The organism is Bacteroidales bacterium, from assembly GCA_014860575.1.
GTDB lineage: Bacteria > Bacteroidota > Bacteroidia > Bacteroidales > JAAYJT01 > JAAYJT01.
In genome coordinates this window covers 1-57,671 of record JACZJK010000033.1, presented here as the reverse complement: position 1 = coordinate 57,671, position 57,671 = coordinate 1, and the positions used below count along the sequence as shown (strand labels likewise).

The 57,671-nt window shown below is 43.7% G+C and carries 35 protein-coding genes (1 of these 35 running past the window's edge); 19 read left to right on the top strand and 16 right to left on the bottom strand.

Annotated elements, in window-relative coordinates; translation table 11 throughout:
• Positions 1-55 carry the start of a glycerol acyltransferase gene (locus IH597_09110; protein ID MBE0662613.1) on the bottom strand. 800 nt of this gene lie to the left of the window's left edge, so only the first 55 of its 855 coding nucleotides appear in the window; the start codon lies at positions 53-55; its stop codon lies beyond the left edge, outside the window.
• 262 nt (positions 56-317) lie between these two features.
• Between IH597_09110 and IH597_09105 the strand changes: the two genes are divergently transcribed.
• Entirely contained in the window at positions 318-623 is a 306-nt protein-coding gene (locus IH597_09105) for an isoamylase early set domain-containing protein (protein MBE0662612.1), read from the top strand.
• A gap of 76 nt (positions 624-699) precedes the next feature.
• Here IH597_09105 and acnA read toward each other — a convergent pair whose 3' ends face one another.
• From acnA to IH597_09080, 5 genes are all read right to left on the bottom strand, one after another.
• A complete protein-coding gene (gene acnA / locus IH597_09100; GenBank protein ID MBE0662611.1) occupies positions 700-3,474 on the bottom strand; it encodes an aconitate hydratase AcnA in 2,775 nt (924 codons plus the stop codon).
• Between the two features lie 153 nt (positions 3,475-3,627).
• Positions 3,628-4,812: a T9SS type A sorting domain-containing protein gene (locus IH597_09095; protein MBE0662610.1), complete on the bottom strand. Its 1,185-nt coding sequence runs from the start codon at positions 4,810-4,812 to the stop codon at positions 3,628-3,630.
• Positions 4,809-6,251 (bottom strand): aminotransferase class I/II-fold pyridoxal phosphate-dependent enzyme, encoded by a 1,443-nt coding sequence (locus IH597_09090; GenBank protein MBE0662609.1) that lies wholly within the window; start codon positions 6,249-6,251, stop codon positions 4,809-4,811. Before IH597_09090 ends, IH597_09095 begins: the two co-directional genes overlap by 4 nt.
• Before the next feature lie 293 nt (positions 6,252-6,544).
• The gene (locus IH597_09085; protein ID MBE0662608.1) at positions 6,545-8,671 is read right to left on the bottom strand and encodes a peptidoglycan DD-metalloendopeptidase family protein; all 2,127 of its coding nucleotides are present in this window, start codon (positions 8,669-8,671) and stop codon (positions 6,545-6,547) included.
• A gap of 298 nt (positions 8,672-8,969) precedes the next feature.
• Positions 8,970-9,425, bottom strand: coding sequence for a cold shock domain-containing protein (locus IH597_09080; GenBank protein MBE0662607.1), 456 nt, complete (start codon positions 9,423-9,425; stop codon positions 8,970-8,972).
• Positions 9,426-9,831: 406 nt separating this feature from the next.
• Between IH597_09080 and IH597_09075 the strand changes: the two genes are divergently transcribed.
• A complete protein-coding gene (locus tag IH597_09075) occupies positions 9,832-12,279 on the top strand; it encodes a T9SS type A sorting domain-containing protein (protein ID MBE0662606.1) in 2,448 nt (815 codons plus the stop codon).
• Between the two features lie 94 nt (positions 12,280-12,373).
• Here the strand turns inward: IH597_09075 and IH597_09070 are convergent, their stop codons facing one another.
• Entirely contained in the window at positions 12,374-13,615 is a 1,242-nt protein-coding gene (locus IH597_09070) for an HD domain-containing protein (protein ID MBE0662605.1), read from the bottom strand.
• Between the two features lie 397 nt (positions 13,616-14,012).
• On the opposite strand from IH597_09070, the gene IH597_09065 reads away from it, so the two are divergent.
• The 3 genes from IH597_09065 (at position 14,013) to IH597_09055 (ending at position 17,288) form a co-directional block, all read left to right on the top strand.
• Positions 14,013-15,566: a PglZ domain-containing protein gene (locus tag IH597_09065; GenBank protein ID MBE0662604.1), complete on the top strand. Its 1,554-nt coding sequence runs from the start codon at positions 14,013-14,015 to the stop codon at positions 15,564-15,566.
• Between the two features lie 65 nt (positions 15,567-15,631).
• Positions 15,632-16,054, top strand: coding sequence for a tRNA (adenosine(37)-N6)-threonylcarbamoyltransferase complex ATPase subunit type 1 TsaE (gene tsaE / locus IH597_09060; GenBank protein MBE0662603.1), 423 nt, complete (start codon positions 15,632-15,634; stop codon positions 16,052-16,054).
• Between the two features lie 13 nt (positions 16,055-16,067).
• Positions 16,068-17,288: an alanine dehydrogenase gene (locus tag IH597_09055; GenBank protein MBE0662602.1), complete on the top strand. Its 1,221-nt coding sequence runs from the start codon at positions 16,068-16,070 to the stop codon at positions 17,286-17,288.
• Between the two features lie 161 nt (positions 17,289-17,449).
• Here the strand turns inward: IH597_09055 and IH597_09050 are convergent, their stop codons facing one another.
• Positions 17,450-18,628: a proline dehydrogenase family protein gene (locus tag IH597_09050; GenBank protein ID MBE0662601.1), complete on the bottom strand. Its 1,179-nt coding sequence runs from the start codon at positions 18,626-18,628 to the stop codon at positions 17,450-17,452.
• An 82-nt stretch (positions 18,629-18,710) separates the two neighbouring features.
• Between IH597_09050 and aroB the strand changes: the two genes are divergently transcribed.
• From aroB to IH597_09010, 8 genes are all read left to right on the top strand, one after another.
• Complete coding sequence (gene aroB / locus IH597_09045) at positions 18,711-19,817, top strand: 3-dehydroquinate synthase (GenBank protein MBE0662600.1); 1,107 nt, start codon at positions 18,711-18,713, stop codon at positions 19,815-19,817.
• Position 19,818: 1 nt separating this feature from the next.
• Positions 19,819-21,081, top strand: a complete 1,263-nt coding sequence (aroA, locus tag IH597_09040; GenBank protein MBE0662599.1) for a 3-phosphoshikimate 1-carboxyvinyltransferase — start codon at positions 19,819-19,821, stop codon at positions 21,079-21,081.
• A gap of 183 nt (positions 21,082-21,264) precedes the next feature.
• The gene (locus tag IH597_09035) at positions 21,265-21,984 is read left to right on the top strand and encodes a (Fe-S)-binding protein (GenBank protein ID MBE0662598.1); all 720 of its coding nucleotides are present in this window, start codon (positions 21,265-21,267) and stop codon (positions 21,982-21,984) included.
• Between the two features lie 46 nt (positions 21,985-22,030).
• Positions 22,031-24,931 carry a T9SS type A sorting domain-containing protein gene (locus IH597_09030; GenBank protein ID MBE0662597.1) on the top strand — a complete coding sequence of 967 codons (2,901 nt, stop codon included), beginning with the start codon at positions 22,031-22,033 and terminating at the stop codon, positions 24,929-24,931.
• Between the two features lie 68 nt (positions 24,932-24,999).
• A complete protein-coding gene (locus IH597_09025; GenBank protein ID MBE0662596.1) occupies positions 25,000-28,458 on the top strand; it encodes a T9SS type A sorting domain-containing protein in 3,459 nt (1,152 codons plus the stop codon).
• A gap of 47 nt (positions 28,459-28,505) precedes the next feature.
• On the top strand, positions 28,506-30,512 hold the full coding sequence (locus IH597_09020) for a gliding motility-associated C-terminal domain-containing protein (GenBank protein MBE0662595.1): 2,007 nt from the start codon (positions 28,506-28,508) through the stop codon (positions 30,510-30,512).
• Between the two features lie 30 nt (positions 30,513-30,542).
• Positions 30,543-32,687: an RNA-binding transcriptional accessory protein gene (locus tag IH597_09015; GenBank protein ID MBE0662594.1), complete on the top strand. Its 2,145-nt coding sequence runs from the start codon at positions 30,543-30,545 to the stop codon at positions 32,685-32,687.
• A gap of 105 nt (positions 32,688-32,792) precedes the next feature.
• The gene (locus IH597_09010; protein ID MBE0662593.1) at positions 32,793-33,566 is read left to right on the top strand and encodes a hypothetical protein; all 774 of its coding nucleotides are present in this window, start codon (positions 32,793-32,795) and stop codon (positions 33,564-33,566) included.
• Positions 33,567-33,576: 10 nt separating this feature from the next.
• On the opposite strand, the gene IH597_09005 is transcribed toward IH597_09010, so the two are convergent.
• From IH597_09005 to IH597_08995, 3 genes are all read right to left on the bottom strand, one after another.
• On the bottom strand, positions 33,577-34,293 hold the full coding sequence (locus tag IH597_09005; GenBank protein MBE0662592.1) for a methyltransferase: 717 nt from the start codon (positions 34,291-34,293) through the stop codon (positions 33,577-33,579).
• A gap of 4 nt (positions 34,294-34,297) precedes the next feature.
• Positions 34,298-34,825, bottom strand: coding sequence for a 16S rRNA processing protein RimM (gene rimM / locus IH597_09000; GenBank protein ID MBE0662591.1), 528 nt, complete (start codon positions 34,823-34,825; stop codon positions 34,298-34,300).
• Between the two features lie 160 nt (positions 34,826-34,985).
• Positions 34,986-35,819: a 30S ribosomal protein S16 gene (locus IH597_08995; protein ID MBE0662590.1), complete on the bottom strand. Its 834-nt coding sequence runs from the start codon at positions 35,817-35,819 to the stop codon at positions 34,986-34,988.
• Between the two features lie 489 nt (positions 35,820-36,308).
• Between IH597_08995 and IH597_08990 the strand changes: the two genes are divergently transcribed.
• On the top strand, positions 36,309-37,754 hold the full coding sequence (locus IH597_08990) for a TlpA family protein disulfide reductase (GenBank protein ID MBE0662589.1): 1,446 nt from the start codon (positions 36,309-36,311) through the stop codon (positions 37,752-37,754).
• A gap of 18 nt (positions 37,755-37,772) precedes the next feature.
• Here IH597_08990 and IH597_08985 read toward each other — a convergent pair whose 3' ends face one another.
• Positions 37,773-38,501: an FKBP-type peptidyl-prolyl cis-trans isomerase gene (locus IH597_08985; GenBank protein ID MBE0662588.1), complete on the bottom strand. Its 729-nt coding sequence runs from the start codon at positions 38,499-38,501 to the stop codon at positions 37,773-37,775.
• A gap of 240 nt (positions 38,502-38,741) precedes the next feature.
• On the opposite strand from IH597_08985, the gene IH597_08980 reads away from it, so the two are divergent.
• Both IH597_08980 and IH597_08975 read left to right on the top strand, forming a co-directional pair.
• The gene (locus IH597_08980) at positions 38,742-40,607 is read left to right on the top strand and encodes a 4Fe-4S binding protein (GenBank protein MBE0662587.1); all 1,866 of its coding nucleotides are present in this window, start codon (positions 38,742-38,744) and stop codon (positions 40,605-40,607) included.
• Positions 40,604-41,785 (top strand): SpoIIE family protein phosphatase, encoded by a 1,182-nt coding sequence (locus IH597_08975; protein ID MBE0662586.1) that lies wholly within the window; start codon positions 40,604-40,606, stop codon positions 41,783-41,785. Before IH597_08980 ends, IH597_08975 begins: the two co-directional genes overlap by 4 nt.
• Positions 41,786-42,041: 256 nt before the next feature.
• On the opposite strand, the gene IH597_08970 is transcribed toward IH597_08975, so the two are convergent.
• Both IH597_08970 and IH597_08965 read right to left on the bottom strand, forming a co-directional pair.
• The gene (locus tag IH597_08970) at positions 42,042-45,644 is read right to left on the bottom strand and encodes a S8 family serine peptidase (protein ID MBE0662585.1); all 3,603 of its coding nucleotides are present in this window, start codon (positions 45,642-45,644) and stop codon (positions 42,042-42,044) included.
• A 160-nt stretch (positions 45,645-45,804) separates the two neighbouring features.
• Positions 45,805-52,236, bottom strand: coding sequence for a S8 family serine peptidase (locus tag IH597_08965; GenBank protein ID MBE0662584.1), 6,432 nt, complete (start codon positions 52,234-52,236; stop codon positions 45,805-45,807).
• Positions 52,237-53,041: 805 nt separating this feature from the next.
• On the opposite strand from IH597_08965, the gene IH597_08960 reads away from it, so the two are divergent.
• On the top strand, positions 53,042-53,518 hold the full coding sequence (locus tag IH597_08960) for a low molecular weight phosphotyrosine protein phosphatase (protein ID MBE0662583.1): 477 nt from the start codon (positions 53,042-53,044) through the stop codon (positions 53,516-53,518).
• Between the two features lie 195 nt (positions 53,519-53,713).
• Here the strand turns inward: IH597_08960 and IH597_08955 are convergent, their stop codons facing one another.
• The gene (locus tag IH597_08955; protein ID MBE0662582.1) at positions 53,714-54,235 is read right to left on the bottom strand and encodes a DUF1858 domain-containing protein; all 522 of its coding nucleotides are present in this window, start codon (positions 54,233-54,235) and stop codon (positions 53,714-53,716) included.
• Positions 54,236-54,430: 195 nt separating this feature from the next.
• Complete coding sequence (locus IH597_08950) at positions 54,431-55,654, bottom strand: DUF438 domain-containing protein (protein MBE0662581.1); 1,224 nt, start codon at positions 55,652-55,654, stop codon at positions 54,431-54,433.
• A gap of 1,049 nt (positions 55,655-56,703) precedes the next feature.
• Between IH597_08950 and IH597_08945 the strand changes: the two genes are divergently transcribed.
• A complete protein-coding gene (locus IH597_08945; protein ID MBE0662580.1) occupies positions 56,704-57,333 on the top strand; it encodes a hypothetical protein in 630 nt (209 codons plus the stop codon).
• Positions 57,334-57,434: 101 nt separating this feature from the next.
• Positions 57,435-57,671 (top strand): hypothetical protein (locus IH597_08940; GenBank protein ID MBE0662579.1); only part of this gene is annotated, 237 nt, incomplete at its 3' end.

Genomic DNA, 57,671 nt, shown 5'->3' with positions numbered 1-57,671 from the left:
ATGCTTTCGCCAAATTGATATGTTTGGTGCCGGAAGGTTTTTTTGTATCTGACATTTGCTAATTAAAATTCAGGCAAATTTACGGGTTCTCATGCTGGTTTACAAGTTATGCCTGATTTTGAATGGTTTTACAACAATCCACAAAATTTAATTTTCTTCCTGAAAGCATGATTTACGTAGCGTAAACGATAGTATTAACAAAATTTAAACATATGCATTACTTTGAATATAAAATAAATTGCTTTCCTTTGCGCCCGCAAAAAAATACATGCAAGGATTGAATTCTTGCATGAATGTTAAATCTAAAATTTGAAACAATGAGTATTAAGAAACAATACCTGAAATCGAAGCCAGTTTGTAAAGTGACTTTTAAAGTTGAAAAAGAACTCTCCAATGGCGCAGAAAAAATTAGTCTTTTAGGCGATTTTAATGATTGGAGCGAAAGCACTGCCGAAATGAAAAAAATGAAAGATGGTTCATTTTCCACAACTGTTGAGTTGGAATCTGGCCGCGAATACCAGTTCCGCTATCTTGCAGGAAGCAACTGGATTACCGAAGCAGAAGCGGATAAGCAAGTGCCAAGTGGCTTTGGCGATGCACAGAATGCTGTGATCAGCCTCTAAAGTCTAAAAATACCACGAAGACGCAAAGACGCTTAGACTTAATATACAGCGCCTTTGCGTCTTTGAGGTTAAACAATTATCCCTGTTTCAGGAATTGCCTTAGCACATAGTGCAGAATTCCACCATTCTTGTAATACTCTATTTCGATGTTTGAATCCAGCCTGGAAATCGCATCGAAGTAAATGCTTGTGCCATCTTCGCGGGTTGCTGTTAGCTGAAGTTTCTTCAATGGATGAAGTTCGCCTGCAATACCTGTAATGGTGAAAGTTTCATTGCCCGAAAGCCCTAGGTTTGCTGAGTTTTGACCTTCAATGTACTGCATTGGCATAATGCCCATTCCAACGAGATTACTGCGATGAATGCGTTCGTAGCTTTCGGCGAGTACGGCTTTAATTCCAAGTAAGTTGGTGCCTTTCGCGGCCCAGTCGCGCGAAGAGCCACTTCCATATTCTTTGCCAGCCAACACGATCAATGGAGTATTTTCAGCCTGATAGCGTTGCGATGCATCATAAATACTCATTAGTTCACCGCCAGGAAAATGAGTAGTAAAGCCACCTTCAACGTTTGCAATTTGATTGTTGATACGCACATTAGCAAAAGTGCCGCGAACCATTACTTCATCATTTCCTCTTCGCGAACCGTAGGAATTGAATTGCGTTCTCTCAACACCATGTTCGAGAAGGTATTTTCCGGCGGGAGAATTCTCAGAAAAAGAACCTGCCGGCGAAATATGATCTGTGGTAATTGAATCACCAAGCTTCAATAGCACCCTGGCATTGTAAATATCTGATGTTTTAGAAATTTCTTCGCTGATTCCTCTGAAAAAAGGAACCTCTTTGATATAGGTCGAAGTATGATCCCATTGATAAACTTTATCCTGGGGAACCTTCAGGTTTTTCCATTGTTCATCGCCTTCAAATATTTCATCATAGTTTCTGGCATAGTCTGCGGGCGAAAGCACTCTGCGCATCACATCATTGATTTCTTCATTTGAAGGCCAGATGTCATTAAGGTAAACGGGTTCCTGGTTGGGGTCGTAACCGATTGGTTCGCTAAACAGATCGAGATCAACACGGCCGGCAATAGCATAAGCTACAACAAGCATAGGCGACATGAGGAAATTCATCTTCACCTGCGGGTGTACCCGCGCTTCGAAGTTTCTGTTCCCTGAAAGGACTGATGCAACCACAAGATCATTCTCATCAACGGCTTTTGCGATATGAACGGGCAGCGGGCCAGAATTGCCAATGCACGAGGTGCAACCATATCCAACCGTATGAAAACGCAACGCTTCCAGATCGCTGAGCAAGCCTGATTTTTCGAGGTAATCAGTTACCACTTTCGATCCCGGGGCCAGCGATGTTTTAACCCAGGGTTTCACATCTAATCCGCGCTCACGGGCTTTTCTCGCAACAAGTCCGGCGCCGAGCATTACACTGGGGTTGGAAGTGTTTGTGCAGGAAGTGATGGCGGCAATCACAATGGAGCCATCAGAAATTGCAAAGCGTTCATTATTCAGGCTGAGTGAAACGGTTTTTAATCCATGCTGGATTTTGGTTTCTATCTCGGCCTCAGAGTCGGTGTTTGTTTCCTGTTTTGCCGATTGCCCCCCTTCGGCGTACCAGCGGCTGATTTCCCTTTTATCAATGGGTATATATTCGCGCTGATGGAATTCTTTCAAGAGGCTGCTGAATTTTCCGGCAAGATCTTTTGCAAGTATTTTATCCTGCGGCCTTTTTGGACCCGAAACGGTTGGCTCAATTGTGTTCAGATCCAATTCAACCACATTGCTGTAGTTAATTTCCGATTCATTTTCGCGCCAGAGCATATTGGCCTTGGCATAGGTTTCAACAAGCTTTACCTGTTCTTCGCTGCGGTTGGTCTTGCGCATATAATCCAATGTGTGGTCGTCAATCGGGAAGTAGCTAACAGTACAACCAAATTCAGGCGACATGTTTGAAATGGTGGCCCTGTCGGGAACTGACAACGAATCCAGGCCGGACCCAAATACTTCCACGAATTTTCCGACCACTCTGTGTTTCCGAAGCATCTCTGTAATTGTGAGGACCATATCCGTTGCAGTGGTTCCCAACGGTAGGCTTCCTGTAAGTTTAAGGCCAACTACTTCTGGCATAATAAAATAAATGGGTTGGCCAAGCAGAGCAGCTTCAGCCTCTATGCCGCCCACACCCCAGCCAATAACCCCTATGCCGTTCACCATTGGTGTATGTGAATCGGTTCCCACCAGCGTATCGGGAAAAATATTGCCATCGCGTTCAATTACGCCTTTGGCCAGATATTCAAGATTTACCTGGTGACAAATTCCCATTCCCGGAGGCACAACTGAAAAGTTATTGAAAGCTTTCTGTGCCCATTTCAGGAACTTATAGCGTTCACTATTGCGTTCGTACTCGAGGTCTACATTTTTCTGATAGGCGTAACTAGTTCCAAAATAATCAACCTGTACAGAATGGTCAATGACCAGATCAACAGGGATTAATGGGTTTATCTTGTTGGGATCTTTCCCTTTGCGAGCCGCTTCGGCGCGCAATGAGGCGATATCAACGACCGCGGGAACGCCTGTAAAATCCTGCATCAGCACACGGGCCGGCTTGAATGGGATGTCCTTATCGGAGGCTTGGGGCTTCCAACCTAAAAGGGTTTCAATGCTTTCTTTTGTGATCGCAAAATCATCGAAATTCCGCAGGGCATTTTCAAGTAGAATTCGGATGGAAAACGGTAGTTTATTGATTGTATAACCTTGCTCCTGCAATGCTTTCAGGCTCCAGTAGGTTAACTCGCCCTGGGCAGTTTCAAGCTTTCTTTTAGCGCTGTAAGGATCGGATGTCATTGAATTTGATTTTTATTGATGAAGTTTTTATGAATGTTTCATTTTTTGAATCTTGTAAAGATGCGTTCGAAGGAGGTTTAAAGGGCTCTAATTTATGAAACTAAATTTTAGCCGTGATTGTTTGATCTGTTCACCATTACATCAAAAATATACTTACCTGATCACAATCTTCCTGCTTATTGTTATTCCTTCGTTGTTAGTGATATTCAAAAGATAAAGTCCTTCCGGCCAATCGCTCACATCTAATTTGATTTGATGCAGTCCACCCGGAAAATCTTGTGAAAGTACCTTCCACCCCTGAAGATCAATGATTGAAAGAACAGCATTTGCAAATTGTGAACCACCTGAATATTCAATCGTTATCTTGTTGGAAGTAGGATTCGGAAAAATGTTGATTTGAGCAGTAAGCGGATTAGTATATTCATATCCAGTGATGAACTGATCAAGGCTGTATTGCCTGAAAAAACGCCATATTTCAATGCTGGCGCTGAAATCCATATTTGTAATGTTGATATTGATCGGCGCGCCGGGCCAGGAATGGCCACCACCGATTACCTTAAAAAATTCAACCGAAGCAATTGAGTCCTCGCAGCTATAGATATGCTGTTCGGCGGTGCAGCCATCGGTGGGGTCAATGTCAGGTATTTGAATTATTTCAGGATCGGGCAGACAATTGTTATGCTGAACCCAGAAGTTTACAAGTGTATCAATATGGGCAAATAAAAAGTTGCCGTTGTAGGGAACGGTGGCATCGGCAGTTCCGTGGATTTGCATAACAGGCATCAGACGCATTAAATCACAAGTTAAAAAGCGCGATTTGATCATGCTTCCAGTAACGGAGGCAACTGCCGTGATCCGGTCGCTCAGAAAACAGGCCAGATCATAGCTCATAAATCCACCATTGCTCATGCCGGTGCTGTAAATCCTTGCTTCATCAATGTTATAATCTGCCAGCACTGTATCAATCAGCGCCGATAGAAAACCAACATCATCAATGCTGGCGCCTCCAAAGCTGTTCCAGAATAGGTTCCCACCATTGTCGGGTGTGCCATTGGGATGCACAATGATGAAATTGGCTGTGTCGGCAATTGGCCTGAAATCGGCGTATTGCTCCTGTTCAATATTGTTTGATCCGTAGCCATGAAGATTAAAGAGGAGCGGAACAGGAGTGGAGGGATCGTAAATTTCAGGAATATACAAGCGGTAGGTACGGTTTAATCCATTGTGAAGGAAATTGCCGCTGATAATGGTTTGTGCAGTGAGGTTGCCTGCCAGCATTGTTGCAGCAAGAATTAAAAAAGTGGTTCGAAAAAGCTGTGAGAGGTTCAGACGAGTCATGATATGAAAGTTTTTAATTCCTTGTTTGCCAGTAGTTCAATTCTGTTTAAAAGCTCTTCAAAAGTTTCAGCAGTTGTGAAAGGGCTCATTATAGTAACCCGAAACCAGGTTTTATGGTTCAACTGGGTCTGAACAATATAAAAATCCCCCTGTTCGAGTAAGCTTCTGCGGATGGAGGCGTTGAGCCTGTTCAGGGAGCTTTCATCCAGTTCCGGGTTCACAAACCTGAAGCATACAATATTTGAATCGGGCTCAATAAATAATTCGAAGTCCGGCCTCTTTTGTATTGATTGGGCAAGCACTTTTCCCAAATCATATTGCCGGGTTACAAACTCATCAAAAATATCGGTTCCATACGATTTTATAATCGCATAGAACTTCAGGCTCATCATGAGTTTTGTGCACTCAAAAGTTCGCCTTGCATAATTATACCATTCTTCTTCGTCTTGTTTTTCCCATAAATACAGCGCTTTCTGACTGAAGTTGGCATGGGAATGTTTCTTGTTTTTGAATAAGAGAAAGGTAGTAAGCACAGGTGCCATCATCATTTTATGAGCATCAATTACCACTGAATCGGCCATTTCAATACCACTGACAAGTTGCTTGTATTTTTCTGAAAAAATTGCTGCGCCACCATGAGCGCCATCAATGTGAAACCAAAGTCCATGTTTCTGGCAAAATTTTCCGTTTGCCTGCAAATCGTCATACATTCCTGTAGCTGTTGATGGAGCGCTACCAACCACGGCAATCACTTTTATGCCTTTGCTTTCAGCCTTTTCGAGATACTCTTCAAGCAGTGTAGCATCCAGGCTAAAGTGTTTATTCACTGGTATTTTTATAATGCCTTCCGACCCGAACCCCATGATACGTAAGGAGCGGTCAATGCAGTAATGAGCCTCAGCCGAAACCATCACAGCCAATTTTTCATTGTGTCCTTCCTGCCAGATATCTGTTCCTGCCATTGCTTTACGCGCCGCAAGCAAAGCAGTTAAATTGGCCAGGGTTCCGCCGGAAGTCATGAATCCGTCAGCATCCGGGCCATAGCCAAGTTGCTTGTTGATCAGGTCAATCACTACTTTTTCAATGGCAGTTCCGGCAGCGCCCATTTCGTAAACTGCCATGCCGTTATTTAATAAGGCTCCCAACAGATCAGCCAGGGCAGCAACAGGCATGGTAGCTCCTACCTGATGGCCGATATATTGCGGGTGATGGATGCTGATAGAATTATCAATCACATCTTTGAACATATCGGTAAGTGATTGCTCTTGGGTCATATTTTGTTGCCAAAACCCAAGTTGGGCCGCGGGTTCTTTCCAGTTGATTACTTTTTTCCTGCCATTGCTTGCATCGTGCAAATGCGTGCTAAGCAGGTCAATAATTTCGTGTCCGAGTTTCCTGAAACTTTCAGGGTTATAGGCTTGGTGTAGTTTGGATTTCATCTATTTGCTGTTTCCGTGCAAAGATCAGAAAACAAGACCCAAGTTCCAAATTCCAAATTCCAAGCCTCAAGCCCCAAATCCCCAGGAAGATCAAAGATCAAAGTTGAGCCCACTCAGAAAAGTCTTTTTACCTCTAATGAGGCTATCACAATAGGTTGATCTTGTCATCCTGAACGGAGTGAAGGATCTTTATTTGACTGTATATTAGATTCTTCTCCGCCGCGGTGGATCAGAATGACAAAAATTAGTAAACATTTCAGTTCTGCGAAAGCCTCTTTTTACTCCATCACTTTTTATTTCGACCAGACCCCCTCATACCTAGAAACCACACCATCGTGGTATCCTGCTATGCAGCGGGTAAGATAGCCCTTGTCAAGGAATGATGAGTAATTTGCCTGGAACTCCGCGTCATTCTGGAAGAATTTCTCCCACCATGAAGTATAATTAGGTGCATTCTTGTACCAGATTCCGCTCAGCAAAGGTTTGCCATTCTTAATATAGGCATCCAGATAAACCAGCTTGAATTTTTCTTTGTCGGTATACTGTTTGAAGGCATCCTTAAATCCCTGCAATGTCATATTTGGGGTCGCATAAAAACCGCCAGTGTTTTTCTTTTCCCACAATGCTGTAACGTAGGTATTTTTTGAAGCATATACACAGCTAATATTTGTTGGAACCCAGCCTGCTTTCCAATGTTTTTCGAAATTGGCTTCGTGCCAGGCGAGGGTCGCACCATGGTATGCAAAGTCTTTGGCCTTGCTATCTTTTACCCACACTGCCGCATAACGGATTTTGCTTTTTAACAGGTATGAGTTGACGTTTATCAACCTGTAACCGGCTTCACCCCATTTGTTGAATTCATCCTGGTACACAGCGCCGTCCATATTGTGACGGGCAACCCAGTTGACATTTTTCGATGACCGGAAAATAACATTGAAATACGTTTTTCCGCCAACATCGAAACCATCAACCCAAATGGGATAATACCCACAAGTCCATATTTTGTCGAATTCCTGCTGGTAAATGCTTTCAGGAACTTTGAACTTGCACACTTCGCCCCAGTTTGTCGGGTAAGCACAGTAGGGGTGAACCGGGCCGGGGGAAATAAAACAGGCCGTATTTTTTAAACCAGGAATTCCCTGTTTATCAAGTTTCGACCATTTAACATTTGAGCCGGGTTTTGTGTAATGCGACTGCCCGATTACATAACCGGTATTGAACAACAATGGCCTGAACCAACCGCCTTCAGGACTAGCATCATCCTTATAGGTTTTAATATGCATATGCAAATGCGGGCCGGTTGAATTTCCAGAATTACCAGCCTTGCCAAGCAAATCTCCTTTTTTGACTATCTTTCCTTTTGCGGTCAGTTTCGAATTGAGCGAGCCTTTCTGAAGATGTGCATACAAGGCAACAACATCGCCATGTTTTATGTAAAAGTGATTGCCCGAACCGCCATAATCGAATGAGCCCCAGTAATCTGTTTTCTGTTTTTCCATATTTTCATCCGAACCATCAAGTTTGGTATTGTTCGGGATGTCTTTCTGGAAATGCAGGACCACACCATCAGCCATGGCATAAACAGGTTTTCCCCATATTCTGAAATGATCATTTTTGTCGCCTTTTTTGCCTGGCAATACATCTGTAAATTGTGTCTTCTCATAAGCTTGCACACCAACATCATAAGCAAAAACCTGGTCGCCGCCTCCATGCATGGAATACCCTGTTACAAACTCATCTTCCTTGAAGTCTTTTGGGTCAAAGGGAAATGCGAACGCTTTTGTGTAAGGTTTCACATCCTTTGTGAATTTTATTGGATCCTTATAACCCTTGAAATAAAAACTCAAGGTAACCTTGCTTGGGAAAGGCGGTTCTAAAAATACTACATCACCAGCTTCATGATATTCCCGGCCATTTTGCCATACCCAGGCATAGAACGGTTCGATGATCAGTTGATCGGCAGGAAGATATATCTCTTTTTTTAGGGTGGCTGAACCCTTTTTATACACTATTTCAACTTTATCAAGATCAACTGTTTTTGATCCTTTGTTATGAATTACTGCCCGTACTGAGAACTGCGCCATCAACGGCCCATCACTTGTAAAACCTGGCGTTGGATGATATACCAACGCTCCATCCTCCAAAGGCTGAAGGGAAATGTCTAATTTTTCAGGCGCGTTTTTAAGCCTCCTCAAGGTTTCAAAGACGTCACCCTTGTCAACAAATTTGAAAGGTGCATTCGTCTTGAAGTCCTTGTGCCGTATTTCCTTCAAGCGGCCCGGGAGAATTACTTTTTGAACGGGTTTACGAACACCCGGCGTTGCTTTAACTTTTACGGCAACTTTTGGGGTAATTGCTTTTCTCGTTGGTGAAGTTTTTACTGATGGGGTAGTTTTACGGACAACGATTCTTTTTGCCATTTTACTACGTTTTATGTGAATAATAGAAATGCCTACTGAAGGAGGTAAGATGAGCAACCCGAGAAATGCCTTGCCAGCATTGGGTTTATTCCAGATAGTAAAAATCCAGATTGAATTAACAATCCGGATAAGGAAATGTTGCAATAATAGAATTGTTGATTGGGTAGCGATACTTAACGCTACAGTTCAAGGTGACGGGGATAATGAAAGACTCTTACTGCTTGCTAAAAAGCGTGATCAATTTAAAAATCAGGAAATGTTATGATATCGGGTGGATTAGTAAATTCCGCCTGAGTATCTACTTGATGAGTTTAACGGCAAAAGCATTTTTACCTTTCATGGTTGATTCAACTTCAAAAGTAACTTTATTATCCTTGCTGATCGGGTCAATCAAACTGTTGATATGAACAAATACACTCTCCTGAGTTTGGAGATCCTTAATGAACCCATAACCTTTGGAATCATTGAAGAAAGTAACAATCCCTTCCCTGATTGGATTCAAAATCTCTGAATCATCACGTTTGGGCACGCCAATAACGATATCTTCCGACTTGATTTTCTCTCTTTTACTGGGATCAGGAGGCGTGGAGGTAATGTTTCCGTGTTCATCAACATAAGCAATCATATCATCCATGCTTTTTCCGTCCTTCACATTGCTTTTACGCTCATCCCTTTTCTTTTCTTTGTCTTTTCTTTTCTTCTCTTTCTTCTTGGCTGTTTCTTTCTTGTTCCAGGTTTCGTGAGTTCTACCCATAATTTGCTATTATAAAATTAATTAGTACTGTTGAAGTTTAATATGGCAGTCGCAGATGTGTAAAACTTAAGGATTGAAAGCCCTTTTCTGGATGCCACACGAATGCTGCAAATATACGTTAAATATTTGTAACTATTGAATTTGAGTTTGTAAGCGATGCTAAACAAAACATGGAGTGCAGGTTCTCACACAGGGTCAGCAACAAATGAATACGATTTTTCAATTTAAGCACACTCCTTAGCATTAGTGTTTTTCGCACAAATTATAATTCATTTGAGAAACAATTATATTTCGAACCCTGAAAATCCAAATATAATATCTTAAACACTTCAATATCCATGATATTCTTATACCTTTGGAAATCTAATGCCATTGAAGTTTTTCTACATCAAAATTAACCTATCACATGAAAGCAAATCTGATCTTATCCTTATTGTTTCTGGGAAACCTCAGCGCTTTTGCGCAGCTTCCGGCCACTTACGACCTTAGGAATGTTAATGGAGTTAATTATGTAACCTCTGTAAAAAACCAGCAGGGAGGCACTTGCTGGACACATGGCGCTTTTGCCGCCATGGAAGGCAACCTTTTGATGACTGGTGTTTGGTCTGCCGCCGGCGAAGTGGGCGAACCAAATCTTGCTGAGTATCACCTAGACTGGTGGAATGGTTTCAATAATCACAATAACGACGATATTGATCCACCCTCGGGTAGCGGGCTTCTGGTTCATGAAGGCGGCGACTACCTTGTTACTTCAGCCTATCTTTCAAGAGGCGAAGGCGCTGTAAGGGATATTGACGGGCAATCTTACTCCGTGCCACCTGCAAGGCACCTCGATAGTTACCATTACTATTATGCAAGGGATATCGAATGGTTTACAGTTGGAGCCAACCTCGAGAACATTGATGTGGTAAAGCAAAGCATTATTGATTATGGTGTAATGGGAACCTGTATGTGTTACAGCGCTTCCTTTATCAGCAATAACATCCATTATCAACCTCCATCTTCAACTGTTGATCCGAACCATGCTATTGCAATCATCGGATGGGATGACACCAAAGTAACGCAGGCACCGCTCCCTGGTGCATGGCTTTGCAAAAATAGCTGGGGTGCCAGTTGGGGTTCGCAAGGATATTTCTGGATTTCATATTATGATAAACATTGCGGACATCATCCTGAAATGGGAGCCATTACATTCAGGAACGTTGAACCTATTCAATACGACAATATTTACTATCATGATTATCATGGCTATCGCGATACCCTTAATGGCTATTCGGCTGTGTTTAATAAATTCATAGCTCAGGGCGGAGAAGTTCTTAAGGCCGTTAGTTTTTTCACAGCAGTTGACGATGTTACTTATTCGCTTGTTATTTATGATGATTTTGACGGCGGGCAACTCCAGAACGAACTTTCATCTATCACAGGCACGATAGAAACCAAGGGGCTCCATACCATTGATCTTGATGCATTTGTTCCCGTTGCCGAAGGCGAAGATTTCTATGTTTATCTCCAGCTTTCAGATGGAGGCTATGCTTACGACCGCACATCCGATGTACCGGTACTGCTTGGAGCCAGTTACCGGACCATAGTACCATCTTCAGCCAGCGAAGATCAGAGTTATTATTTAGATAAGGGGCAATGGTTGGATTTCTACAATTTCGATGATCCTTCTGGATTTCAAAATACCGGCAATTTTTGTGTGAAGGTTCTCGCTGGAGTAACCGGGTTGAAAGTCACACCCGAACAGGGATTCCTGCCTGCCGGACCGGTCGGAGGCCCGTTTGTGCCATCCACCTTCGAATATGCCCTGGAAAACAAAAGTTCCGATGTACTTGAATATGAACTGGTGGTTGATCCGGCTCAGACCTGGCTGACGATCAATGGCGCGATGCTTGGAATAATTCCGCCCGGCGAAACCGTTTACATCACTCTTGTTGTCAATGCAAATGCAAATGGTTTTGAAACCGGCGCTTACCCTGCAGCGATCCAATTCATTAACACTACTGACCATATAGGCGATACCGACAGACAAATGGTTCTGATTGTGGGCGAAGGTGAACTTCAGTATGAATGGCTATTCGACGAAGATCCGGGCTGGACCGCAGAAGGGGAGTGGGCATTCGGTCAGCCTATGGGACTTGGTGGTCAGTATGGCTCACCTGATCCTACGAGCGGATATACAGATGATTTCGTTTACGGTTACAACCTGCTGGGAGATTATCCTAATAATTTACCTGAAAGACATCTTACAACCACCCCGATAGATTGTTCCAATCTTTATGGTGTACAATTGAAATTTATGCGTTGGCTTGGAGTAGAAGGCCCGGACTTTGATCACGCTTATTTACGTATCAGTACGGATGGCAGTAGCTGGACTACTATTTGGGCCAACCAGGCAGAGATGACAGCCGGATCATGGGAAGAAGTTGTTTATGATATTTCGGCCATCGCTTCAGATCAGCAAACCGTTTACCTGCGATGGACTATGGGAACCACTGATGGAGGCTGGAGATATTGTGGCTGGAACCTGGATGATGTACAAATTTTTGCGCTCGAAGATGTGACCCTTTCGATCAATGAGTTTTATCGTACTGACCCAAATTCATTTACCAACCATCCGAATCCGTTCGGATCAAACACTACTTTTATGTATGAACTCTCACAGCCAGCCCTGGTTTCACTTCAGATTTATGATTTGCAGGGAAGGCTGATCAATACACTGGTAGATACTTATCAACCGGCAGGCAAACATTCAATGGTCTGGAAAGCTGGCGACATAAAAAGTGGAATCTACTTAAGCATGTTGAGAACCAACGAAGGAGTTGCTACCCGGAAAATAATCGTGCTTAAATAAACTGTAGAAGCAAATATTTTTCTGAACCTGCGATTATTTGCTGATTCAAATATATATCTCAAGATAAAGCCTGAAGAATTAAGGAGTTCAAAAGTTAAACCCTTAACTCTTTTGGATATCCAACGTAATATTTTGATACCGGAGCTGAGAGCACGGAAACATTCAGCTGGTCAGAAGCTTCAGCAATATCGGTAATACTTCCGTCTTTGTTCAGGATATGGATTTTGTCCTTGGTAGGGTCGTAAGCATTATTGGTTATGGTTCCTTCAAAAACAAAATATCCTGCATCTTCAAGAGCAATTTCAAAATACCTGGCTGCTTGTAACCTCAGATCCGCAAGCCTGTTTTCTGGTAAGGGGATATTAGAAATTTCAAGTGCAAAAAGCCGGCGCTCTATCAGGAAGCAGCTAAGTGAAGAAAGAATTTTATCCTCATGCCCGCACCATACCTTCATTGAAGTCAGAATATCGAAATCGTCGAGACGGGAAAAAGCATCCAGCAAATCCGGATTGTTTCTGAAATCTGAAGCTGAATAATTATGCTGCAGGAATTGGAGAAAAGCAGGAGTAGCAAAAATCGGGATATTTTGCTGCGCCAGGTACTGGGCACGTTGCAACAACTTTATAATCATCTGTTCGGCGCTGAGCACTGTTTTATGAAAATATACCTGCCAGTACATCAGCCTTCTGGCAATGATAAATTTCTCAACAGAGTAGATACCTTTTGCTTCGACCACAAGTTCATCGCCTGAAACATTCAGCATTTTGATGATGCGATCCGTGGAGATAACACCTTCAGATACTCCGGTGAAAAAGCTGTCGCGTTTAAGATAGTCAAGACGGTCCATATCGAGCTGACTGGCAACCAACTGGTGCAGGAACCGTTTGGGATAACGGTTGCTGAAAATGGCCAGGGCCGTTTCAAGCTGGTTGCCAAACTGCGTGTTTAGTTCCCGGATAAACAACATGGACAATTCTTCATGATCCATTCCATGCACAATGCTGTGTTCAAGCGCATGAGAATACGGACCATGACCAATATCATGCAGAAGGATTGCCAATAGTGCGCCATTGGCTTCTTCCGAAGTAATCTCCTGCCCCTTCAACCGCAGCGAATCTATTGCCTGCTGCATCAGGTGCATGGCACCAATGGCGTGATGGAATCGCGTATGGAGTGCACCCGGGTAAACAAGTTGGGTCAGGCCAAGCTGCTTGATTCGTCGCAAACGCTGAAACCAGGGGTGCTCTATCACATCAAATATCAGGTCGCTAGGGATGGCGATAAACCCGTAAACCGGGTCGTTGATTATTTTTCGCTTATTTAATGAAGTAGGCATCGGCCGAAAGATTTAAGTGTTTTTTGTTTAAATTCAAAATTCCAGATTCGAGATTCAAAATAGGGACTTTGCTAATTAAAGAAAGATTATGGGGCTAAAGCACTGATATATAAAACATTCATTTCCAGTTGGCTAAAGTCAACGGCAATCTAAAATTCAGCAATTTCTGAGGCCTACACCGTATAAATCAATTTTATGGGGGGCTCCCAAACTCTATGCTGACTCGTCTCTCGTCCTTTGCCCTTGTCTTTCGCCCCACGCCCCACGCTCATTGTCATTGCCCTCCGCTCAAATGCAAAGCAAAATCAAATATTCACCCATATCCTGCGTTAAAGGTACATCGAATCAGTGGGCCTGAACCGGATCGGGTCGTAATTTTGCAAAAATCAGAAAAACTATGGATAAGATCAACGTTTTGTGGGTGGATGATGAAATTGATATGTTAAAGCCGCATATTATCTTCCTGGATCAGAAAGGCTATGATGTGCATACTGCAAACAGCGGTGGCGATGCGATTGATATGCTGAAAACCCAGGTTTTCGATATTGTTTTTCTGGATGAGAACATGCCAGGACTTTCAGGAATTGAAACGCTTGCTGTGATTAAAGACAACTATCCCAGTCTGCCGGTTATCATGATTACCAAGAGTGAGGAAGAGAGTATCATGGAGGATGCCATCGGGTCGAATATTGCTGATTATCTTATCAAGCCTGTTAACCCCAATCAAATCCTGCTTGCACTCAAAAAAAACCTGGAGAACAAGAAGATCATCAGCGAAAAAACTACTCATGCATACCAAATGGAATTTCGCAATATTGGAATGGAAATAACCAATAACCTTACTCATGCTGAGTGGGTTGAGATTTACCGTAAGCTGATTTCGTGGGAACTGAAGCTCGAGAATTCAAAAGATGAAAGCATCCTGGAAGTTTTGCAAATGCAGAAGAGTGAAGCCAATCAGGTTTTCACCAGGTTTATTGAAAACAATTACCAGGGCTGGCTGAGCGGTTCAGGGAATAACCGCCCCGTGTTATCGCATATGTTGATGCGCGAAAAAGTTTTCCCGTTGCTTGACAAAAAGAAACCGGTGTTTTTTCTTCTGATTGATAACCTGCGCTATGACCAGTGGAAATTCTTACAACCTGTGATTGAAGAATATTTCCGGATCGAAAAGGATGAGATGTATTACAGCATCTTGCCAACCACCACGCAATATGCCCGCAATGCCTTGTTTTCAGGATTGATGCCTTCGGAGATCGAAAAGAAGTACCCACGTTATTGGGTGGACGAGGGAGATGAAGGCACAAAAAATCAGTTTGAGAGTGAGTTGTTGAGCGAACTGCTTAAACGTTTTGGTCGTGATGTGAAATACAGCTATACCAAGGTGCTGAACCTGAACGCGGGTAAAAGACTTGTGGAGAATATGTCGAACCTGATGGTAAACCAACTCAATGTTATCGTTTATAATTTTGTAGATATGCTCTCGCATGCCAGAACCGAAATGGAAGTGATTAAAGAACTTGCCGGCGACGAAGCAGCTTATCGCTCTATTACGCTTTCATGGTTTATGCACAGTCCGCTGCTTGAGGTATTTAAATTTATTGCTGATAAACAGATAGATCTCATTATTACAACCGATCATGGTTCAGTGCGGGTTCAGAACCCGGTGAAAGTGGTTGGCGATAAGAATACTACCACTAACCTCCGCTATAAGTCGGGCAGGAGTTTGAACTATAATTCCAAAGAGGTTTATGAGGTGAGGAATCCTGCTGACATTTTCTTGCCACGAACCAATGTGAGTTCATCGTATATCTTCTGCCGCAAAAACGATTTTTTTGCTTACCCGAACAATTACAACTATTACGTGAATTATTACCGCGATACTTTTCAGCATGGTGGTGTATCGCTTGAAGAAATGCTTGTGCCTTTTATAACTTTAAAGAGCAAGTAAGCTCCTTTTATTTTCTGAACTTTTCCTATCTTGCGGCACCAAAACCATAATTTTGTTCTGCTCAGATGTTAACATTACAAGCCGCTACAACCGGCGACCTTGACTTGGTTGCCCGCAAGATTATCAATTCCTTTCCTCAACAGCGGGTCTTCGCTTTTTATGGAGCTATGGGTGTGGGTAAAACTACGCTTATCAAAGCTGTTTGTCATGAATTGGGTGTTGAAGATGTAGTTGTAAGCCCAACTTTTTCATTGATCAACGAATACAGCACCCGTGAAGGCGATCCGGTATATCATTTCGATTTCTATCGCATAAAATCACTGTCAGAAGCTTTTGATATGGGCTACGAAGAATATTTTTTTAGTGGCCATTATTGCTTCGTGGAATGGCCCGAAAAAATTGAGCAACTTTTACCTCCCGGCTTCGTATATATTATTATCAGCTTTGGTGATGGCGATCAGAAAAGAGTCATAAGCGTGCGATCCTAATTATTGATAAGTCATGAACCAGGAAAAGAAACAATTTGTATCATTTACAGCCACCGGCGGCATGCTTCCGAAAGAAGAAATGCTTGAGGTTGCCCGAAAAAAATCTTCTCTGACAATTGGAATCCCTCGTGATCATTCCAGACTTGAGAACCGCATTCCTTTGGTTCCCAATGCAGTGGGCATGCTTGTTAAGCATGGGCATAGGGTACTTATTGAATCCGAAGCAGGGAAACGGGCATGGTTCAGTGATCATGATTATGCTGAGCATGGTGCTGAAATAGTACAATCGCCGCAAGAGATTTTTACCAGCGATATGATCCTGAAGGTAGCGCCTCTTACAGAAGACGAATGTGAACTATTGCGTAGTCGGCAGACCCTGGTTTCGTCTTTGCATCTTTCAGCAAGCGATGAGAATTACATACGTAAACTCATTACCAAAAAATGCACAGCCCTTGCTTTTGAATATTTGCGCGATAAAAGTGGAGCCTATCCCCTGCGGCGTTCTATGAGCGAGATTGCCGGAAATGCGGCAGTATTGATTGCTGCCGAATACCTCTGCCATCCTACCTTGGGAATGGGCCATATGCTGGGTGGTTTTTCAGGTGTGCCACCTACCGAGGTAGTGATACTCGGCGCTGGTACAGTAGGGGAATTTGCAGCCGCTTCAGCCCTGGGTATGGGCGCATTGATTAAAGTATTTGATAACTCGGTGTATAAACTTCGCAACCTGCAGTCCATGCTTAATGTACGGATTTTTACTTCGGTGATCCAACCTGAAATCCTGCTAAAGGCTATAAAAACTACTGATGTTGTGATCGCTGCATTGCATACCGATAGTGGACGCACTCCTTTCTGCATATCGGAAGAAATGGTGAGCCAGATGAAACCCGGTGCAGTGATTATTGATGTAAGCATTGATCAGGGCGGTTGTGTTGAAACCTCTGAACCAACCGATCATCAGAATCCTGTGTTCAAGAAATATGATGTGGTGCATTATTGTGTTCCCAATATTGCTTCCCGGGTACCTCATACTGCATCTTACGCCCTAAGCAATTATCTCACCCCTATCTTACTTTCTATCGGAGAGCAAGGCGGAATTGCAAATGTGCTGAAAGCAGATGCAGGCTCACGCCGCGGTGTTTATCTGTTTAACGGGATTGTGACAAACAAGCTGTTGAGCGAAAAATACAGCCTGCCTTATCAGGATATTGATCTGCTCATGACGGCATTCTAGGATTAGCTCCGGGTTCAAAGTTCAAAGTTCAAGGTTCAGTGTTCGACGTTTAGCGTTCGGCGTCCTTCGTTCCCTCGTCCCCTTTTCTTATCTCTTCGTCTCTAAGTCCCTCATTATCATCTTCTCACCTTCTCATCTCTCATATTCTCCCACTTACCCATTCACGCATTCGCCTGCTCACTCCTCCTTCTTCTCCGTTCAGTTTCAATCAGATTTAACTCCCGGCTGGTTTGTCCTGCAATCGAGGTGTTTTCTTCTGCCCGGCGAAGCAGATACGGAAGCACAGATTTCACGGGTCCGTAAGGCATGTATTTCACAACATTGTAGCCGGCATCTGCCATGTTAAAACTAATGTGATCGCTCATGCCATAAAGTTGAGATGTCCAAATTCTGGAATCATTTTTTGCCAGGCCATGCTTATCCATTAGTCGCATCAGATGGTGGCAGCTTTTTTCGTTGTGCGTGCCGTTGAAAATACTAATCCTGTCAATATTTTCAACCGAGAAAGTTAGCGCATCATCATAATGCCGGTCGGTGGTAGGTTTGTCCGGATGGATAGGGGAGGTATAACCCATTTTCTCAGCACGTCTTCTTTCGCGTTCCATATAAGCGCCACGTACAAATTTGGCTCCCAGGAAAAAACCTTTTAGCCGGGCTGTTACCAAATCTTTTTTTAGAACCGCAAGTCGGTCAGTCCGGTACATCTGGTAAGTATTGAAGACTATAACCTTTTCTTTGTTGTATTTTTCCATCATCTCCATAGTGACCTTGTCAATGATAGCCTGGTAATGCACATCTTCAGCATCAATCATGATAGGAACGTTCAGTGAAGCAGCGTGCTTGCATAAGGTGTGGACCCTTTGACGAAAATCAGCAAGACCCGAAAACTCATTTTCATTCAATTTGTCTCCGGCACTCGCTTTCTCAAGTACATGCGATGTTGCAAACGCTGTCGGTTTGAACACGGCTATAGGTACGTTGGCATCCCTGGCTGCATAATCAATGGTGCGAAGTGTTTCTTGCAGCACCGCTTCCATATATTCTTCTGATTCTCCTCCTTCAACTGAATAATCCAGGATCGCCTTTACATTGAACTTTTCCAGTTGACGTACCGCCGGGATGCAATCATCAATGGTTTCGCCTCCGACAAATTGCTTGTACAGCGTTGGCTTAACAGCCCAATTAACAGGCAAGTGCAAACGAAGTGCAATATTGGATAAGAATTCACCGGTGGCCACAATGAACGGACTGGCAATGGTTCGGAACAACCAATGGGCGCGTTTAAGATCGTTTGATGATTTGATTGCGAATGCAATCCGGGTATTGTTGAAATCAATCATAGGCTAATCAAAGGTTTTGCAATTAATAACCAACAGCGGAATAATACGTAATTTTGTTTGAATTGTTTTTCAAAAGTACAAAATGCACCAAAGCGGGACTATTTTTACAGGTGTGGATTGCATAAAATCCCTCGAACACTTTTTCAGCCAGGAAGTGAAGCGCTATTCCGGCATTTTTATTCTTACCGACACCAATTCACGAATGCATTGCCTGCCGCTCTTGATGGGCCAATTCAAGTTTCCAGAAGACACTAAATTTCTTGAAACCGAACCTGGCGAGCAGAACAAGAACCTGCAAGTCTGCACTAAAGTCTGGCAGGAACTTGCAGCTTTGGGCGCCGATCGGTATTCGTTACTCATTTGTCTTGGTGGGGGAGTGGTGTGCGATTTGGGCGGTTTTGTTGCGTCAACCTATCAACGAGGCATTGATTTCATTTTTTTTCCAACAACCTTACTTGCACAGGTAGATGCTGCCATTGGTGGCAAAACAGGTGTGAACCTCGGAAAGTTGAAGAATTATGTTGGATTATTTTCGCCGCCGAATGCGGTATATATTATGACATCATTCCTTCAAACGCTTCCCTATGTTGAGTTGCTTTCAGGCTATGCGGAAGTGGTGAAGCATTCATTGCTAAGCAGTGAGAAATACTATCATCAACTGGTTCTGCAATTTCCTGATATAAATGCGATCCAATCCACTTCCAACTGGGAAACGGTTGTTGAACGATCAGTGAAGATTAAAAACAATGTGGTGCAGTCCGATCCTTATGAGAAAGGATTGCGTAAAGTTCTGAATCTGGGTCATACGGCAGGACATGCATTTGAGAGTTACGCACTGGCGCATTACGGCAAACCCCTGCCACATGGATTTGCAGTGGCTATGGGTTTGATCGTTGAACTAGACCTCTCGGTGATTCATTGCGGGTTTGATCCGAAATTGGCTTCAGAAATCTCTGACTATTTATTATCGGTTTTTCCATTCTATGCTTTTGCCTCGGATAAAATCCCGGAGATTACTCAACTGATGGGATTTGATAAAAAAAACAAAGCCGGGGCCATTCAAATGACACTGATTAAAAAACCCGGAGATTTGATTACTGACGTTGCATGTTCGCACGAAACAATTGAAAAAAGCCTTATCGAATATCTCAGCAAGGGCAATTCTTTTGGCTTTGCCAAAACCTTCTAGGATGAAATCATTTATATTGCATCGACCTTCCTCTCCTTTCAGCGCTGAGATAATACTTCCAGCCTCCAAAAGCATCAGCAACAGATTGCTTGTAATGCAGTATTTATCAGGAAACAGAATTGCAATAGAAAATCTGTCGGAAGCAGATGACACCCGCTTGATGATGGATTTGCTGAAAAAAATAGGGCATCACGTTTCGGAAGGAAACAAAAACGGGATTTGCGAAATTGATTGTCAGAATGCTGGAACCGTTTTCCGGTTTCTTACTGCAGTTCTGGCACAACAACCCGGTAATTGGATTTTAACCGGTTCTGACCGTATGTTGCAGCGGCCGGTGGAAACACTTTGCACTGCATTGCAGGAATTGGGCGCATCAATTGAATACTTAGGAAAGAGTGGTTTTCCGCCGGTTCAAATCCAGGGTGCGAAACTTCGTGGAGGCAGAATCCGGATAGATGCTTCACAAAGCAGCCAGTTTGTATCGGCGATGTTGCTGATTGCCCCATATTTAGAAGGTGGATTGAAGATTGAGTTTCAGGGAAGCATCGCTTCGCGTCCATACATTGATATGACACTTTCCCTGATCGGAAATTCAGGAATCAAATATCGACATGAAGATTCGCTCATTTCAATTGAGCAAGGTGAATACAGTCGCCAATCTTTTACGGTGGAACCTGATTGGTCTTCGGCTTCTTATGGCTATGAGGCTGTGGCGCTCATGCCGGGATCGCAGATTCTGTTTAATGGGCTCTCAATGAAGAGTATCCAGGGCGATGCGATATTATCAGATGTTTTTAAATCATTTGGTATTGGTTCGCAAGAAACAGGGAAAGGGTTGTTGGTTAGCCATGTTGCACCACCAGCGCCCACTTTTTCTTACAATTTCAGCAACTGTCCCGATCTGGTTCCCGCAATAGCCGCAACATGCACAGCTCTTAACATAGGATCAACATTGAGCGGGTTAATCAATCTCCGGATCAAGGAAAGCGATCGCCTTCAAGCCTTACAAACAGAGTTATCAAAGATTAATAGCAACATAGAGATTTCAGGAAAAGATACACTACAAATATCGAAGCAATCAGCCTTAGTTCTGAGAAAACTAGTCCACTTTGAAACCTATCAAGATCATCGCCTGGCCATGGCGTTGGCGCCACTTGTTGTCTGTTGCGAAACTGCAGAAATTGACAACCCCATGGTAGTGGCTAAGTCGTACCCTGATTTTTGGGATGATTTGAGGAAGTTGGGGTTTGTTGTGAAAGGCTGAGGCAAAGGCTAAGGCACAGCCAAAGGTTTAGAGCTTATCAGAACCTTTGTGAGGCTGGAAATGAATTGAATACATACACTACCGGTTCAATATTAATAATTGGTAACATTTAATCCAAGGTGAAAGCATTCGCTTAAATATTTTTAAATACTTTTGTGGAGAACTTGTATCCGACCCGAATTTATGCACGTTGATGTTTTCATTCCCTGCTTCATTGATCAGTTTTACCCTGAAACAGGTATCAACATGGTTAGGATATTAGAAAAATTTGGAGTGGAGGTTCATTACAACAAAGAGCAGACATGCTGTGGGCAAATTGCCTTTAACAGCGGGTTCTGGGACGAAGCCAAAGCTATTGGTGAGAAGTTCATCAAAGATTTCTCAAACAACCGTTTTGTTGTTGGCCCTTCGGCTTCATGTGTTGGAATGGTTCGGAATTATTATGATGTTTTGTTTTATAACTCTGCCTTGCACAATGAATACAGGCAACTGAAGAAAAACATCTTTGAATTCAGCGATTTTGTTGTGAACAAGTTGAATGTGGTTCAGATAGGTGCTGAATTCAATCATGTGATCACCTACCACGATTCCTGTGCAGCATTGCGGGAGTATGGGATTAAAGATGAACCCCGCCTGTTACTAGGGCAGGTAAAAGGATTAGAGATTAGGGAAATGAAACATACCAGCGAGTGCTGCGGTTTTGGAGGAACTTTTGCAGTGAAGCACGAACCCATTTCAACAGCTATGGCCGAGCAAAAGGTTGAACATGCACTTGCTACCGGGGCTGAATATATTGTATCAACGGACGCATCATGTCTGATGCACCAGGAGGGATATATTAAAAAGCACAATTTGCCATTGAAAACCATACACTTGATTGATGTACTTGCTTCGGGATGGTAATTTGGCTGATATGATTTTTTAAACTGATCAGAATAAACCAGACTATATGAAACGTTTGATGATTCTGGGATTGCTCATTTTTATTTCTGGCTCTTTTTATGCTCAGAAGGGGCCCAACTTTACGGTACCAACTGTAGTTTGTATTGGGGAACCGGTTAACATTACCAATACAACTACCGGAAACTATGAGAACTATTACTGGAGTTTTTGTGCCGCAAGTCCTTTCGATCTTCCATCTGTCGCAAATGTTGCTTTGGATCCGAACCCATTTTTTCAGCCGGTTTTTATTGCATTGGCACAACAGCAAAATGATTACTTTGCTTTGGTTGTGAATCATAACAACACTGTTCCGACACCTGGCAATGGTTATATAACACGCATTGATTTTGGTATGGATATTCTGAACCCTACGCCTGATGTGACAAATATCCAGGGAATGTTGCCGAAATATCCTGAAGGTATTCAAATCGTTAATGATAATGATAAATGGTATGCCTTTGTGATTGGCGGCAAAATTGAGTTTGGTGTGAACAACGCCTTTTTCCGTAGGCTTGATTTTGGAAACTCATTGTCGAATGCACCCTCATACACCAGTTTAAACACCAGCAACCAGCTTTTTTTCCCCCATGACCTTTATATTTTTAAGGAAGAAGGACCCGGTGGCCTTTGGTGGGGTCTTACGGTCAATAGTGGATCCACCAGCCACCAGGATTCCATTGATGGGTCAGTAACACGGTTTGCATTCCCGGGAGGCATTGAATCAAATCCAGCGGTTCAAAACCTTGGATCCTTCAATAAGCTAAAAGACCCGGTTGGAATTTTCCCTATAAAACACAATAATAAATGGTATGTTTTTGTAACCGACAGGCATGCAGGTCTTATCCGTCTTGATTTTGGAGGTTCGTTAACCAATTCCCCCACTGCCGTTAATGTAAGCACCAGCGGAATGCTTACCCGTCCCCGGGATATTTCCCTTATGCGATATTGCGATAAGATATTGGGCTTTGTTGTTGATGGTGAACAACATGGCAACAGCTTTCTGGTTCGACTCGACTTTGGCGACAATCTTGAATCTACTCCCACCGCCGAAAAGTTGACTGAATTGGGCAATGCTTTCAATTTTCCACACAGTATTTCGGATCTTATCAGGGCCGATGACCAAACCTTTGCCCTGGTTACCAATGTGGGGAACGATAATATTTCCAGGGTTTTCTTTCCTTCCTGCGAAGATGAAATCCCAGCTCAGTCTTACACTTCAAATGTAAATCCCCAGCCGGTTGTTTATAATTCACCCGGAACTTATAACATTGAACTGATTGTAAATTCAGGTTTACCGGATCAGGACAATATTTGTAAGGAAGTCATTGTAAACCTGCCCACGGCGCAATTTGAATTGGTAAACGATACAATCTGCGATGGAACGTCTGGTTTGATAAAAGTTCATTTCACAGGACATCAGCCACCCTTTAGTTTTAGTTATAACAATGGGCAGCAAACCTTCGAAGTTACTGACATCACATCAAGTCAGTTCAATCTTTACGTTTCACCAGGTTCAACTACAACTTATTCAATCTCTTCAGTGGCAGATAACCTTTGCTCCGGCGAAGCTATCGGGCAGGCAGTTACCATGCATGTTTTGCCTAAGGATGATGCCGGGTTTGCTTATCCATCGGCTACTTTCTGTCGAAATAGCCCCCCGGTTTTACCAACAGTGAATCTCGATGGTGGATTATTCTCATCAAGTCCAGGATTGGCGTTAGATCCTGCAACAGGCCTGATAACACCTACATCATCTATCGAAGGTTCTTATAATGTGACTTATACGATAAACCAGGTTTGCCAGAATTCGAGCACGATGCTGATAAATATTGCGGATGAAGTACTCGCAAATTTTAGTTATTCAAATGCTGGATATTGCCAGAATGATCCAAACCCGGCCCCTATTTTCGGTGAATTTTCATTTCCGGGCGAATTTTCTGCTTCCCCTCCCGGCCTTTCATTAAACCCACTTTCAGGAGTAATTAATCCTTCCGGCTCTGAACCCGGTACTTATTGGGTTTATAATGAATTATCAGAAGGTGCGGGCTGTCCTTATGAAATAGACTCTGTACAGGTCATTCTCTGGCATTTGCCGGTTCCAGCTTTTACCGCTGATACAGTTTGTTTTGGTCAACCTACAACACTCATTGACCAAAGTACCATTGCTGAAGGACAGGTGCAACTTGTGCAATGGTTTTATAATGGCATTATGATCGGGCAGGGTACGGAATTTCAATATGCATTCCCAGCAGCGGGTCAGCATAATGTGCAACTGGCTGCAATATCTGAAAACGCATGTACCAATGATACTATTATTCAGGTGTATGTGAAAGATTTGCCTGTAATTGATTTGGTTCGAAGAATACCTCCGGGGCAAGTGGTCATGTCAGGAGACACACTTTTTGCCTGTGTTTATAATTCTGTTACACTTGATGCCGGCGACCCGGATTATCCTGATCGGAGTTACCAGTGGTCAGTAGGCGCAGAGACCGACACACTTACGATTGGCGCCCTGGGTATTGGCTATGAATTGCAATATCACGAAGTCATAGTTACCGATTTAATTACCGGATGTGTAAACACGGCTAGTATTTTTATCGAATTCAGTATTGTTCCGTGCGAGATAGGAATATTTGAACTTGATATAAACGCGAACATCAGCATTTACCCTAATCCTGCCGATAAACAGGTGACCATTGAAATTGATAATGCTGAATATGTGAACAGCCTTCAATTTATTAACATGCTGGGCGAGGCAGTCAGGTCGTACGATCTGTCGCGTGAAAAACAAGAATACGAGATAAATATTTCACTCCATGACATTAATCCTGGAGTTTATCTGGTGAGAGTCATTGGAAATGGATTTTATGGTTCCTATAAAGTTATTGTGAGTTCTAAGGGGGAATGATAACTTTTTAAACATTTTATAAACAAAGCGTTATCATTTGTTATGATAATATATAATTATTTATGCCTATGACGATTCGTTTACTTAACCCAATGGTTCGGATTGGGGCTGTTCTGATTTTAACTGTTCAACTTGCTACTGCTCAACATAATCTCTCAAATCAAATCTTACAGTCAAGCAATTCCGGTAAGGAAATTTCTTTCCACGCTGAAAATATCAATACCAGCTATTTCATTAGCATGGAAGGATATACCAGTCTTTTCGAGAAAATCTATTTTATTGATTTGATTTTTAATCTCAGTTATATTGAGCCATCCTATGAAGGTATTGGAGTGGATGGAGTTAAAATAGAATTGCCTGTAACTATAACAAAGGAATATCTTGATTTTGATCTTGAGCAGATCAAAACACAGGTAGAAATTGCCAGCAACAGTTGGGATAAGGATGAACAGGGAATTTATATGGCAGGCGCTTCCGGCCGGCGTGAGGTCAACCTCATGAACTATGTGATGGGGCGTGATGGAACCAATGACTCCTGTCATAAATCATTTCCTTTTTGCACCGGCACTACATATAATTTCCCTGCCGGGGTAAATTCAGGAACAGCTCAGGCAGGTGCTTATTATGATTGCCTTTCAACCCGTCCTAATCCTGCATGGTATCACATGAAAATCGGAACCAGCGGGAATATAATTATAACTATGCAAAGCAACCCATTGCGGGATATTGATTTCATCTGCTGGGGGCCCTTCACACATCCTACCGATCCGTGTGTTGCACAGCTTACTGCGGCCAAAGTAGTTTCGTGTAGTTACTCAACTTCAGCAACTGAGATAGTTACGATCCCAAATGGTGTTTCCGACGAATACTATATCTTGCTAATTACAAACTACTCAAACCTACCGTGTAATATAAGCTTTTCACAAACAGGTGGTACGGGTACAACAGATTGTACCATTGTTCCGCCACCCATCAACAATAACGGGCCATTATGTATTGGTGATGACCTCCAGCTTTCCGTACAAAATGCAATACCTGGCTCAACTTATTCATGGACCGGTCCAAACGGCTGGTCTTCAACCCAGCAAAACCCGGTAATTCCGAATGTGAATTTATCGCATGCAGGAACCTACACATTGATCATCACTCTTTTTGGCCAAACCAGTGATCCGGTTACCACCTTTGTCCAGATTTTTAGCCCCCCAAGCCCTACAGTCAGCGGTCCGCAAACTGCCTGCCAGGGATCGTCGCAAAACTATCATGCTGTGAATCCGCAGCAAGGAAGCACTTTTCAGTGGGTAGCCACAGGAGGTGAGATCACACAGGGCCAGGGAACATCCACAGCAACAGTATTATGGCAGGCGGCTGGTTCAGGGAGTGTAAGGGTTACTGAAACTCCTCTTTATTGCAGTCCGGTGTTATCACTTCCGTTGAATGTAACCTTGAGCCCATTGCCAGGTCAACCTTCTTTGCCCACTGGCCCTGCAAGCATCTGCGATGGAACTACAGGCGTGACTTACACAACTGCCGGAGCATCCAATGCCTTGAGTTACACCTGGAGCTTATTGCCAGCTGAAGCAGGAAACATCAGCGGAACAGGAACTTCTGCGACCGTAAACTGGGCGCCGGGTTTTGTCGGAAATGCAAGCATCAGCGTTTTAGGTGTGAATATGTGCGGCCCTGGTCTGGCTTCTGATAATCTGAGTGTGGTTGTTGGTGAAGAACCAACAGCCAATGCCGGTGAAGATGTTTCTATTCCTCACGGAACAGCTACCCAATTACAGGGTGCTGCGTCAGGTGCAGTTTCACCCTATTCTTATTCATGGAGTCCTGCCGACAAACTTGAAGATCCAACTATAGCAAATCCTCAAACGCATAATCTTTTTCAAACTACAGTTTTTACTCTAACGGTTACTTCTGCCAACGGTTGCGATGGAAGCGACCAGGTTACAGTAACCATTACCGGCGGTGCACTTGGTGTTGACGTAGGTTCGGATCCTGAGGCAGTTTGCCCCGGAGGCTCCTCAGAATTGAATGCATTTCCAAGCGGCGGCTCCGGAACCTATACATACTTATGGAGTTCCAACCCTCCCGGATTTACTTCAACTGAACAAAACCCATTGGTCATTCCAACTCAAACCACCACTTATTCAGTAGAAATAAGCGATGGCTTTAATTCGGCCAACGGAGCAACTACCGTCACTGTTTTCAGTTTGCCAACTGCCATTGCAGGAAACGATTTCGCTATCCCTCATGGAACCAGCACTACGCTGAATGGATCCGGTTCGGGTGGAACGACACCTTACGGCTATTCCTGGACGCCGTCAGAGTTTCTTGTGAATCCTGCTGTTAGCAATCCACAAACCATCAACCTGTATGAGCCCCAAACATTCTCCCTCCTAGTTACTGATGAGAATGGATGCACTAGTCTTCAGGATGCTGTTACTGTTAACATTTCAGGTACAGCATTGGCTGCTGGTCCGTCGGCAGCTGATAGCATTGTATGTCCTGGGTTCAGCACACAACTTCTTGCCAATGCCTCAGGGGGTTCGGCAAACTATGTTTACCAGTGGTCGTCCGTTCCGCAGGGCTTCACATCCACATTGGAAAATCCTATCGTATTTCCACTGTCAAATACTATTTATCATGTTAGCATCAATGATGGATTCAACGTAATTGCGGGCGAGATTGCAGTGGAAATTGCAGCCGAACCGCTACCTTCATTTACATCCGATCAGGTTTGCTTTGGCGAACCCACAACTTTAATCAATCAAAGCTCTATCTCCGAAGGGTCAATTGATATGCTAATCTGGAGCTATAACGGATCGCAGATTGGAGTTGGAAATGAACTGCTTTATTCCTTTCCTGCTGAAGGTTCGCACCAGGTAACGCTCACCGCTATCTCTGATCAAGCTTGCTTCAAGGATATTACTCAAAGTATATTTGTAAAGCCATTACCAGAAATTGAACTCTGGCGACGAATCCCGGAAGATCTTCGGTTCTTATCGGCATCAGAGGATACCCTATTTGTCTGTGTGTTTAATACGGTCACACTTGATGCAGGCGACCCCGGCAATCCGAACCAGATTTTTTCCTGGTCAGTAGGCGCTGAAACAGATACGCTTGCAATAGGCGCCTTAGGGATTGGTTATGAACTGCAGCTTCATACAGTCACTGTTACAGATACAGTTTCAGGCTGCGAAAAAACAGTTTCGTTGTTTATCGAATTCAGCATGATGGCCTGCGAATTTGGCATTCCAGGAATTGATCTCAATACGAAGATCAGGGTTTATCCCAACCCGGCCCAGGATTATCTCATGATTGAATGTACTGAGGATTTTGATGGGTTGTTTGCCAGTGTTTATAATACCTATGGGCAGCTTGTTGTCGGGGCAGAACCTCTCGGTGGAGCATTTGCCCCGCAGCACAGGTTGAATGTGAGCAGCTTAAATCCAGGGGTATATTTTGTTCGCATTCATAATTTTGACTTTATCCATACCGTTAAACTAATTATCTCAAGATATTAAAAACAGCGATCTGTAAAAGACCCTGAACTAGCTATTACCATTAGAATATGAAAACAACCAAAGCTGCCCTGCAACGATCTTTTTGCATTCTGGCATTAATTCTGTCCTCAGTTACAACTTTTGCACAAGACCGCTGTGAATACAAACCACCGCTGGAAACCAGGCACTGGATTTTTGGAAGAAATTTGGGGCTTGTTTTTAATGATCAGTACAATGTTGAATCTTACTCAGGATCGCAATTAACAACACCTACAGGCTCTGCAGTCATGTCAGATGCTGAGGGCAACCTGCTTTTTTATACCAATGGAGAGCACGTTTGGGATCGGAGACATCAACGCATGCCCAATGGTCAGAACCTCAGCAACTATCTTTATATTCCAACCCAGGCAGCATTGATAGTACCGCGTCCGGATGCCCCCGGACAATATTACCTTTTTCTCACTGACGACCCTGAAAGACCAGGTGGCAGCAGAGGCTTCAGGTATTGTTTGATTGATATGGCACTAAACGGCGGTTATGGAGATATCGTTGAAGGCTATAAAAATGTACTCTTGCTCGATCGTACCGCTGAAAAACTTACTGCAGTTAAGGACGACAATGATCAGGATTATTGGGTAATTACTCATGGCTGGAACAACGATAGTTTTTATGCATTTTCGATTACAAATGAACTTCCGGCTCTTTCAAATGCTACTATTACCAATATTGGGGCCATCCACACTTCCAATGATAATCCGGTAATCTGGAATTCCAAAGGGTATATGAAGGTTTCGCCAAAAGGTGATAAACTTGCAAGTGTGATTCACGAGGATGGAATTGTTGAAATTTTCGATTTCAATAACCAAACAGGCGTAGTTTCATATCACCGGGAATTGCCGCAAACTTATCACAGGGCTTATGGAGTTGAATTTTCATCCGACTCGCGTTATTTGTATTTCACAACTCTTGTAACAACTATTGATGCCCAGTCTTCCGAGCTTTTTCAGGTTGATGTTGTCACTCTGGACGTGAACCTGATATCCGTTCCCTCAACCCCGATAAGCAGCACCTTTGCTGCCTTGCAACTCGGAATGGATTCTAAAATTTATGTGATCCGCTTCAATCGTGGAGGCCAGGCTATAAACACATCTCTCGGTGTTATTGAGAACCCGAAAAGAATGGGAACCGCGTGCAACTTTGTTGAAACAATCCCAGGGTTTTCAAACGAGTTTTTTCAAAATGGTTTGCCCAATTTCATCCAAAGCTACTTCGATATTCCCCACTTCACCTATTACCGGCACTGCGAAGGCGATGATGTTGAGTTTAACCTCTGGAATACATCAAACACCACCACCACCCGATGGGACTTTGGCGATGGGCCTGTTAATGAAAGCGGGACTTCAACAACACGCTTGTATGATACCAGCGGGGAATATTTGAATGTGTCTGTCATTGAAAACGGCACATTCGGGCCGTATGCCGAAGATATTTTCATCCGTCCTTTGCCCGAATTAATCCCGGAACTTCCACCCAATGATAGTGTTTTGTTGATTTTTCCAAATACAATTTACCCGCTCGATGGCGGCGAAGGCTTTTATGAATATTACTGGTATTATTCTACCAGCCCCGATGGACCCTGGCAGCTGCTTTCCGGAGGGATAGGTGAAACATTCCGGGTTCAACCTATTGAAGATGAAGGATTCTATAAGCTGGAAGCCGTTGATATGGAATGCTGTGAGAATGAACGCATCATTGAAGTGCGTGCGTTGGACCTTAAGCTACCGACTGCATTCCGGCCTTCAAGTCCTGTGTTGGAAAATCAACGGTATAGACCCTATGGCGGACCAGTTTTCAATTACAGTATCCGCATTTTTAACAGATGGGGACAACTGGTATTTGAAGAAGAAATTGCCGAAGCCCGCGAGCAAGGCTACAAAGGCCAGGGTTGGGATGGTAATTTTAAAAACAATAATGGCACTTCAGGGGTATATGTGTATGTGGTTGTCTTTGACGTGGAGCATGAAAACCAGCTAATTCAGACCACAAAACACGGTTGGTTCATGCTGTTGCGTTAGCCTTTCCGCTACTTCACCAATCAAAATCTGATGATTATGAAGCTTGAATATGCCGGCCTTATAGCCCGCGAACTGGGTATTGACAGTAAAGCTGTCGAAAACACAATACGGCTTCTCAGCGATGGCGCTACAATCCCATTCATTGCCCGTTACCGTAAGGAGTGGACTGGTGGGCTCGATGAGGTCAAAATTGCGGCAATTAAGGACAGGGCACTGCGGTTCGAAGAAATGGACAAACGACGTGAAACCGTGCTCAACACCATACGCGAGCAAGGCATGCTGACTCCGGAATTGGAAAACCGCATCCTCAATGCCCAAACACTTGCCGAAATTGAAGACCTTTACCTTCCGTTCAAGCCCAAAAGAAAAACCCGCGCCAGCGTTGCTAAAGAACGTGGATTAGAACCGCTGGCAAAGATGATCATGGCGCAGCACGATGGAGATGTCAACCAGCTCGCACGCCGGTTTATTGATCCATCAAAAGAAATTAATGATGAATCAGAAGCATTGGCCGGTGCCAGGGATATCATCGCGGAATGGGTAAATGAGAATGCAATTGCCCGTCAGCGCATGCGGCTGCTCTTTTCACGAGAAGGCATTTTGCGGTCGAAAGTTGTTAAAAACATGGAAGATGATGCGGCCAAATACCGTGATTATTTCGACTGGGAAGAGCCTGTTTCAAGAATTCCATCACACAGGATTTTGGCCATTATGCGCGGCGAAAATGAAAAGCTGCTGAGGTTATCTATCGCTCCTTCCGAGGAGAAAGCGCTTATGACCCTTGATAAAATTTTCATAAAATCAAACAATGAGTCTTCGGATCAGGTGGCAGAAGCAGTGAAGGATTCCTATAAGCGTTTGCTGCAGCCTGGCATGGAAACCGAGATAAGGCAAATGCTCAAATCCAAAGCAGATGGTGAGGCCATCAGGATATTTGCCGAAAACCTGCGTCAACTCCTGCTTGCTCCACCTTTGGGGCAAAAGCGCGTGCTGGCATTAGATCCCGGTTTCCGGAGCGGTTGCAAGCTTGTTTGCCTCGATGCCCAGGGAAATTTGCTTCATAATGAAACCATTTATCCACATCCTCCGCAAGTTGAAGTTGGCGCAGCTATAAAGAAAATACTGTCGTTGGTGAATTCTTATCAAATAGAAGCCATTTCTATCGGCAATGGCACCGCCAGTCGTGAAACAGAGAATTTTATCAGGCGCATACATTTCGATCGCGATATTACGGTGGTGGTCGTAAACGAGTCAGGCGCTTCGGTTTACTCGGCTTCTGATCTTGCCCGCAAAGAGTTTCCCGATTACGATGTAACAGTGCGCGGTGCGGTTTCCATTGGTCGCCGGCTTATGGATCCGCTTGCCGAACTTGTGAAGATTGACCCAAAATCAATCGGTGTTGGTCAATATCAGCATGATGTTGATCAGAACGCACTGCAACATAGCCTGGTTGGCGTGGTTGAAAGTTGTGTGAACCTGGTAGGCGTTGATGTGAATACTGCCAGCATGGAATTGCTCACCTATGTTTCAGGAGTGGGACCTTCGGCTGCCGGAAATATAATCGCACACAGGGCTAAGAAAGGCCCGTTTCAATCGCGCGAACAGTTGAAAAATGTGAGCCGGTTCGGAGAAAAAGCTTTTGAACAGGCTGCTGGCTTCCTCCGTATCAGCGATGCAGAAAATCCGCTGGATTCCAGCGCAGTGCATCCTGAAAGTTATCCAATTGTATATAGGATGGCCAATGACATGAAAGCCACTGTACAGGATCTGATAAAAAACAAAGCGCTCCGAAAAGAAATAAAGCCAGAGAATTATGTGACTGAACAGGCCGGATTGCCAACAATCAATGATATCCTTGCTGAACTTGAAAAACCTGGCCGCGATCCGCGTGAAGCAATAGACTACTTTTCATTCGACCCGAATGTGCGCGAGATTGATGACCTGAAACCCGGATTGATTCTGCCCGGTATTGTAACCAATATCACTGCTTTCGGCGCTTTTGTTGATGTGGGCGTTCATCAGGATGGGTTGGTACATGTGAGCAACCTCGCGGATAAATTTATTTCTGACCCGGCCCTGGTCGTAAAAATTTATCAGAAAGTACAGGTAAAAGTATTGGACGTTGATATGGCCCGCCGCAGGATTCAACTGACAATGAAAGGCGTGGAGCAGTAAATCTTTAGTGTGAACCATTATGGGTTCGCCAATAAGCTTAGAGCAGGTATTATAAAGAATAATCTTTTCACCGGAAGTTCGTTTGAGTAATTGTAATTTGATAGCATGTTCAGGATATTTACTTTACTCTTAATTATAAGCAGTTTCACAATCGCATCTGCACAGGAGCGCAAGGCTGCATTCGGGCTTCAGATTGAGCCTGTAATCCCCAGCGCTCTTTTTAGAATTTCAACCGTTGAAACCCAGGTGGGCGATGTGTTGTTTACAATTGAACCCAGGCCTGGAATTGCTTACGGAGCAATGATTTCAGCAAATTTAACGCCGCGTTTTACGATAGAAACCGGGATCAACAGTTTATCGCGCGACTACAAAGTGTCAGTCATTGATGGTGATTTTACCAAATCATTACAGTTTAAGGTTGTCAATTTTGAGATGCCATTAAACCTGACTTACTATGTCAGGCTTGGTCCAAAATTGTATATGGGCCACTCAGCCGGGTTTTCATTTCAGTTTTTACCCAGCAACCTCAAAACTGCTGTGGATGAAAAGGATGCAAGCGGAAATACAATTTATAAACTTGAGCAGATTTCGCGGCGGCGTTACTTTATGATGCCAGCCTTTAAAGGCGGAATCAGGCTGGAATTCCGCACTGAGAATGATGGGTATTTTTTTATTGGGCCGACGTATCGCCTTTTTACAGTGCTTTACCGCTCTCAGCTTTTTTATTTCAGGGGCCAGGTTGATATTCAGAACCATGATGTGAAACCAATCGGCGATTATTTCGGGATCACACTTCGCTATGTTTTTCCTCCCGGCGATCTGCTGGTTCGGGATAAAACCAAGGACAAACCTTCGACGCGCCGAATAAGATTCAACTAACGCAAAGATTTTATTCGTTTAGAAAGAGGTAAAAGTCGTTGGTAAGCGCTTTATACGCCTCAGTATAGCTGTGATTAGCATTCCTTATAAAAATTGTTTCCTCCTCTGCTGAACCGGTTTGCTGCATGGCAAATTCAAGCACTACCCTTGTTTGGGCTGTTCCAGGCTTGCTAAAGATGTTTGCCTTGCGAACCATGAACAATCCCTTATCAACGCTTTTTCTCAGCATTGCCTCCAATAAATTTGGCGGGATGATGAACGCGGCTTTTCCTGTATTTTTTAGCAAGGTTGCGATGCTGCTGATAAACACATCCATAAACCTGTCATCAGCATGTTTTGCTAACAGCAGGCCGTCTTTACAGGGTTTCAGGGAGTTTATGAAATAAGGCGGGTTCGAAACGATGAAATCAAAGCAGTTTTTATGAGTGGAAGTAAAATCTTCGAGGCTGATATTTATGGCATTAAGCCTTTCCGACCAGGGACTTAATCCGAAATTATCTTGAGCTTGTTGGACGCTTGGTTCGTGGATGTCAATGGCTGTAATATGGGCGTTGGATTTTTGGGCCATCATCAGGGCTATCACACCACAACCTGTTCCGATATCAAGTATTCTTCCTTCCGTGGGTGGGGTGGCCCATGCACCAAGCAACACGGCATCGGTTCCAACCTTCATGGTGCTAAGGTTGTCGTTTACCTGGAACTGCTTAAACCTGAAAGCCTGGTTCATGAATTTATTCGAGATACATTTCAATCAAACCTTCGGGCGCATCTATGTGTATGACCCGCTGTTGCTTGTCAACCTTACTGATTATTTCGTCGGCAACCGGAATGAGTATTTCTTTATCGCCATGCATCACCTGTAAAAGAGCCTGCAAAGGATAATCCAGTACTTTTTCAATTTCGCCCAATTCCCCGAAGTTCTTGTCAATGACATTAAAACCAATTATTTCGTGATAATAAAATTGGTTCTCGCCCAAGCCTGGCAAGGCAGCTATGGGAAGGTAGACAGATGCGCCTGTTAGCAGATCGGTTTGATCAATACTGTCAATATCCTGAAATTTGACCTGTGCTTGTTTGCCCGGTCGCAAGTTAATTTCTTCGATCAGGAATGGAATCAGGTTTCCACCAATAGACGCAAAAATAGCATCAAGGTTTTGGTAATTGGAGGCATCATCAACATCCAGAAACATTAAAAGATGGCCATCCAATCCAATGGGTTTCAGAATTTTGCCAAGATAGTAGTGGCCCTCAATTTCCATAATAGTTGTTAATTATTTTAAGATTTAAAGCAAATTCCTTTTCCACGAATGAACGTCAAAGATATGCAAAATGATGCAGCGCAGTTTTTCTGGTTCGCACAACAACTGGCAAAAAAAAAGGCCACCTTTGGGAGGCAGCCTCTGATGTGTTGTGTTTGCTTTACTCTGGTTTTTCAGGTTTTGGCTCCTGAATTTCTTCAACTTCTTCGTCGGTTTGAGGAGTTGCTGCGTCCGCTTCTTTTTCTTCAGCAGGCTCGGCAACTTCAGTAGTCTCAGCAGCTTCATTAGGTTCGGTAACTTCAGCAACCTTAGTTTCTTCTGCAGGTTCTGCAACTTCAGCAACTGCTTCGGGTTCTTTAGTTTCTTCTGCAATAACCTCAGGTTCTTTGGTTTCTTCTGCTATGACTTCAGGTTCTGTTGCTACAGGAGTTTCCTCAATGGGTTCGTTTTCGGCAGTAGCCACTTCCGGTTCAGCAACAGCTTCTTCCTGTTCTTCAACTACCGGGCGAAGTTTTGCCGCTTTTCTTTCAGCCTCTTTTGCCTGTTTTTTTAGTAATTCGGCTGCACGGGCTTCATTCAGTTTGCTTTCTTCTTCCTTAACTTTCTTAATCCCCTCCTTTTGCAGCAATTCCTGCTCTCTTACTTTGGCCTTGATTTTTGACTCTTTTTCTTCGAGCCAGGCGGTGAATTTTTCTTCAACTTGCTCTGGGGTGAGAGCTCCCTTTTTAACTCCATTCAATAAATGAAATTTATAGAGGAGTCCTTTGTAGGAAAATATGGCGCGAACCGTATCGGTGGGCTGGGCCCCGGTTTGCAGCCAATGTAATGCGCGGTCGAAGTCAAGGTCAATGTCGGCGGGTTTGGTTAGAGGATTGTAAGTGCCAATCTTCTCAATAAATCTTCCGTCACGTGGTGCTCGACCATCCGCAATTACAATATGATAGAAAGCCTTTGCTTTCCTACCATGGCGCTGTAATCTGATCTTTGTTGGCATAAATTAAACTTGTTAATTGTATTTTTTGAAAATAAGGGTGCAAAGGAACAACTTTTTTTTAGATTTTGAAACCCGTGACAGGGGTTAATTTTGAAGTTTTGAACCACATAGACATATAGCCACATAGAGATCACATAATTTATCGATGTTTATTAGCCTTTTAGGTGCAGACCCAAATTTCAGATCAGAACTGTTGTCTGATATATTGCATTTCGGTGCGCTGCACCTCTGGTGTTTTCTGGAACTTTTATTCTAATATAACGGTGCGCTGCACCTTTGATGTTTTTGGGTCATCTACTCAACAATTATTACGATGCGCTGCACCTGAGTATTTCTTGATCGTCAGGCAGTTCGTTAAGATTTTAACGTAAAACAATAATAGATAAAACTGATCTTTGTCAGCATGGATTTAAAGTGAAGGATGCTCCGTGCAAGTGTAGTTCAAATAATACTGGTACCGGATACGTTTTGATTCAGTAATTTTGCCGTATGAAAAAAAATCACCTCATCTCAGTGCTTGTGATGGTAGCACTTGGCTTATCCATCGTTTCGCAGGTTTCTTGCCAGAATCCGCCAAAATTTGTGTTCGAAGGGCAGATCAGGAATATGTCTGAAAGTAAAATTATCCTGAACCGTTTGTTGGGTCACAAGGAAACGAATGTTTCTGAAGTGCAATCTAAAAGTGATGGTTCTTTCAGGATCACACTTGATGAAATGCCTCAAATCGGGCAATACAGGCTTAGGATTGACCCTGCTGGCAGGAACAACATTCTTGAATTTCTTTTTGCCGGTGAGGATAGGATCCGGTTTACTACTGATTATGGGTTTCTGATGGATAGTATGAGGTTCGATAATTCAGAAGTCAATACCTTGTGGTACGCGTATTTCAAAGCCAAGGAGGATTTTGAAACCCGTTTATCAATTCTTGAGCATCTGCTGAATATATACCCTGTTGATGAAAGGTTCTATCCTGAGGTCATCAAGGAATTCAACCTGTTGCAGGATGAACTGGAGCAAAAAATAAAAGAGTTTTTAGCCGGTAGTTCGAACCAATTACTGGCAGCCTATATCCGGTCAGATCAATCGCCCCGTATTAATCCTTACCTTTCCAGCGAAGAGCGCCAGCAATTTATCCGGTTAAACTTTCTTGCCAAAGTTGATTTCTCAGATACCTTGCTACTTCGCACTGATATTTTCCCTGGTAAAGCCTTATCATTTATCATGTTGTTCCGCAATCAAAGGTATGAACGCGAACAACAGGCTGAGGAATTTATTAAGGCAACCGATCAGTTGTTACCGCTTGCCATGATACAACCAGTAGTGTATAACTATCTTCTCGAATATACCATCAGCGGCTTCGAGCAGATCGGGCTTGAAGAAGTGCTGCTTCACATAGCGGAAAACTACCCGGTTGATGAAACCTGCATTTCTGATCAGGATTCGGGTGAGTTGGAACGCAGGATGCTTGGATATAAACTGCTTGCCCCTGGTAATCCGGCGCCCGAAATCAAACAAAACGACATTTATGAAAATCCTTTCGAACTCAGCAAACTGAATTCGGAGCGTATTCTGATATTTTTCTGGGCAAGCTGGTGTCCGCATTGCACTGCCATGATGCCGGATATCAAGGCATTGGCAACACAGTTGAATGCAGATGGTATTGATCAGTCGGATTCACAAAAGTTGCAAGTAGTTTCTATTTCTATTGATCATGATAAAGATGAATTTCAGGCATACCTTGAAAATAACAACCTGAACGACTCTTCCTTGCGGGCTTTCTGGACAAACCTTTGTGATTATAAAGCCTGGGATGGACAGGCAGCCACAGATTTTTATCTTTATGCAACTCCAACTATGATTCTGCTCAATAAAGACAAGCAGATTATCGGAAAACCATCAAATGTGCAGGAATTAATTAAGCAGCTAGGAATTTAGGTATTTCTGCTACCCGATCTATTCAATTCCCACAAGTTCAACCTCGAATATGAGTGTTGAGTTTGGAGGGATTACGCCAATTTCCTGGGCACCATAGCCAAGTTCAGATGGAATAAAGAATTTAAAAATACTACCAACCGGCATTAGTTGAATGCCTTCCGTCCATCCGGGAATCAATCTTGCCAGATCGAAAGTATTCGGCTCCCCGCGCTCGTAAGATGAATCGAAAACTGTACCATCAAGCAACATGCCTTTATAATGTACCTTCACCTCGTTTTGTGCGGTAGGTTTATCGCCATCTCCCATTTTGAGAATTGAGTATTGCAAGCCGCTTTCGGTGGTGATCACACCTTCTTTGGATTTATTCTCCTCAAGAAAAGCCTTTCCTTCAGAAATTACCGCTGTTGCTTTCTCAGCTTTTTCTTTCTCACGTTTGGCTTGCAGTTCCGAACCATACTTAACCATGATTGTTTCTGCCTGAGCCGTAGTGAAAATAGTGTCGTTGCCAAACCAGGCTTGTGAAAATCCCCTATTAAAAGTTTCAGCATTAAGATCCATACCATTGCTTTTTAAAGTAAAAGCAACATCGGTTCCAACGATATAACTAATAGTATCCATCAGGGTTTTGAGCTGAAATGCCTGTTCAACAGGTTCTGATTTTGATTTTTTCTTGCTTTTGGTCTGAGCCTGGATTATCAGAACTGGAAGAAAACATGACAGGAGAATTACTAAAACTGTTTTACGCATGATAATAAGTTTAATTGGTTAATAAGCGGATGCAAAGGTGCAAATATTATTTTATCTGATGGATTTAGCACAGTTAATTGTCAGCGCTTACCACCCGATGGGGTGCAAAGCACCACTCGGAGTGGCAGGTTTTGAAGCGCCAAGTTCAACTTTAGCTGTTAATATTGACCAATACTCATCCAATATCTGAGTTTTAGTTATTTTTGACCAATCATTTGCTTTTAGCCAAGTTGCGATCCTATGGAGCTTATTCATCTGAACCAGGAAAAATGTACGCAATGCATGCTTTGTGTACAGGCATGCCCGGTAAGGGCTATTAAACTGGGTCGGAACCAGGAGTTTCCTGAAATAGTTCATGATCGCTGCACAGGTTGCGGTTCTTGCTTAAAAGCTTGCCCTGAGGATGCAATTACTTACCATGATTCCATACCTGCCGTAGCTGCCTTGTTGGCTTCTGAAAACAAAGTTGCCGCCATCCTCGATCCTAGCATTGCAGCTGAATTTCCTGATATCACCGATTACCGCAAGTTTGCAGGCATGTTGCGATTGCTTGCATTTGAGTGGGTCTCGGAAACTGCTTTTGCAGTTGAGATTATAGCGGAAAAATATGGCGCAATGCTGAAGAATTTTAAGGGAAAGTATTACATGACTTCTAACTGTCCGACCCTTGTGCTTCACATTGAAAAGTACCAGCCTCAGTTGGTCAGGAATCTTGTGCCACTGCTTTCACCAATGAGTGCTATGGCGTTGATCATGCGCGAAAAATATGGCGATGGTATCAAGGTGGTTAGTGTTGTGCCTTGTATTTCGGCCAAAGTAGAAGCTTCGCGTTCGCATGGAAAATCGAAAGTGGATGAGGTGATTACTTTTACTGAATTACGAACGTTATTTAAAGGCAGAGACATCAGCGAAGCGGCATTGGAGTTTTCTGATTTCGACCCGCCGCATAGCCGGCACGGTTCATTGTATCCGATTGCCAACGGGTTTGTGCAGGTTGCCGGTTTGAATACCGATTTGCTTGAATCCAAAATCCGGACGGCTGCAGGCAAACAGAATTTTCTGACGGCCATCCGCGAGTTTGGTTCGCACATTGAAGACGTAAAATGCCATTTTAATCTTTTCTACAACAAAGGCTGCATGATGGGGCCGGGCATGAGTTTCAGCAATGATTATTACCGCCGCCATGCCCTTGTCACTGATTACACTGCTCGTCGCATAAAAGCCGTTAATGAAAATGACTGGATTGCGAACCTTGAGCAATTTGCAAAGCTTGATTACTCGCGTGAATTCCAACCCGATGACCAGCGACTGCCAATGCCATCGGAGGATCAGATAAATGAAGTGCTGAAAACCACTGGCAATGAAAATTTTGAACCTCAACATGCCTGCGAGCAATGTGGTTTTGAGTCTTGCCGCGATTTTGCCATTGCGGTTAGCCAGGGCCTGGCCAGAACCGACAGCTGCCTCACGTATTCCCTGAGAACGAAGCAGGATTATATAAAAACCCTCCGGAACACCAACGAGCAATTGTCGAAAAAGCAAAAGCAACTACAGGAAAGCGAAAAGCAATCAAGAGAAGAAACGGTTCAGGCGCAACAAGCGCTGCAAACCCTTGGTGTTCTGATCCAGAAACTTCCAGCTGGAATAGTGATCGTTAATGAGAACCTCCGGGTGGTGGAATCAAACCAAAGCTTTGTGAAAATGCTTGGCGAGGATGCTGCTATGATTAATGAAGTGATTCCCGGACTTAAAAATGCCGACCTGAAAACCCTGCTGCCTTTCAGTTTCTACAACCTGTTTAAATATGTTCTCAGCAATGGTGAAGATGTGCTTGGAAAAGATATACACTTCGAAGATAAGATGCTGAATGTTTCAATTTACAGCATTGTAGAAAACAAAATTACCGGTGCTGTTATTCGCGATATGTACCTTCCCGAAGTTCAGAAAGAAGAACTGGTGAAACGACTGAGCGAAGTGATTGATCAGAACCTGCAAATGGTTCAGGAAATAGGATCGCTACTGGGTGAAGGTGCCGCCAACACCGAGCGTATGCTGAATTCGCTGATTGAAACCCACCGCGCACAGCAGAAAAAAAGCGGAGCATGAGCAAGGATCTGTATATTGAAGTGCATTGCCAGCAAAAGAACCATGAAGGCGAGCGGATTTGCGGCGATGTTTTCCGCTCGGCCCGCATCCGTGAAGAAAAACGCATAGTGGCTGTACTTTCTGATGGCATGGGTCATGGTGTGAAGGCCAATGTGCTGGCCACACTTACTGCTACCATGATGCTGAATTTTATCAAGGAGCACAAGGATTTTGAGCGCATTGCAGAGATAATAACTAAGACGCTGCCAGTTTGCAGCACACGAAAAATAAGCTATTCTACTTTTACTGCACTGGATATCTCTTACAACGGAGACATCGGCATCCTTGAATATGATAATCCTCAATGCTTTATTGTCCGCGATGGAGAAGTGAAGGAAATTGCCTGGCAGAACTTTGTTACCGAAGGCCAGCAGGGCAGAAGAATGGTGATGCGCCATGCCCGTTTTCAGATCCATCAGCACGATCGTGTTGTTTTTTTCAGCGATGGAATTACACAATCGGGCCTGGGTGGAAAATATACTGAAGGTTGGGGAAGGGACAACCTCCTGGAGTTTGTTAAAGAAACCTTGAAAAAGAATCCGGAAATGAGTGCCTCGGAATTAGCTAACAAGGTTGTAACCAAAGCAATTGCCAACGATAACTATCATCCTAAGGACGATTGCTCCTGTGCCGTGGTTTATTTCCGCGAACCGAGACGCTTACTGCTTTGTACTGGCCCGCCCTTCGATGAAGGCAGTGATGCTGAGATGGCTTTGAAAGTAAAAGAGTTTGAAAGTAAGAAGATTATTTGCGGTGCTACAACAGCCGATATTATTGCCCGTGAACTCGGATCTGAAATTATGGATGAAACCGAATTTCACGATCCCGATTTGCCGCCGGTATCGAATATGGATGGTGTTGACCTCATCACCGAGGGAATGTTGACAATCAGCAAAGTAATTCAAATCCTGAAAATGTATGACAGCAATACTGTTTTCACGAGGGGTCCCGCTGATCGCATAGCCGCAATGCTTTTAGAAAGCGATGAAATAAATCTCCTGGTTGGAACCAAAATCAACGAAGCCCATCAGGATCCCACAATGCCTGTTGAACTCGACATCCGCCGCAATGTTGTGAAGAAGCTGGCGGAATTGCTGGAGAAAAAGTTTTTGAAGGAAGTGGGAGTGGAGTATTTGTGAGGATATGCCACGAATGCACGAATAGCCGGACAACCCCATCAGGGTTGGCCTTTCAAAATTCCGGAGAGCTTCTACTCATTCTTTGTGCTTGCAAACCAGAACTCTGACGGGGTTATGGCCATGTTTCAAACACTGTCATTGGCATACTGCCAGGATGCTATTCTTGTGATCTGAGAAAGAATAAGCCCTGTCCGGAACATTGATTGTCGTTATGATAACCAATTCTATTATCCAGACAGGGCATTCACCCGAGAGCTTATTGCTTGATCAGCTTCCTGATTTCTGTGTTTTCATTATTTCTTATCAGGACAACATATATCCCGTTGGGATGCCCAGAGAGGTTAAACTCTGCCTGATTTAAAACATTTTCGTTCGTTAGTATCAGTTCACCTATCAGGTTATATATGCTTACTGAAGTCTTATTTGAACCAAAGGTTTCTCCCATTTCAATAGTAAACCCGCCAGTGGTCGGATTTGGGAAAATCCTCAGATCATCCGAAAGGTTTTCATTAAAATCTAAGGCCGGGTTGTTTTCAACTTCTGATTCAAGGGCAAGCAGTGAAGCTGGCAATGTGCAGTATTCATCAGAAATATACGCACGGAAGTAAGCATTGGCTGCAACATTAAACACGGGAGTAATAATTATTGAGTTGCCTGCTATCAGCGTAAGGCTGCCTCCGGCATCTACGCTAACATCCTGAACAGTGATATTTTGGGTGGCGCCAAAACACTCGCTGTCATTTTCGCCAATAACCAAACCGTTAAGATCAAGGTTAACCGGTGTATCGTCTGTCTGCAATTCATACGCGCCCATATCTACTGTGCTGCCAGAAATACGAGGGTTGCCGTCAAGGTCGGTGGTAATGCCCGGGGGAACTGCGGAGTTATTGCCTATATTGATAGCAGGGGAGTGGGCTTGGGGGCGCAAATCCCCAACTGTACTAGGCCCTATCGGCGGCTGATCAACAAACAATGGATCTGCATCCAGATTAGCTGTGCCTGCATATCCACCCTGCACGATGGAGTAATTTACAGTTGGTGTGGAAGAAGTACTTACTATCCCGCTGCTGTTTCCCCAAATTATGCTGTTTGTTATCATGGAGGAGGAATTAGATTCATTGAACATCCCGCCGCCATTGCTAGCAGCCTGATTCCCCGAAAAGGAGCAGTTCGTTACTGTGGGTGAACAATTCTCCAAATTGGACATCCCGCCGCCACTTAAACCTGCCGTATTCCCCGAAAAGCTGCAGTTCGTTACCGTGGGTGAGGAATCTTCATAATTGTCCATACCGCCGCCAGTTATACCTGCCGTATTCCCCGAAAAGCTGCAGTTCGTTACCGTGGGGGAAGAGAATTTCTCATTTAACATAGCGCCGCCATAATCAATGGCCGTATTCCCCGAAAAGTTGCATTTGATTATCGTGGGGGAAGAATTATCATAATTGAACATCCCGCCACCCCCAAAAAAAGCAGAATTCTCCGAAAAGGTGCAGTTCGTTACTGTGGGGGAGCCGGAGTTATTGTACATGCCCCCGCCGAATCCGTTTGGGTCATAATAGGAACCCGTAACGTCAGCATTACCCATGGTGATGGTGAATCCATCTATCACCGCTGTGACGTTCGTGCCGGAGCCGGTAACTACAGTGTAGGAGTTTCCGGCCAGAGTTCCGCTCTGGTTGATATCTCCGCTGAGGATGGTGGGGTTAGCCACCCAATCCCGCTCAGAAAGCAGGGTTTCTGTTCCACTGAATCCGCCGTATATGGCAACGCCATTTTTCATAATAAATGAAATGTTGCGGTCGGTACCTGCTGTAGGATAATAGGTGCCTGCAGCTACCCAGATTTCGGTAATATTGGGACAGGTGCTGTTGAGTGCGCTTTGCAGGTCTGTGAAGGCATCTGTCCACGATATACCTCTGTTTAATCCCGTAGCATCGGCATCAACTAAGAGAATTGGCCTTGAAGGACAACCATTCACGACTGAAAAAGTCCGGACAAAATCATCCCCTCCAACACCATCACCATCACCATCCAGACTGGTGCCAAAAGGATTTTCCAGCCCGCCCGAAACCAGTGTTAACCGGTGAAGCCCCCATTGCAATGGAGTTAGGTCAGAAATCTGGAAGGTCATTTGGTTGGTCCCTATTTGGTAAATTGATGCGGTTAATAATGTATGAACAAAGTCATCTCCGTCGCCAAAAATTTCATTTGGCCCTGCACTACGTAGCTCAAAATTCGCCAAATTATTGACTGTTGCGGGATCTATCACCTGATTGAAAGCCACCGAAAAGCTGGTGAGATCAAGCCTTGATATTGTTGTTCCCTCGTCAGGCAAACCTAAGGTTGACTTAACCTGGGGAGCCGATAATACAGACGTCAGTGCAGCATAGCTATTCACCCTTCCCGAACCAAGTAACCCAACCAGGGTAGGGTTGGCAGCATCAATATTATCAGCAGTTGCCAGGAGTTGAGCTGCCACCTGATCGCGTGTCCAGGTTGGGTTGGCAGACCAGATCAGCGCTGCTACTCCCGCAGCATTTGGCGCGGCCATACTGGTACCTGAAAGAAAAGCATAGAGGTTTCCTGGAAATGTAGAGCCAATCGAACTACCCGGCGCAGAAATATCAATACCATTTCCATAATTACTAAAGCTGCTCTTTATATCAGCTGCATCGGTGCTGGCAACCAGCAATGTTTGTTGGAAAGCCTGGCGGGGAGGGTTAAGCTCGCTATTATTACCTGCTGAATTAAGATGCAATACCCCTGCATCACAAAGGTACTGGAGTCCGGCAGTGAAAACCGGGTCGCCTACCCAGAAGTCTATGTTGTAGCTGGTATTGACAATGTTAGCTCCATTATCAGCAGCATAAGTAAATGTCTCGTTAATCATGGCCGCTGTCCAGGTTATATAATCATAAAACTGAAGTGGCATAATCGTCGAATGTCCCGAAACACCTGCTACGCCTATAGCATTGTTGGTGCGTGCGGCGGCGATACCTGCAACGTGTGTACCGTGGTAATACGATAACTGGTCAGGATTCGGGTCGTTATTTCCATTTACAAAATCCCAGCCGTTCACATCGTCTATGTAGCCATTGCCGTCGTCGTCAATCCCGTTGCCAGGTATTTCGCCTGTGTTTACCCAAATATTCGGCGCCAGATCGCTGTGGGTCAATTCAACGCCATCATCAGTTATTGCGACAATTATTGATGGGCTCCCAAGGGTGATGTCCCATGCCAGGTCATTCTTCATCAGAGGATGATGGTATTGATAAGCATAGTCGGGGTCGTTGGGAATGAATTCACGAGGGTCTCCATCGAAATAGAAATTGGGAGAACTCCATAAAACTCCACTTTTGCCTTCCAGCTTTTTCATCGCTTCAAACACCTTAGTGCCTTCGGGCAAAGATAGAAGCACCAGCGCTATGCTGCGAAAGCTTCCCCTGTCAGCTTTCATCAACACTGAACTAAGCGCAACTCCCTGCTGCGCAAAAAGCCCCTGCCAGTTAAATTGATCGAGCACTGAAGCTGCATTACTTTTGGAAGTTCCTAACTCCATCGCAACTACGATTTCTTCGGGCATGTATGGATGGTGCTTTGCCCGTAACTCCATATCCTGTAATGTTACAGCATTCGGAGAGAAGGCATCAACAATGTCCTGCGGTTCATAGGGTGCAACATCGTTGACTTGTGAGTCTTCAGAAGGGTTTTGAACTCTTCCGGTAAGAGTTGCAGTTGCCAGACTGGGCTTGCCCTGCGTGGCAGGTACCTGTGCACTCAGGGACATTGCAGCGCTGAGCGTTAATGCAATAAAAAGCACTTTGCACAAAGCGCTGAAATACTTGTAATTAATTTCCATGTTGTTGTGTTTGTATATGAATGGTTTACTGATCGATACATAAAATTTGTTTCATATAAAATGCTGTTTTTGTGATCATAGAAAGAAATGCCCTGTCCGGAATAATGATTGTCATTACGATAACCAATCTATCATCCGGACAGGGCATTCACCCGAGAACTTATTGCTTGATCAGTTTCCTGATTTCTGTGTTTTCATTATTTCTTATCAGGACAACATATATCCCGTTGGGATGCCCAGAGAGGTTAAACTCTGCCTGATTTAAGACATTTTCGTTCGTTAGTATAAGTTCACCTATCAGGTTGTATATGCTTACAGAAGTCTTATTTGAACCAAAGGTTTCTCCCATTTCAATAGTAAACCCGCCAGTGGTCGGATTTGGGAAAATCCTCAGATCATCCGAAAGGTTTTCATTAAAATCTAAGGCCGGGTTGTTTTCAACTTCTGTTTCCAGGGCAAGCAGTGAAGCCGGCAATAGGCAATATTCATCAGAAATATACGCATGGAAGTAAGCATTGGCTGCAACAATAAACCCGGGAGTGATGATGATCGAGTTGCCTGCTATCAGCGTAAGGCTGCCTCCGGCATTTACGGTAACATCCTGAACAGTGATATTCTGTGTAGCGCCAAAACACTCGCTGTCATTTTCGCCAATAACCAAACCGTTAAGATCAAGGTTGACCGGTGTAACTTCAATATGCAGGGTAACAGTTTTCTCAATTAACTGGCATTGGGTTGTAGCCCGGAATAAAACAGGGTAATCACCTGGCTGAAGATCTATAAAGTGGCTTAGAGTAGCATTTACCAATCCTTGCTGCATGGCGGTTTTAAGCACCAGGCCATCCTCATAACTAATGAATAGGGAAGGTATGGTGATGGAGGGGTCAGTTCCGCCCATGGTTATCACCCCCTGTTCAGGGTTACTATTTATAACGATCGCTGCTATGGCGCCGGCATCCTGTGCATTTTTTACTTTTGATGTAAAAGTGCAAATACCCCTGTCAATTATAGCAATCTTGTTTGTCAGGTCGTTTAGCAACGGATCACAGGCCAGGGCCGGATCAGCCATTTCGAGATCGCCTGTGACATTAAATTCCAATGGACCAAAATTGGCTCTCCCGCTAATGTAATTTTCTTGAATATCCCCGGGGCTGTTCACTTGCAACAATGGAAGGAAATAGCTTGCATTTAATGTAGAGCAACTGCTGGATGCCTCCATGCTGTTAAGCCAATTCTGTACTTCTGCCTCAAGATCGTCCATGTTGAAGTCTAGACTGTAATCTTGCGGTTCGTTGACCCATTCAAGACCTGACTCTTCCACCACAAAGCTGTTTTGTGCAGAAGCTGTGCATCCCTGGGCGTCTGTTACAGTCAGGGTGAGTGTGAACACTGTGCCACAGACACCAACCACCTGAACATCCTGCTCGTTGTCGGTCTCGGGGGTGAAAATATTATTATCCCAGCTTCCTATGGATGCATCTCCACTGATAACTGACAGACTCCAGGCGTAGGTTGCCATGCCTGCGGGCGCTGAAAAATTTATGGTGGTGTATGGGCAGAAAGGGCCACCGTCGCCGTAAACCATCACATTGTCCAGATAGTAGGTAACAGTTTCGCCTCCGGTGTTCAACGCACCGAAAACCCAGCCATGCACCTCGTCACGGCCAAAGCCATCGTTGGGTGCGCCGTTGCCAATCTCTTTGCGCGTGAAGTCATCAAAGCTAAGGACAAACAGCTTCCAGCCCGAGAAATCGTCTGTAAAGGCGTAGGTCCAGAGTTCCACGTCAAATATGGTTGAGCCAGGATTGCGGTTGTCCTGTATCTCAAAATAGAGGCTGTTGCCCGTGTTTTGGCCGTAGAGCCAGAAAGCAATACCTTCATTGCCTGACCAATCCTGCGTTACCCAGGTATTTACATCCTCATTTTCAAAGGCGTGGGTAAGACCTCCAAAATCATTAACGTTAGCTTCAAACCTGAGCAGGTAATTGTCGCCTGACTGTCCGGGCATTGCCAGGGGGTCGGTATCGGCAACCAGGGTGGTTGCGATGTCCACGGTTGTACCCGCCCCGAAATCACCAAAGGTGATGAAGCCAATGCCGTTGCCGAAGGGATCCGTGCCGTTAGGCAGGCTGGCGGCTTCAAAATCATCAATTATACCCGATATGATTGCGATGGGAGGCGGATTAACATTTTTTTCACCCTGGTATTCATAAGCGCCCATGTCCACAGTTCCGTTATCATAGAACCGCGGAGTTCCATCCAGGTCAGTTATAATGCCTGCGGGTACAGCAGCGTTGCTGCCTGCATTGATGGCCGGTGAGCAGGCTTGCAGGCGCAAATCTCCACCTGTATAAATCCCCACAGGGGGCTGATCAATAAACAAAGGATCAACATTAGTTATGTTACCGGCATTACCACTGTATGCGCTGTTTGCCTGAAGCAATGAATATTCAAAGCGGTTTACTATACCAATATCATTTATCAAGTCAGCATCAGGCACATCAGTTTCACCACCTTTGGTGTTGCCCCAAAAGATATTATTGACTAGGTCAACGTTGCTGCTAAAATTATACACAACAGTTCCTATGTCAGATGCTTCATTATTCACAAAGGTATTGTTTATCAGGGTATAGTCAGTAGTGGCAGTTCCAATTACAGAACCAAAAAGATTGGTAGTATTATGTGCGAATAGATTGTTTACGGCAATATGTTCACCTCCCTCGTATCGAATTGCCCCACCTGAAAAATCGGCATGATTGCTTATGAAGGTATTATTGCGCAGTATGGAGTTTCCATTTTCAATAAAAAATGCACCTCCTGTACTACTAACAGAATTCCATGTAAATGTGCAGTTAGTTACTGTGGGAGAGCCGTTGCTGCTGTAAATTCCGCCGCCTGAGAAGTGACTGGTGTCACCTCCGGAACCATTACTATTCCCCCCGGTGATGGTAAATCCATCAATCACGGCCGTGGCCTCCGTGCCGGAGCCGGTGACTACGGTGTAGGAGTTGCCGGTTAGGGTTCCATCTCCATCAATATCCCCGCTGAGGATGGTGGAGTTAGTAATCCAATCCCGCTCAGACAGCATGCTTTCGGTACCATTGAAACCACCGTATATTGCCACGCCGCTTATTAGTTGAAATGTAGCCTCCCGGTCAGTTGTTACAGAAGTTGGGTAGTAGGTTCCGTCGGCTACCCATATTCCGGTGATGCCCGGGCAGGTGCTGTTGAGGGCATCCTGCAGGTCGGTGAAGGCGTCTGTCCAGGAGGAGCCATTGTTTAATCCCGTTGCACCGGCATCAACAAAGATAATTCCTGGCACTGAGATTATTTCCAGGCCCCATCCTTCGATTGATCCACCGTCTCCGTCAAAGAAATCAGATACAGTAAGTGTCCATGTACCGTCCGGGCTTGTTCCATTAAGAGCAGATAAGGCGTCTATTGGCTGATAAATCCCTGAGATGGCATAGGTGTAGGGTGGTGTTGTGCCTGGTGACGAATTGCAGGTGTTTTCAAAATCAACTGCAGTAAGCGATGCTTCATCGTCGAAGGTTGTGAAGATGTTATTTTGTTCACACCCAAAAGTGGTTGCGGGGTAGCCAGGGCGATCGAACAAAACCAAAACGGTTCCTCCCGGGGAAGTAAGAGTCACTTTAAGGTCTCCCACCCAGGTATGCAGAATATTAAGATCCTTCACATTTAAATCAATTATATTACCTGTCGCTCCACTGATTGTTAATGTGGAGGTTACGGTAGGGGTTCCGGAAGTTGGAATGGCCACCGGAACATCGGAACTGGCATACGTATCAACAGAGGGAAAATCTACTATTCCGTCGCAGTTGTTGTCCATACCATCGCAAACCTCTGTAGCTGCGGGGTTAATGTCCGGATTGGTATCATCGCAGTCGCTATTATCAAGTACCCAGCCGAGTAGCGGATCGGGCGTGCAAGCTAATTCGATGCTCACATTTGGATCACCGTAACCGTCACCGTCTGCATCGGCGTAGTAAGTATTGGTGACATCTGGCACTGAGATTTCCAGGCCCCAACCTTCGATTGATCCACCATCACCGTCAAAAAAATCAGATACAGTAAGTGTCCATGTACCGTCAGGATTTGTTCCATTAAGAGCAGATAAGGCGTCTATTGGCTGATAAATGCCTGAAATGGTATAGGTGTGGGGAGGTGTTGTGGTTGCTGACGAATTGCAGGTGTTTTCAAAATCAACTGCAGTAAGCGATGCTTCATCATCGAAGGTTGTGAAGATGTTATTTTGTGAACACCCATAAGTGGATACGGGGTGGCCAGGGCGATCGAATAAAACCAAAACGGTTCCTCCCGGCGAAGTAAGGGTCACTTTAAGGTCTCCCACATAAGTATGCAGAATATTAAGATCCGTTACATTTAAATCAATTATATTACCTGTTGCACCACTGATTGTTAATGCGGAGGTTACGGTAGGGGTTCCGGAAGTTGGAATGGCCACCGGAACATCAGAACTGACATAATTTGCAGCAGGCGGAAAATCCACTATTCCATCGCAGTTATTGTCCACACCATCGCAAACTTCTGTTGCTCCCGGATAAATCAGCGGATCGTTGTCATCGCAGTCCCCATCCAGTAAAACATAACCAGGCGGAGGGGGGCAGGCAGTTGAAGGGCTGCCCGCTCCGTATCCATCGCCATCTCCATCAAAATAGGTAAGGACGTCCACAACTGCAAAATTCCGGACATAATCATCGCCTCCAGTTCCATTTCCATCTCCATCGAGTTCAGTACCAAAAGGATTTTCCAGTCCGCCCGAAACCAATTTTAAACGGTGAAGTCCGCATTGCAAGGGCAGGTCAGAAATCTGAAATATCAATTGGTTACTACCTATTTGATAGTTCGTTGTGGTTGTTAATGGATGAACCAGGTCATCTCCGTCACCAAAAATTTCATTTGGCCCTGCATTGCGTAGCTCAAAATTTGCCAAATTATTGACTGATGCGGGATTCATCACCTGGTCAAAAGCCACAGAAAAACTGGTAAGATGATTAGCAAATATTATCGTTCCCTCGTCAGGCAAACCTGGGGTTGACTTAACCTGAGGAGCTGCTAGTAAAGTTGTGAGTGCAGCATAGCTATTCACCCTGCCCGAACCAAGTAATCCAACCAAGGTAGGGTTGGCAGCATCAATATTATCAGCAGTTGCTAATAGCTGAGCGGCCACCTGATCGCGTGTCCAGGATGGATTGGCAGACCAGATCAGCGCTGCTGTTCCCGCAGCATTTGGCGTAGCCATACTGGTACCTGAAAGAAAATTATAGCTGTTTCCTGTAACTGTTGAGAGAATTGAACTCCCCGGCGCAGAAATATCAATGCCGGTGCCGTAGTTACTAAAGCTGCTTCTTACATCAGCGGCATCGGTGCTGGCAACCAGCAATGTTTGCTGGAAAGCCTGGCGGGGCGGGTTAAGCTGATTGTTATTTCCGGCAGAGTTAAGGTGAAGTACCCCGGCATCATACAAGTATTGAAGACCTGCCGTAAATACCGGATCACCAACCCATCCATCAATGTTATAGCTGGTATTGACAATTTTGGCTCCATTATCAGCAGCATAGGTAAAAGTTTCATTAATTATGGCAGCAGTCCATGGACCTCCGGCATAAAATTGCAGTGGCATAATGGCAGAATTACCTGCAACCCCTGCAATCCCTATAGAATTGTTTGTGCGCGCAGCAGTAATTCCGGCAACATGTGTGCCATGCGTGTCGCTCAATAGGTTGGGATTTGGATTATTGTTTCCGGAGCTGAAATCCCAGCCATTCACATCGTCAATATAGCCATTCCCGTCGTCATCAATACCATTACCTGGTATTTCTCCTGTATTTACCCAGATATTGGTTGCAAGATCGCTATGAGTCAGTTCCACCCCATCGTCAGTTATACCAACAACTATTGATGGGCTCCCAAGGGTGATGTCCCATGCCAGGTCATTCTTCATCAGCGGGTGATGATATTGAGCAGCATAGTCGGGGTCGTTGGGACTGAATTCGCGGGGATCTCCCTCGAAATAGAAATTGGGCGAGCTCCATAAAACCCCACTTTTGCCTTCCAGCTTTTTCATTGCTGTAAACACCTCAATGCCTTCGGGCAAAGATAAAAGCACCAGCGCTATGCTGCGAAAGCTTCCCCTGTCAGCTTTCATTAAAACTGAACTAAGCTCAACTCCCTGCTGCGCAAAAAGCCCCTGCCAGTTAAATTGATCCAGCACTGAAGCTGCATTACTTTTGGAAGTTCCCAGCTCCATAGCAATTACGATTTCTCCGGGCATGTATGGATGGTGCTTTGCCCGTAACTCCATATCCTGTAATGTTACAGCATTCGGAGCTAAGGCATCAACAATGTCCTGCGGCTCATAGGGGGCAGCATCGCTGACTTGTGAGTCTTCAGATAGTTTTTGGTCTCCTCCGGCAAGAGTTCTGTTTAACTGATTGGGCTTGCCCTGAGTGGCAGGTTCCTGAGCATTCAGGAACGTTGTTGCACTGAGCGTCAGTGCAATAATGAATACTTTGTAAAAAGTGCTGAAATACTTGTAATTAATTTCCATGTTGTTGTGTTTGTAAATGAATGGTTTATTGATCGTTGTCTTAATTTATTTTTATTTGAACTTATTTAAATTATTTTTAAGTTGGCTATTGTTCGCTAATAAACCACAATGAGTTGTTAATGTTCTGTTAAAAGCTCCTGACTTTTATTTTATATGTATTGTGCGTTCTCAACATAGGGGTTTAAACAAAGATTTTCAATTTTTTTTGAAACACTTTTGATTGATCACATTTTGTATGGATTTGGCTGATAAATGATTTTTTCCGGATTTTTTACTCCGAATGTAAAATCGGTTCTTAGAATAATTACCTGCTGAAAGAATTGTGGCAAAAGTACTCCCAGTGGGTGGCAGGAGGGTAGGGCTTTTCTTGCAAATTGTAGGACTTTTCTGTCAAAATGCAGAAAAACGCAAGAAAGCAGGTTGGTTTATGGCTGGTTGCAGGAGATTTCTCCCCATCTTTCAGCTGGAGCTGAGAAATCATTTCGAACGACCAGAGCGAAGCTAAAAGAAGCGGAGAGAGTGAGAAATCTCCTTATCGGTTACCGGAATTATCAAAAAGGCGAAGACTGTGAGAACATTGCTTTTCATCTAAAAGAATCAGTATAACCTGAGAGGGCATTATCCATTTCTCCTCCTAGTGCAACTTTTCAATATTTTTTAAGTCTCTGATATTCATTTGCCAATAGCGAACAAACAACGAATACATTTTTTTATCTGGAGCGCAGCTGATCAGCGATAGCGCCTCATAAACTTTCGTAAAACCTGAAAGGCTTATAAAGTCTGTCAGGTTTTATATTTTTGCCTCATGAAAATTACCCGCATCCTTTTCGTCTGCCTTGGCAATATCTGCCGATCCCCGGCTGCCGAGGCTATATTTCAAAAAATTGCGGAGAAAACACAGCTTCCTGTTGAAGTTGATTCCGCGGGAACTTCTGCCTGGCATGCCGGCGAGAAAGCCGATGCCCGAATGCGGCGCCATGCAAAGGAAGAGGGCTATAACATTACAAGCACTTCAAGGAAGTTTTTGGTTTCAGATTTTGATGATTTCGACGTGATCATCGCCATGGACGATAACAACTATCACGATTTGAAGTCAATGGCGCAAAGTATTGTACATGAAAAGAAAATCTTCAGAATGAGCGATTTCTTCGACCACCATGAATATGATTATATCCCCGATCCTTATTACGGCGGTGATGCCGGTTTTAAACTTGTGATTGATCTGTTGGAAAAGGGATCAAAAGGACTGATTGAGTATATCAGAAATAATCCGGTTGATTAGAAAAGTATTCTAACGAACTTGTTAATCAATATCCATATTTTTCCGTTTAAGAGAAAGGCCCTTCAAGGAAAAATTGGTCCCGCACCCCGAATAATTCCTCTAAGGCAAGCAGTGCAAAAACAGCATCACTGCATCACTCCATTACAGCATTACAAAAAATACGGGCGTTAGGTTCGAATCCTTAACACTTATGAATTACGTCTTACAGAAAAAGCTATGAAACTCTTTTGGGCTGTTCTCAACAGTATAAACCAGATGCCCTTTGTCTTTTGCCTTGTCAAGTAAAGGTGCCGGAACGAAGCCGGTAATCAATTTCAGGATTTCACCGGATTTTATTTTGCCGAGCTCTTCAAATACAATGCTTATCGGGTGCTGACCAGCCTCAAGCATAGGACGGGCATCTATCGTGTTCTTTATATGGCTTTCATTTAGCCATTCGGGTATTTGATTCATAATCGTTTTGGTTTTAGGTTCAATAAAAAGTAGTTCCTGTCCGACAGCCTGGCGTAACTGATTTACCATTTGGTTCACATCAACATTACCAATAAAAGCTGCCTGGCTGATGGATGTAACACGGGCAATCGTACTGCGCAACACAGGGTTCTTTAACTTGCCAAATGCTGGTGCCATTACAACAAGCTTTTCTTCTAGCTCAGGATACGCATCAATCAATTCGCGTATCCTGGTTTTGGATGTAATTTTTAAACGATTTGACATGTCTTGTTATGTTCATTGTTCAAGGTTCCGGGTTCAAAGTTCAAAATTCGTCGTTTGAGGTTTGACGTTTGGCGTTCGACGTTCCGTACTCCGTGATCCAGGTTCCGAGTTCAAAGTTCAAGGATTTTAATTACTGCTACTGCCACTGCCACTGCCACTGCCACTTCCACTTCCACTGGCACTGCCACCTGCCAACTACTTCTCATAACTCAGCAGCCTCTGCTCGCCCTGCAGCTTGCGTTTGCCCGAAAGTTCCTGGCTGACTTCAACAGTTCCGAGGTATTCGCCTTTGTCGTCGCGAAGTGCGAAATACTCTATATGCACAAACTTATCACCCATTTGGATCCAGAAAGGTGCGCGGCTTTCCTTTCCACTTCTGAAATCGTTGATGATCTGTTCAACCGTGTGAACACTATGCGGAGGATGGCACATTCTTACATCGCGCTGCAGGATAGCACGGTTGCGGTCGAAAATGCGTTCTTTACCTTGCGAGAAATATGCAACCTTGTCGTTTCTATCCACGAAAGTTATATCAATAGGCAAAGTGTTCAGAACAGCCATAAGTTCCTGAGTTGTAAAACTTCCTGATGGAAGAGAAATTTTTCCGTTTACCTGCATTGCTTCAATTTTTTCACCCTCTTCTCCCAAAGGTTGCCATTCAACTTTGGGATCGTAGAGACAGAATCCAATTTCCGGAGTTTGATGGTAAATTTCATACCATTCGCTGAGGCGGATAGTTTCGAGACTCATCGGAAGCAGAATTTCTTCTTCCTTCATAATCATATCTGTGATCGCCTTTGATGCCGGTTTCAGCAATAATTCAATGATTGTAAGCATTTCTTCTTTGTTCATAGTAGTTTCGCGCAAAGCATCATTGGCTGCTTTTAGAAATGCCCGGGTTTCATCATGCTTGCCCCACATTACTTTTGGAGGACCAGAGATCCCATGTTTTTCAAGATATGGGAATAATAGATTTTCCTTACGGCGATAGTGCTTATCCACATCCATGAGTTGGTTGAAAAAGGATCGCAGTTTATTGATAAATGCAGGTAAATCATTTTCCAGATCCAAGGCTTCATCATAAGCTTTGTTGAGCGATTTCACCACCAGGTCAAGCGCCAGGTTCTCCTTCTTGAAAGTGTCAACCGGATGGCCGGCGGGTATTTCAGGCTGTCCGCTGGCATCAACACTGCTTTCCAGCACATAAGTATGTATGTCACAGAGTTTCAGCACGTCTTCAACTGGCAGTCCTTCATTGATAAGTTCCTGCTCAACTTCCACAACTTCATTGTATGGAACTTTTTTCAGGAGTTCAACCAGGCGGTTCTTAACCTGATCAGGAGCTTCGCCTTCATGCAGTTGAAGGATCATATGCTTAAGCAAGGCTTTGCGGTTTGAGTTGTTAATGAGTTCGCTCATAATTGATTGTTTTTTTTGTTAAAAACTGTTCAGATTGATTAAATAGGTAATCATGTACCGATATGCTTTATAAATTTAAACGCAAAGATACATTATCACTTCTTATCAAGACTCATTTTAAATAAAATAATTTTGGATAGAACGCTAAGTATTTGATTACTAATCGTATGAAGGGATTTTACAACAATTCTGATGGCTCTGCGTTGAATTTATTCATGTTTCTCGCCGATCCTCGATTTTACTCTCATACCTTCAACTTAGAGATACATAGCAGAAATGCTATTCTTACGTTTTTTTCTTAATTTTCTGTAAGTTTTCTGAAGACAGAATTGCAACAAACTACGACACTTTTGAAATCAACGTTCAAGCATCAGCTATTTAAATCTGGTAATCTGATTTTTACCTTCCAGGTTTCGTGAACTTAGTTGAAACTACCATTTGTATTTATTAATTATCGTCATGTTGTGAATGGATAGCGTATATTTAGCTGAATACAAACCGTATATTTCATGTAAGGCGTTGTAAGTTAGTGGATTAATGAAAAAAATAATCATTATCCATTATTGTGTTCTTTCAAAATTTGATCTAAATGTGTTAAAGATTTGTTAAAAACACAAATGCATGTTGCGTGGCTGTTTTGTTGCCATATATTTGCCACGAAAATCAAGGGACGGATTTTTAATTAATTTTGTTCATTTGAAATGCCAGAATCCATGGGCGCTCCATGGAATTTGGTTGATTTCTGAACATATCTAATATTAGCCTGACTTTAATATCAATACACATTGTTGTTGTTAAGTGACCCAATTATTTTAAAGTTTTTGTCTGATTTATAATTAAGAATAAGTCTAAATTAAAATTGACGAACGCTATATCAAGCGTTTACCGAAAATGAATAATGTAATGATCAACCATCTATTTTTTTTAAATCCAATCAAATTGCTTTTCAAATGTCATCTTTAGCCAGGCTATCAGCAAAATCTGTCGCATATCAATCATGTTACATGATCCAAACAGCGTATTGTTCATATTTTAATTGTGCATAAGCAATGAGACTACTTTACCTGACACTCAGCCTCATAGCACTCACTTTTTTTGGTTGTCAGAAACATGAGAACTCAGTAGTACTTGCACAACAATACGTTGTATTCAGCATTGGCCAGGTTGATCCTGTTTTGCTCAAAAGCAACGACGAAGTTGAATGCCATTTTGATGCGTCAGGGAATCTTAAAATTCCTACAGTTGCCGAAGTGATTATTAATGGTGTTGCTTATTATCCAGACATCTTTTTTCTCAACGGCAAACTATATACGCAATCTATAAAGCTCGATCTTCCTGGTGGTGCTGAGGTTACGTATAATGTATCGCGTTTTGCCCTTCTCGAAACACCAGGTGGTGAAATTGTTATGGCCACACCCACCAAAGGTTCATACTATGCCTCCTACGTAAGCACTGGCGTTGATTTTGATATTGATGTTACGCCCTACAAAAAGACTGAAGTCAAGATTGATGTACTATGTTTTGTACCCTGGGATTCGATACTCTTCGGCTTTCACACCGATGATAAAATAATATTTCAAAACACTAGCCAACACAAATCTAAGTCATCTGGCATAATTCCATTTGGCTTAAGTGAGTATGATGATTTAGAACCCAGAAAATATTCATTAACGAATTAAGAATACTCTCAGTATCCGGGGTGGTTGCCAGGTGCTGAGATTTCAAACAAATCAAACCAATATCAACCAAATTAAAAATTCAATTAACAAAACAGAAAATTATGAAAACAAGAATTTTATCATTAATTGTAATCCTGGCCATTGCTGTTGTTAGCTGCCAGAAAGATGAAAAACAAATCGTGCCTCAGGATGTAAGTTTTGGCATTGATCAGGTTGACCAAACCGGGTTAAAAGCTGATACGATCCTTTGCCCTACTGATGAAGCAGGCAACCTGCTTGTACCTACCGTTGCCGAGATCGAAGTAAAAGATTTGGGTGGAGTGCTGATAGGAACATTT

Coding starts and splice junctions, on each gene's coding strand:
- IH597_09105 (MBE0662612.1), top strand. CDS start 318: ATGAGTATTAAGAAACAATACCTGAAATCGAAGCCAGTTTGTAAAGTG.
- IH597_08980 (MBE0662587.1), top strand. CDS start 38,742: ATGGAGCTTATTCATCTGAACCAGGAAAAATGTACGCAATGCATGCTT.
- acnA (MBE0662611.1), bottom strand. CDS start 3,474: ATGACATCCGATCCTTACAGCGCTAAAAGAAAGCTTGAAACTGCCCAG.
- IH597_09025 (MBE0662596.1), top strand. CDS start 25,000: ATGACGATTCGTTTACTTAACCCAATGGTTCGGATTGGGGCTGTTCTG.
- IH597_08945 (MBE0662580.1), top strand. CDS start 56,704: ATGAGACTACTTTACCTGACACTCAGCCTCATAGCACTCACTTTTTTT.
- IH597_08975 (MBE0662586.1), top strand. CDS start 40,604: ATGAGCAAGGATCTGTATATTGAAGTGCATTGCCAGCAAAAGAACCAT.
- IH597_09055 (MBE0662602.1), top strand. CDS start 16,068: ATGAACCAGGAAAAGAAACAATTTGTATCATTTACAGCCACCGGCGGC.
- aroB (MBE0662600.1), top strand. CDS start 18,711: ATGCACCAAAGCGGGACTATTTTTACAGGTGTGGATTGCATAAAATCC.
- rimM (MBE0662591.1), bottom strand. CDS start 34,825: ATGGAAATTGAGGGCCACTACTATCTTGGCAAAATTCTGAAACCCATT.
- IH597_09005 (MBE0662592.1), bottom strand. CDS start 34,293: ATGAACCAGGCTTTCAGGTTTAAGCAGTTCCAGGTAAACGACAACCTT.
- IH597_08985 (MBE0662588.1), bottom strand. CDS start 38,501: ATGCGTAAAACAGTTTTAGTAATTCTCCTGTCATGTTTTCTTCCAGTT.
- IH597_09070 (MBE0662605.1), bottom strand. CDS start 13,615: ATGCCTACTTCATTAAATAAGCGAAAAATAATCAACGACCCGGTTTAC.
- IH597_08950 (MBE0662581.1), bottom strand. CDS start 55,654: ATGAGCGAACTCATTAACAACTCAAACCGCAAAGCCTTGCTTAAGCAT.
- IH597_09020 (MBE0662595.1), top strand. CDS start 28,506: ATGAAAACAACCAAAGCTGCCCTGCAACGATCTTTTTGCATTCTGGCA.
- IH597_09075 (MBE0662606.1), top strand. CDS start 9,832: ATGAAAGCAAATCTGATCTTATCCTTATTGTTTCTGGGAAACCTCAGC.
- IH597_09015 (MBE0662594.1), top strand. CDS start 30,543: ATGATTATGAAGCTTGAATATGCCGGCCTTATAGCCCGCGAACTGGGT.
- IH597_09035 (MBE0662598.1), top strand. CDS start 21,265: ATGCACGTTGATGTTTTCATTCCCTGCTTCATTGATCAGTTTTACCCT.
- IH597_09010 (MBE0662593.1), top strand. CDS start 32,793: ATGTTCAGGATATTTACTTTACTCTTAATTATAAGCAGTTTCACAATC.
- IH597_09050 (MBE0662601.1), bottom strand. CDS start 18,628: ATGATTGATTTCAACAATACCCGGATTGCATTCGCAATCAAATCATCA.
- IH597_08965 (MBE0662584.1), bottom strand. CDS start 52,236: ATGGAAATTAATTACAAGTATTTCAGCACTTTTTACAAAGTATTCATT.
- IH597_09095 (MBE0662610.1), bottom strand. CDS start 4,812: ATGACTCGTCTGAACCTCTCACAGCTTTTTCGAACCACTTTTTTAATT.
- IH597_08995 (MBE0662590.1), bottom strand. CDS start 35,819: ATGCCAACAAAGATCAGATTACAGCGCCATGGTAGGAAAGCAAAGGCT.
- IH597_09090 (MBE0662609.1), bottom strand. CDS start 6,251: ATGAAATCCAAACTACACCAAGCCTATAACCCTGAAAGTTTCAGGAAA.
- aroA (MBE0662599.1), top strand. CDS start 19,819: ATGAAATCATTTATATTGCATCGACCTTCCTCTCCTTTCAGCGCTGAG.
- IH597_09085 (MBE0662608.1), bottom strand. CDS start 8,671: ATGGCAAAAAGAATCGTTGTCCGTAAAACTACCCCATCAGTAAAAACT.
- IH597_08990 (MBE0662589.1), top strand. CDS start 36,309: ATGAAAAAAAATCACCTCATCTCAGTGCTTGTGATGGTAGCACTTGGC.
- IH597_08960 (MBE0662583.1), top strand. CDS start 53,042: ATGAAAATTACCCGCATCCTTTTCGTCTGCCTTGGCAATATCTGCCGA.
- IH597_09065 (MBE0662604.1), top strand. CDS start 14,013: ATGGATAAGATCAACGTTTTGTGGGTGGATGATGAAATTGATATGTTA.
- tsaE (MBE0662603.1), top strand. CDS start 15,632: ATGTTAACATTACAAGCCGCTACAACCGGCGACCTTGACTTGGTTGCC.
- IH597_09080 (MBE0662607.1), bottom strand. CDS start 9,425: ATGGGTAGAACTCACGAAACCTGGAACAAGAAAGAAACAGCCAAGAAG.
- IH597_08970 (MBE0662585.1), bottom strand. CDS start 45,644: ATGGAAATTAATTACAAGTATTTCAGCGCTTTGTGCAAAGTGCTTTTT.
- IH597_09030 (MBE0662597.1), top strand. CDS start 22,031: ATGAAACGTTTGATGATTCTGGGATTGCTCATTTTTATTTCTGGCTCT.
- IH597_08955 (MBE0662582.1), bottom strand. CDS start 54,235: ATGTCAAATCGTTTAAAAATTACATCCAAAACCAGGATACGCGAATTG.